At 66.3% G+C, this 57,671-nt stretch carries 44 protein-coding genes, 2 tRNA genes and 1 pseudogene (1 of these 47 running past the window's edge); 23 read left to right on the top strand and 24 right to left on the bottom strand.

The annotated features are described in order from the left end of the window. On the top strand, positions 1-1,805 hold the 3' portion of the coding sequence (gene lon, locus Q0071_RS11920) for an endopeptidase La (protein ID WP_298169355.1). 601 nt of this gene lie to the left of the window's left edge; the window shows 1,805 of its 2,406 coding nt (coding positions 602-2,406); its start codon lies beyond the left edge, outside the window; its stop codon occupies positions 1,803-1,805. 258 nt (positions 1,806-2,063) lie between these two features. Further along, positions 2,064-2,336 carry an HU family DNA-binding protein gene (locus Q0071_RS11915; protein ID WP_054121870.1) on the top strand — a complete coding sequence of 91 codons (273 nt, stop codon included), beginning with the start codon at positions 2,064-2,066 and terminating at the stop codon, positions 2,334-2,336. A 98-nt stretch (positions 2,337-2,434) separates the two neighbouring features. Here Q0071_RS11915 and Q0071_RS11910 read toward each other — a convergent pair whose 3' ends face one another. Then, positions 2,435-3,349 (bottom strand): hypothetical protein, encoded by a 915-nt coding sequence (locus Q0071_RS11910; protein WP_298169352.1) that lies wholly within the window; start codon positions 3,347-3,349, stop codon positions 2,435-2,437. 40 nt (positions 3,350-3,389) lie between these two features. After that, entirely contained in the window at positions 3,390-4,214 is an 825-nt protein-coding gene (gene rlmB / locus Q0071_RS11905; protein ID WP_298169349.1) for a 23S rRNA (guanosine(2251)-2'-O)-methyltransferase RlmB, read from the bottom strand. Between the two features lie 199 nt (positions 4,215-4,413). Here rlmB and Q0071_RS11900 point away from each other — a divergent pair. Then, positions 4,414-4,499: transfer RNA gene (locus tag Q0071_RS11900), tRNA-Tyr, on the top strand. 240 nt (positions 4,500-4,739) lie between these two features. After that, a complete protein-coding gene (locus Q0071_RS11895; RefSeq protein WP_298169345.1) occupies positions 4,740-5,282 on the top strand; it encodes a hemerythrin domain-containing protein in 543 nt (180 codons plus the stop codon). Positions 5,283-5,388: 106 nt separating this feature from the next. Here Q0071_RS11895 and Q0071_RS11890 read toward each other — a convergent pair whose 3' ends face one another. Then, on the bottom strand, positions 5,389-5,874 hold the full coding sequence (locus Q0071_RS11890; RefSeq protein WP_298169342.1) for a pyridoxamine 5'-phosphate oxidase family protein: 486 nt from the start codon (positions 5,872-5,874) through the stop codon (positions 5,389-5,391). A gap of 702 nt (positions 5,875-6,576) precedes the next feature. Here Q0071_RS11890 and Q0071_RS11885 point away from each other — a divergent pair. From Q0071_RS11885 to Q0071_RS11840, 10 genes are all read left to right on the top strand, one after another. Beyond that, complete coding sequence (locus Q0071_RS11885; RefSeq protein ID WP_298169339.1) at positions 6,577-7,983, top strand: site-specific integrase; 1,407 nt, start codon at positions 6,577-6,579, stop codon at positions 7,981-7,983. A gap of 73 nt (positions 7,984-8,056) precedes the next feature. After that, positions 8,057-8,371, top strand: coding sequence for a hypothetical protein (locus tag Q0071_RS11880; protein WP_298169336.1), 315 nt, complete (start codon positions 8,057-8,059; stop codon positions 8,369-8,371). 2 nt (positions 8,372-8,373) lie between these two features. Beyond that, positions 8,374-8,928 carry a hypothetical protein gene (locus Q0071_RS11875; RefSeq protein ID WP_298169333.1) on the top strand — a complete coding sequence of 185 codons (555 nt, stop codon included), beginning with the start codon at positions 8,374-8,376 and terminating at the stop codon, positions 8,926-8,928. 142 nt (positions 8,929-9,070) lie between these two features. Then, on the top strand, positions 9,071-10,012 hold the full coding sequence (locus Q0071_RS11870) for a hypothetical protein (protein WP_298169330.1): 942 nt from the start codon (positions 9,071-9,073) through the stop codon (positions 10,010-10,012). Positions 10,013-10,112: 100 nt separating this feature from the next. Beyond that, positions 10,113-10,319 (top strand): helix-turn-helix domain-containing protein, encoded by a 207-nt coding sequence (locus Q0071_RS11865; RefSeq protein WP_298169327.1) that lies wholly within the window; start codon positions 10,113-10,115, stop codon positions 10,317-10,319. A 219-nt stretch (positions 10,320-10,538) separates the two neighbouring features. Beyond that, entirely contained in the window at positions 10,539-11,330 is a 792-nt protein-coding gene (locus tag Q0071_RS11860) for a helix-turn-helix domain-containing protein (protein WP_298169324.1), read from the top strand. Continuing rightward, positions 11,233-11,748 (top strand): hypothetical protein, encoded by a 516-nt coding sequence (locus Q0071_RS11855; RefSeq protein WP_298169321.1) that lies wholly within the window; start codon positions 11,233-11,235, stop codon positions 11,746-11,748. The genes Q0071_RS11860 and Q0071_RS11855 overlap by 98 nt, the downstream gene beginning before the upstream one ends. 280 nt (positions 11,749-12,028) lie before the next feature. After that, a complete protein-coding gene (locus tag Q0071_RS11850; protein ID WP_298169318.1) occupies positions 12,029-12,322 on the top strand; it encodes a hypothetical protein in 294 nt (97 codons plus the stop codon). 150 nt (positions 12,323-12,472) lie between these two features. Continuing rightward, positions 12,473-12,991, top strand: coding sequence for a hypothetical protein (locus tag Q0071_RS11845; RefSeq protein ID WP_298169315.1), 519 nt, complete (start codon positions 12,473-12,475; stop codon positions 12,989-12,991). Positions 12,992-13,133: 142 nt separating this feature from the next. Then, positions 13,134-14,504: a phage major capsid protein gene (locus Q0071_RS11840; protein WP_298169312.1), complete on the top strand. Its 1,371-nt coding sequence runs from the start codon at positions 13,134-13,136 to the stop codon at positions 14,502-14,504. A 477-nt stretch (positions 14,505-14,981) separates the two neighbouring features. Here Q0071_RS11840 and Q0071_RS11835 read toward each other — a convergent pair. The 4 genes from Q0071_RS11835 to Q0071_RS11820 all read right to left on the bottom strand — a co-directional run bounded on the left by Q0071_RS11835 (position 14,982) and on the right by Q0071_RS11820 (position 19,087). After that, positions 14,982-15,057: transfer RNA gene (locus Q0071_RS11835), tRNA-Thr, on the bottom strand. Positions 15,058-15,201: 144 nt separating this feature from the next. After that, a complete protein-coding gene (locus tag Q0071_RS11830; protein WP_298169309.1) occupies positions 15,202-16,785 on the bottom strand; it encodes a HAMP domain-containing sensor histidine kinase in 1,584 nt (527 codons plus the stop codon). Next, positions 16,782-17,492: a response regulator transcription factor gene (locus tag Q0071_RS11825; protein WP_298169307.1), complete on the bottom strand. Its 711-nt coding sequence runs from the start codon at positions 17,490-17,492 to the stop codon at positions 16,782-16,784. Before Q0071_RS11825 ends, Q0071_RS11830 begins: the two co-directional genes overlap by 4 nt. 11 nt (positions 17,493-17,503) lie before the next feature. Continuing rightward, complete coding sequence (locus Q0071_RS11820) at positions 17,504-19,087, bottom strand: DUF4153 domain-containing protein (RefSeq protein WP_298169304.1); 1,584 nt, start codon at positions 19,085-19,087, stop codon at positions 17,504-17,506. 274 nt (positions 19,088-19,361) lie between these two features. Here Q0071_RS11820 and Q0071_RS11815 point away from each other — a divergent pair, with 274 nt between their 5' ends. From Q0071_RS11815 to Q0071_RS11795, 5 genes are read left to right on the top strand one after another with little or no spacing between them, the layout of a single operon-like run. Further along, positions 19,362-23,072, top strand: coding sequence for a DUF4132 domain-containing protein (locus Q0071_RS11815; protein ID WP_298169301.1), 3,711 nt, complete (start codon positions 19,362-19,364; stop codon positions 23,070-23,072). Continuing rightward, complete coding sequence (locus tag Q0071_RS11810) at positions 23,069-24,169, top strand: AAA family ATPase (protein WP_298169298.1); 1,101 nt, start codon at positions 23,069-23,071, stop codon at positions 24,167-24,169. The genes Q0071_RS11815 and Q0071_RS11810 overlap by 4 nt, the downstream gene beginning before the upstream one ends. Positions 24,170-24,177: 8 nt before the next feature. Then, positions 24,178-26,532 (top strand): DUF5682 family protein, encoded by a 2,355-nt coding sequence (locus tag Q0071_RS11805; RefSeq protein ID WP_298169295.1) that lies wholly within the window; start codon positions 24,178-24,180, stop codon positions 26,530-26,532. Next, positions 26,529-27,665, top strand: a complete 1,137-nt coding sequence (locus Q0071_RS11800) for a VWA domain-containing protein (RefSeq protein WP_298169292.1) — start codon at positions 26,529-26,531, stop codon at positions 27,663-27,665. The genes Q0071_RS11805 and Q0071_RS11800 overlap by 4 nt, the downstream gene beginning before the upstream one ends. Then, positions 27,662-29,671: a hypothetical protein gene (locus Q0071_RS11795; RefSeq protein ID WP_298169289.1), complete on the top strand. Its 2,010-nt coding sequence runs from the start codon at positions 27,662-27,664 to the stop codon at positions 29,669-29,671. Before Q0071_RS11800 ends, Q0071_RS11795 begins: the two co-directional genes overlap by 4 nt. On the opposite strand, the gene Q0071_RS11790 is transcribed toward Q0071_RS11795, so the two are convergent. Beyond that, positions 29,652-30,335, bottom strand: a complete 684-nt coding sequence (locus Q0071_RS11790) for an NUDIX domain-containing protein (protein ID WP_298169287.1) — start codon at positions 30,333-30,335, stop codon at positions 29,652-29,654. The two genes, Q0071_RS11795 and Q0071_RS11790, sit on opposite strands and share 20 nt — an antisense overlap. A 102-nt stretch (positions 30,336-30,437) precedes the next feature. On the opposite strand from Q0071_RS11790, the gene Q0071_RS11785 reads away from it, so the two are divergent. Together Q0071_RS11785 and Q0071_RS11780 are read left to right on the top strand one after the other, a co-directional pair. Next, positions 30,438-31,502, top strand: a complete 1,065-nt coding sequence (locus tag Q0071_RS11785; RefSeq protein ID WP_298169284.1) for a bifunctional nicotinamide-nucleotide adenylyltransferase/Nudix hydroxylase — start codon at positions 30,438-30,440, stop codon at positions 31,500-31,502. 76 nt (positions 31,503-31,578) lie between these two features. Further along, on the top strand, positions 31,579-32,958 hold the full coding sequence (locus tag Q0071_RS11780; protein ID WP_298169282.1) for a nicotinate phosphoribosyltransferase: 1,380 nt from the start codon (positions 31,579-31,581) through the stop codon (positions 32,956-32,958). A gap of 34 nt (positions 32,959-32,992) precedes the next feature. Here Q0071_RS11780 and rtcA read toward each other — a convergent pair whose 3' ends face one another. From rtcA to Q0071_RS11760, 4 genes are all read right to left on the bottom strand, one after another. Next, complete coding sequence (gene rtcA / locus Q0071_RS11775; RefSeq protein WP_298169279.1) at positions 32,993-34,009, bottom strand: RNA 3'-terminal phosphate cyclase; 1,017 nt, start codon at positions 34,007-34,009, stop codon at positions 32,993-32,995. Between the two features lies 1 nt (position 34,010). Then, positions 34,011-34,481 carry a hypothetical protein gene (locus Q0071_RS11770; RefSeq protein ID WP_298169276.1) on the bottom strand — a complete coding sequence of 157 codons (471 nt, stop codon included), beginning with the start codon at positions 34,479-34,481 and terminating at the stop codon, positions 34,011-34,013. Positions 34,482-34,609: 128 nt separating this feature from the next. Further along, positions 34,610-35,836, bottom strand: a complete 1,227-nt coding sequence (locus tag Q0071_RS11765; RefSeq protein ID WP_298169273.1) for an RtcB family protein — start codon at positions 35,834-35,836, stop codon at positions 34,610-34,612. A gap of 625 nt (positions 35,837-36,461) precedes the next feature. Then, complete coding sequence (locus tag Q0071_RS11760) at positions 36,462-38,009, bottom strand: RNA-binding protein (protein ID WP_298169270.1); 1,548 nt, start codon at positions 38,007-38,009, stop codon at positions 36,462-36,464. Between the two features lie 266 nt (positions 38,010-38,275). Between Q0071_RS11760 and rtcR the strand changes: the two genes are divergently transcribed. Then, positions 38,276-39,868, top strand: a complete 1,593-nt coding sequence (gene rtcR / locus Q0071_RS11755) for an RNA repair transcriptional activator RtcR (RefSeq protein WP_298169266.1) — start codon at positions 38,276-38,278, stop codon at positions 39,866-39,868. After that, positions 39,861-40,856, top strand: coding sequence for an MBL fold metallo-hydrolase (locus Q0071_RS11750; protein ID WP_298169264.1), 996 nt, complete (start codon positions 39,861-39,863; stop codon positions 40,854-40,856). The genes rtcR and Q0071_RS11750 overlap by 8 nt, the downstream gene beginning before the upstream one ends. An 84-nt stretch (positions 40,857-40,940) precedes the next feature. On the opposite strand, the gene Q0071_RS11745 is transcribed toward Q0071_RS11750, so the two are convergent. The 12 genes and pseudogenes from Q0071_RS11745 to Q0071_RS11690 all read right to left on the bottom strand — a co-directional run. Further along, positions 40,941-42,293: an amino acid permease gene (locus Q0071_RS11745; protein ID WP_298169261.1), complete on the bottom strand. Its 1,353-nt coding sequence runs from the start codon at positions 42,291-42,293 to the stop codon at positions 40,941-40,943. 38 nt (positions 42,294-42,331) lie between these two features. Then, entirely contained in the window at positions 42,332-46,123 is a 3,792-nt protein-coding gene (locus tag Q0071_RS11740) for a hypothetical protein (RefSeq protein ID WP_298169258.1), read from the bottom strand. Then, a complete protein-coding gene (locus Q0071_RS11735) occupies positions 46,120-47,079 on the bottom strand; it encodes a hypothetical protein (RefSeq protein WP_298169256.1) in 960 nt (319 codons plus the stop codon). The genes Q0071_RS11740 and Q0071_RS11735 overlap by 4 nt, the downstream gene beginning before the upstream one ends. A 72-nt stretch (positions 47,080-47,151) precedes the next feature. Continuing rightward, on the bottom strand, positions 47,152-47,646 hold the full coding sequence (locus Q0071_RS11730) for a DUF4402 domain-containing protein (RefSeq protein ID WP_298169253.1): 495 nt from the start codon (positions 47,644-47,646) through the stop codon (positions 47,152-47,154). A 111-nt stretch (positions 47,647-47,757) separates the two neighbouring features. Beyond that, positions 47,758-48,255, bottom strand: coding sequence for a DUF4402 domain-containing protein (locus tag Q0071_RS11725; protein ID WP_298169251.1), 498 nt, complete (start codon positions 48,253-48,255; stop codon positions 47,758-47,760). A 452-nt stretch (positions 48,256-48,707) separates the two neighbouring features. Next, entirely contained in the window at positions 48,708-49,238 is a 531-nt protein-coding gene (locus tag Q0071_RS11720; RefSeq protein WP_298169247.1) for a DUF4402 domain-containing protein, read from the bottom strand. A gap of 77 nt (positions 49,239-49,315) precedes the next feature. Next, the gene (locus Q0071_RS11715) at positions 49,316-49,813 is read right to left on the bottom strand and encodes a DUF4402 domain-containing protein (RefSeq protein WP_298169244.1); all 498 of its coding nucleotides are present in this window, start codon (positions 49,811-49,813) and stop codon (positions 49,316-49,318) included. Positions 49,814-50,175: 362 nt separating this feature from the next. Beyond that, positions 50,176-50,673 carry a DUF4402 domain-containing protein gene (locus Q0071_RS11710; RefSeq protein ID WP_298169241.1) on the bottom strand — a complete coding sequence of 166 codons (498 nt, stop codon included), beginning with the start codon at positions 50,671-50,673 and terminating at the stop codon, positions 50,176-50,178. 159 nt (positions 50,674-50,832) lie between these two features. Next, positions 50,833-51,393: a DUF4402 domain-containing protein gene (locus tag Q0071_RS11705; protein ID WP_298169238.1), complete on the bottom strand. Its 561-nt coding sequence runs from the start codon at positions 51,391-51,393 to the stop codon at positions 50,833-50,835. Then, positions 51,393-51,917: a DUF4402 domain-containing protein gene (locus tag Q0071_RS11700; protein WP_298169232.1), complete on the bottom strand. Its 525-nt coding sequence runs from the start codon at positions 51,915-51,917 to the stop codon at positions 51,393-51,395. The genes Q0071_RS11705 and Q0071_RS11700 overlap by 1 nt, the downstream gene beginning before the upstream one ends. Positions 51,918-52,090: 173 nt before the next feature. Next, on the bottom strand, positions 52,091-57,208 hold the full coding sequence (locus Q0071_RS11695) for an isopeptide-forming domain-containing fimbrial protein (protein ID WP_298169229.1): 5,118 nt from the start codon (positions 57,206-57,208) through the stop codon (positions 52,091-52,093). 124 nt (positions 57,209-57,332) lie between these two features. Continuing rightward, a pseudogene (locus tag Q0071_RS11690) lies at positions 57,333-57,671 on the bottom strand (hypothetical protein); the annotation flags it as partial.

Below are 57,671 nucleotides of genomic sequence, written 5' to 3'. Positions count from 1 at the left end.
TGGGCGTGCTGCAGGTGGAGCGCAAGATCCGTGGCCGCGTGAAGCGCCAGATGGAAAAGACGCAGCGCGAGTATTACCTCAACGAACAGCTCAAGGCGATCCAGTCGGAGCTGGGCGGCGGCGATGACGGCGAAGGCAACGAGATTGCCGAGCTGGCCGAGAAGATCGAGACGATGAAGCTCGCGAAGGAAGCGCGGGCCAAGGCCACGGCGGAGCTCAAGAAGCTCAAGACCATGCAGCCGATGAGCGCCGAGGCGACCGTCATCCGCAACTATCTTGACGTGCTGCTGGGCCTGCCCTGGGGCAAGAAGTCGAAGCTCAAGAAGGACATCGCGGCTGCGCAGGCGGTGCTCGACGCCGATCACTATGCGCTCGACAAGGTCAAGGACCGCATCATCGAGTATCTTGCGGTGCAGGCGCGCACCAACAAGCTGAAGGGGCCGATCCTGTGCCTCGTCGGCCCGCCGGGCGTGGGCAAGACCTCGCTGGGCAAGTCCATCGCCAAGGCGACCGGGCGCCAGTTCGTGCGCCAGTCGCTGGGCGGCGTGCGCGACGAGGCGGAGATTCGCGGCCACCGGCGCACCTACATCGGCTCGCTGCCGGGCAAGATCGTGACCAATCTCAAGAAGACCGGCACGTCGAACCCACTGTTCCTGCTCGACGAAATCGACAAGCTGGGCCAGGATTTCCGCGGCGATCCCGCCTCGGCGCTGCTCGAGGTGCTCGACCCGGAGCAGAACGCAAAGTTCCAGGATCATTACCTTGAGCTCGATATCGACCTCTCGGACGTGATGTTTGTGTGCACTGCAAACAGCCTCAACCTGCCGCAGGCGCTGCTCGACCGGATGGAGATCATCCGGCTTGAGGGCTATACCGAGGACGAGAAGGTCGAGATCGCGGAGCGGCACCTGATCGCCAAGCAGATCGAGGCGCATGGGCTCAAGAAGGGCGAGTTCACGTTGGAGCCGGCAGCGCTGCGCGACCTTATCCGCTACTACACCCGCGAGGCGGGCGTGCGCACGCTGGAGCGTGAGATCGCGCGGCTGGCGCGGAAGGCGCTGCGGCGGATCCTTGAGAAGAAGGACACGGCGGTCACCGTCACGCCTGAAAACCTTGCCGACTTCGCCGGGGTGCGCAAGTTCCGCCACGGCATGTCGGACGATGAGAACCAGGTCGGCGCGGTGACGGGTCTGGCCTGGACCGAAGTGGGCGGCGAACTGCTGACGATCGAAAGCGTGACGGTGCCCGGCAAGGGTGCGGTCAAGACCACCGGCAAGCTCGGCGAAGTGATGAGCGAGAGCGTCCAGATGGCGTTTAGCTTCGTCAAGGCGCGTGGGCCGCAGTATGGGATCAAGCCTTCGATCTTCAATCGCAAGGACCTGCACATCCACTTGCCCGAGGGCGCGGTGCCCAAGGATGGGCCGAGTGCGGGCGTTGGCATGGTGACGGCGATGGTTTCCACCCTCACCGGCATCCCGGTCCGCGCCGATGTGGCGATGACCGGCGAGGTCACCCTGCGCGGCCGGGTATTGGCAATCGGCGGACTCAAGGAAAAGCTGCTGGCCGCCATGCGCGGCGGCATCACCACGGTGCTGATCCCCGAAGAGAACCGCAAGGACCTCGTCGAGATCCCGGCCAATATCCGCGAAGGGCTGGAGATCATCCCCGTGAGCCATGTCGACGAGGTGCTGGCGCGTGCGCTGGTGGAGCCGACCGAGGCGATCGAATGGACCGAAGCCGACGAAGTGGCGGCGGGGCCGGCACCTGCCCTTACCGGTGGGGCGGCGGTACCAACCGCGCACTGATCACGCGATTATTGCGGTGCAGCATGAATTTTCATGCTGCACCCTCGCGTTGCAGCATTAACCTTTGAGGAAGCCGCCCCTATCTTCCAATCAGAGGGGGCGGCCTCACTCATCCTGAATGGGCCAGATTCCGGCGCTTTTTCGGCGATTCCGGGCGCTTTTGGCTTTGACAGCCGATTCTTTCTCGGCTCTCTTCTCGCAACCAGAATTTCGATTCAGGCATTCGGTGTTTGCATAAAAACCAATGGGGGTTTCGCAATGAACAAGAACGATCTGATCAGCGCTGTGGCCGATGCGAGCGGTCTTTCGAAGGGTGACGCAACGAAGGCGGTTGAAGCCGTTTTCGACAGCGTGACCTCTGCGCTGGCCAAGGGTGATGAAGTACGTCTCGTCGGTTTCGGCACGTTCTCGGTCGCCAAGCGCAAGGCCTCCACGGGCCGCAATCCGCGCACGGGCGAACCAATGTCGATCAAGGCTTCGGCCCAGCCGAAGTTCAAGGCCGGCAAGGGCCTGAAGGACGCCGTCAACTAAGCCAGACATCGGCATTTGCGCAGGGCCCCGCAGGCCGCGCGCACAACCCACCAAAAACGCCGCGCCGGGATGCCGGAGCGGCGTTTTTGGTTTTGCGTCTACTTCGCGAGCTTGATCAGCGCGGTGGGCGCGGTTGCGGTGCGCGCATCGACCTTCCAGTCGAGCCGCGAGAGGCCGCCCGCGCTTTCGGCCTGCGGCCCCTCATCGGTGTTGTTGGCGAGAATCTGGCCATCGGTGCGCACGGTGAACGTGCCATCGGCGATCGGAGGGCCTGCGGCACCCGCCTTCGCTCCGGGCTTTGCGCCCACCTTCATTTCGCCCGTTTCCCCGGCCCCCATTGCCCCTGCCATTGCGCCAAGCCCCGGCATTACCGGATTGGCCGCCGCAGTGCTGAAGGCCGGCGCATCGACCCGCACGCTGCCATCGGCGCGGCGGATGAGCGAGACGAATGGCATAACCATCGGCAGACGCTCGATCGTGGGGAAGGTGAAATCGTGGTCGAGCCGCCCGCTCGCGGTATAGTCTACCTCGAACTTGCCGCCGCCCTTGCTGACCACCGAAGCATAGCCCTCCTGCCGCGCGAGGCGCTGTGCAAAGGCTGCGGCGGCCTTGGGGTCATCAGGATCGATGCCGCCCATGAACGCCTGCATCATCTTGCGGTTCTGCGCGTCCTCATTCGCCTTGGCCGCCTTGCGTTCCTTTTGCTCGTCGTTCCACTTCGCGCGTTGCTGCTCGATCTCGGCCGCAGTGCAGTCATGCGTCTCGTCGGTTCTCGGATCGGTGCAGGGCTGCTGCTCGAAGGGTTCGGCTGGAATTGCTTCCGCTCTGGCACTTTTGCTGCCCTGCGCCAGCGCCGCCAGAATGATCTCGCCCTTGTAGTGGAACGTGAAGGTCCCGTCGCGGCGCAGCAAAAGATCGCTGGCGAACTTGCCGGGCAGGACCATGCACCCGGCAAGGAGCAGAAGTGCGGTGGCGGCGCCGAACACAGCGGCGATCCTGCGATTGGATTTCATGGCTCATCCCCCTTTGCCCGAGGGGTGAGGGCCGGCTGGGTCAGTCGGTCTCGCCCCGAGTCGCGACAGCATAGAGCGCAATCGCTGCCGCATTCGATACATTCAGGCTTTCTATCGCGCTAACAATCGGCAACCGCGCGATGGCATCGCAATGCTGCGCGACATTCTGGCGCAGCCCTTCGCCTTCCGCGCCGAGGACCAGCGCGACCGGGCCGGCAGGGACTGCAGAGGGAAACACCGCGCTGCCATCGCCATCAAGCCCGATGCGCCAGTAGCCCGCTTCGGCAATCTGCTCGAGCGCGCGGGCGAGATTGACGACGCGCACCCAAGGCACGATTTCCAGCGCGCCAGAGGCGGACTTGGCGATCGTGCCGGATTCGGGCGGCGCATGACGATCCTGCGTGATCAGCGCGGCAGCACCGAAGGCCGCGCAGCTCCTGAGGATCGCGCCGACGTTGTGCGGATCGGTGACCGAATCGAGCAGGACGAGTGTGCGGCCCTCCGCCTCGTCGAGCACATCGACCAGCGCGACATCGTCGAGCGCGAGGCAATCGAGCACCAGGCCCTGGTGCGGCGCATCGCGCGCGACAAGGCGGGCAAGATCGGCGGCCTGCGCGTATTCGACCGGGAGCGAGGGGGGTAGTTCGGCATCGTTGTCGTCGAGCAGCGACTGGATCGCCTCACGCGTGCCCCACAGCTTCTTGGCGCTTCGCAGCGGGTTCGTCAGCGCCGCCTCGACCGCATGGCGGCCCCACAACCGCACCGCGCCTGTCGAGGCCCGGCCGGAGCCGCGCCCACCCTGCATCCGCCCGGCGCGCCCACGCATCGGCTTGCTGCGGTTCGTGTTTTCATCGCGCTTGGCCATTGCTCGGCTTTCCATGCTTGCAAGTAATCGCACGGCCCATGCCAGCCGCCCGATTGACAGGCAAGGCTATTGACAGTTGGGCCATTGACAGGCGCGCGGCGCTTCGCCAAAGGGGCGCCTCACTCGGCCGGAGCCGCCCTTTTTCACGAAGGGGCAGCGCACAATCGGAAGCTCGCTTCCGGACCGGCAACACTGGTGTGGACAGGTGGCCGAGTGGTTAAAGGCAGCAGACTGTAAATCTGCCCGCGCAAGCGTACGCTAGTTCGAATCTAGCCCTGTCCACCACCAGCCGTTTCATGTCGAGACGCGGACCCTCCCGGCATTCTGGCATTCCGGGCATTCTTCTCGGCTCCGCATTCCACATGGCACCGCACAGATCTGCAAGCAGCAGGCCATCGGACTGGGCAGTGCGAAGCTTCCGACAGTCAGACTTTCGCGCATCGCCACAATCGGCGGGAACCCCGACAACATGTCTGCGTTGCTGAAGTGGCGCTTCCCCTTGCGCCGCGCACAAGGAGAATGTTCATGTCTATTCTTGATAAGGCAATAGCAGCGATCACACCGCCCGAGAGCGAGGAAGATCGGCTCGCCGCCCGCGCCAAAGCCGAAAACATGGCCGAACCGGGGGACTGGCTTTTCCAGATCCTCGATCATCACCGCGAGATCGAAGCCCAGTTCGCCGCGCTCAAGGCAGCAACGTCAGCCGATGCTCGGCGAGCTGGGCAGGAAAAGCTGGCTGAGCTGCTAACCGCCCATTCGATCGCGGAGGAAGCCGCAGTTTATCCTGCCATGGCGGCCCATGCGCAAGTCGGACATGCCGAACTTGCCTATCAGGAACAATCCGCTGCCAAGATGGAGTTGGGCCTCCTCCAACGGCTCGATCCGATGAGCGAGGACTACCGGGACAAGCTCGAGCACATCGAAGGGGCTGTGGCGCACCACGTCTATTCCGAGGAAGGCACGTGGTTCATCGATCTCGCGCAGAGCGCCCCTGACGACGAGCAGGACAAGATCAGCGAGCAATATCATCAGCAGTATGATCGTTATATGAGCGGCGCGATCAACTGACAGCTTTCGTGCTTACATCGGCGGCCGGCATTGCAGCGCTGTGCGGGCCGCCGATGCGGAATTGGGGTGCCCAGCAAGTCGTACCGATCGTGCTGGCCCCCGTACTTCAATCGAGCGCGACAGTGGCGACATTGTCGGCATAGTCCTGCTTCGGATCATGCCCGAGCAAGACCTTGATGCTCGCGATCAGGCTCGACCCGTCCAGCCAGATCTCGGCCTCGTCAGCATCCAGCCGCAGCAATGCAAGCTTGGGGTCGTCCTTGCCTTCGTACCAGGCGGCAACGTGTGCATTCCACAGCCGGTCGATCACCGCAGGGTCGCTGTCGAGAAACAAGGTGCCGCGAACGGCTGCGAAGAGATCGTGGCCTTTGGCGGTAAACGTTGCGACCACAGCTTTGCGGCTGCTGTCGAGAAGCTGCACCAGATCACTGTCCTTTGCCCCGAAGAACCATATCGGGCTGCGATCGCCTTCGAACTGCGCAGTCATCGGGCGAGCATGGCCTCCTTCGGCGCCATCAAGTCCGACCATCATCGTGCGATCGCTCGCGAGTGCGCTCCAGAATTTGGCTTTGAGGTCATCGGGTGTCGCCATTGGGGTGCTCCAGTGTTGTTCTCTGGCCAAACGTGCCAAGTCACCCGGCGGTTCCACCACAATCATTCCGGAACCAATGCAGGCCTGATCGGCTGAGCAAGCGCGGCATGCCATGCACATCTCCATTTTCCGATTCACATGGCTAAGGTCATCACGCGAAACCAACGGCGCTGGCTCGCTGCCGAGCGACTGTTTCTTCTCGGGCCCGTCGATATGCGAAATTTGAACTTCCAGAGTCGCCCGCGCGAATGGGTGACAAGCAGATAGGGCCCGTTCTCATCTGCCACTCTGCAGGACTGATCGCGGGGCTTCAGCGAATGGATCGAAGTCTTGGAAAGGGGCGTTCGGGGCCTCCTGAAATCGGCTTCTCAATAGGCCCCCGCAAAAGGCCCCCAAATGCGTCTGGATGCAGACGGATTCATATGAAAGCTACTGGCGGAGCCAGTCGACTTTATCGCAGATTTCCGGGGCTTTTTTCAGCCTCAAGCGGACATTGGCGGAGGTGGAAATGGTGCCGCTTAGGTGATTCGAACACCTGACCCCATCATTACGAATTATGAGAATTACGGCAGCGCGCCGTGATCGATGCACCAAGGAGCCACGAAAATCTAGGGTTTTTCCATCGCTAGCAATCTGAAACCATCCTTGACCTGAATTATCGTGATGCCTATGTGATGCCTAGAGACGGTTGAGGCATCACGCATGGCGAAGGCGAAGACCAGCAACACCGACCGGGCGGCGCCGAAGCGCGCGCCGATCACGAAGCGGACCGTTGACGCGGCGAAGGCCGGTGCGGCGGATTATGTCATTTGGGACGACGGCGGGCAGGGCACCGTCAAGGGCTTCGGGCTCAAGGTCTCGACGGCTGGGGCCAAGGTCTACATCTACCGTTATCGCGTGCCGGTGCCCGGTGCCGCCGCACGGCACATCGCCCCCAAAAAGGTGACGATCGGGCGCCATGGTGCCTTTACCCCGGAACAAGCCCGCATCCGGGCGCGTGAACTGGCGGCGCTTGTCGCGCAGGGTATCGACCCGCTCGAAGCCAAGGGCGCGGCGCTGGCAGCAAAGGCGGAGGCCAAGCAGCAAGCCGAGGAACGCGCGCGGCTAGAGGGCGAACTGCGCTTAGAGAAGCGGGCGGAGGTATGGCTGGAGGCCTACGAACTCACTCACCGGCCTTCGAGTGTCGCGCAGGCGCGCAATGCCGTGAAGTACATGCGCGCAAAGCTGGAGGGCAAGGCCCTGCCGGCGATCACGCGGCGCGACCTGCAGGGCGTACTTGATGCCATCCCGGCGCGCCAGAAGGCGCTCCGCCAGCAAGTGCGGGCGTACCTGTCCATTTTCTTCGGCTGGGCGCTGGAGCGCGGCGACATTGCCGAAAACCCGGTTCAAGGGCTCTCGAATCCCCCCGGCTCCGCGCCACGTGACCGGGTGCTGACAGATGCCGAGCTCGTGGACGTGTGGAAGGGAGCGGAGAAGATCCGCGCACCGCTGGGGGCGTTCTACCGCCTGCTGATCCTGACTGGCCAGCGCCGGGAGGAAGTGGCGGGCATGGGCTGGGGCGAGCTCGACCGCGCGGCCTCGCTTTGGACGATCCCGGCCAGCCGAGCGAAGAACGGGAAAGCGCACCTCGTACCGCTCGCTCCGCTCGTGATCGAGGAACTCGACCGCCTCGCCCTGGCCCATCAGGTGAAGGCTCGGGCCGAAGAGCCGGACCCGGAAGAATGGCCGGAAGCCGGGCCCGTGCTGACAATCCGGCGCGGCGTTGCGATCGGCGGTTTCAGCCAAGCGAAGGCGCTGCTCGACGCGGCCGTGACGGCGGCGCGCGATGGCCGTGCGCTGGCGCCTTGGCGCGTCCATGACTTGCGGCGGACCCTTGCCACCGGGCTGCAGCGGCTGGGCGTGCGGTTCGAAGTGACCGAGGCCGTGCTGAACCACGTGTCGGGGGCGCGCGGCGGCGTGGCAGGTATCTACCAGCGGCACGACTGGGCCGACGAGAAGCGCGCAGCGCTGGAGGCATGGGGGCGGCATATCGCCGCAGTGCTCGCCCCGGCCGACGATACGGGCAACGTGGTGCCGATCGGTACCGCTACAACGAAATTGACGGGATGACCCCGGCAATGCGGGCCGACTGGTGGGCGAACACCAGCCGACCCTACCACAACCGTCTACAGAGGAGACGAGTATGGCTGCTACCACCCTACATACGGAAGCCTCAGCCAGCAATTGCACGCCTAGCGCTGCAGATTTGCTTGCGCTGCGCATGAATGGAACGATCCCGTTTCTCACTCATGGCGATGGCCTTGATGACGCGCTTAAGCAGGCGCGGGCGATGATCATTGTGCTCGAATCTGCTTTCCGGACTGCCAGCGATGCTGATCACTTGCCGGAGGTTGACACGATCAATTGCCTCAATCCCTCCATCGTCGCTGACGCTCTGGAGGGGACGGCAACGCTGATCGCGCTCGCCCAGTACCATCGCGCCCAGAAAGGAGCTTGATCATGGGTAACATGGACCTACCGACCACCATCAAGGGCCGCGGGGCCGCAGCGGCTGAACAGTCGCGGCGCTCCGCCAGCACAATGGACTGCCTTTCCCGCATGGAAACGCTGGCGCGGCGCTTGGACCTTGGGAGCCGCAAGATCGGCGATGCCCTTATGGAAGCGGCAGAGAGCCCGACGCTTGCAGACAGCGCGACGGTGAAAGACGCGCTCGAATTATCGACTATGCTGGACGAGCAAATTTGCGAGCTCTCCGAGCTCGTGCAGCGGGCGGCCGGAACGCTGCGCGCGGCATCAGTGCGACGGCCGAGGGAACGTGAAGGAGCGATCGATCCGGCGGCGCACTACCTCGCTGCGCGCGAGGCCTTCAACGCCGGGCTGATCGGCGAGGCGGAGTATGTCGCAGCATGGCGCGCCATGGCGGAATGGAAGCCTACCAGTACGGACGGCTTCACTCGCAAGGTGCTGGCCATGTTTGGCGACGACGCGCTGCCAGAGCGGCCCTGGGTCGACTCCCTGATCGCCGACGGCGCGCGGCTGGTGGAAGCTGGGTGAGGTGCCAGCGGCCCGGTCAACCTGCTCGAAGACCGGGCCGCGTCGCCGCACGGAGACACGGCGGGCGAGGGCGGTATACCTTCGCCGCATCGCCACGTCACCTTCACCGCCGCACGGTATCGTGGAAAAGGACTAGGCCACCATGGCGGACGTGATAACCTTCGGACGTGCCAGCGCCATTGCCGATTGGCTGATCCCGCCTGACGGCGCTCGCTTGCTCGTGCTGCGAGCGCTGCGCGATGCAAAGGTGTGGGCATCAGGGGCACATGCTGCGCCCAAGACCGGGGACGTAGTGCTTGATGCCATGGGGCAGACAATCGGGCCGGATACGCCGTTCATATCGCCCGGCTGGTGGGCGCGGTATCTGGACGAGGCGCGCGATTATCCTCCGCAGGCTTGGCGCGCGTGGCTGGACGATCATGTCACGATCGAGGCGGAGCCCTTCGCGGCGGGCATCGATGCCCTCTTGGCCAGCCGCTACGCCAGCGACGATGACACCGCACGGGAAGACTGGACCGCGCTGCAGGTGCTCTCTTGGGTGGCAACGCACGAGGCGGAGCTTTGCGAGGCGCTGCGGCCTGACAACGCCGTTCCGGCCGCCACCGGCTGGCCTGCACCGTTTCGGCGCCTGCTGTGGACACTGGCGCGGCGCGCGGGCACTTGGCAGGCCCTGCCCCATGGCGGCACCGAGAAAGCGCGGGAGGCGTTCGCGGAGCTTCGCGCCGGGCTGCGGCGGGGCAAGGTGCTGGCCAGCGTGCACATCGATGGCAGGTGGCAGCGGGCCGATGCAGACCTTTTCGCCGGCGCGCGCTTCAATCCGCGCGCTGCCGTGTTCGACCTAGCCACGGGCCTTGACCTTCGATTCGACGGGGAAGCGGTGCGCCGACACTGGCCACCAGCCGGGCAGAAACGTGGCCGGCCGCGCACGATCGACCGCGAGGCAGCCCGGCGGCGAGCTCGTGCCGCGCGGGAGAGCAATCCCACGATATCGAAGTCAAAGGCTGCGCTGGCCCTCGCCAACGATATGGGCTGCGACCCGCGCGGAATGGAAAAGATCATCGCCGAAGTGTGGGAGGACAAATAGGGGCAGGGAATATCTCCCCCCTTTCTCCTATTTTCCCCCCGCGACGCGCGGCGAAACATGCATACTAGTGATGGCTCCGACAAATCAGGAGCCACCACAAATGACCCCCGAAATTCTCGATACCGCCGGAGCGGCGGAGTATCTGGGGCTTTCGACCCCGACGCTGGAGCGGATGCGGCTGCATGGGAATGGACCGCAATTCGCCAAGATGAGCCCCGGCCCGCGCGGCCCGGTGCGCTACCGCCGCGCAGACCTTGATGCCTGGGTGGCAACCCGGCTGGTCAAGAGCACGAGCGAAGCCGCCTGACCCATGGAACGAAAAACCCCCGCCGCGCGGAGCGGCAGGGGCGCGGATAGCTTGGTCGGCCCTTCCTGCGCACCTCCTACTCTCGCACTGATCCGGGCGCAACACGTGGCGGCCCGCTATGGCCTGCCTATCGAGACGGCGGCGATCGTCGCGGCGCTGGCCTTCGGCGGGGGCCCGCATGGATAGCGGCACCAGTCAGAGGCCGGGGAGCGGCGCGCCATGAGTCACGCCCTCACATCGATCGTGTGGGAGCTCGATATCGCTTCTGCGCAGAAGCTGGTGCTTCTCGAACTGGCCGACCGGGTGCGCGACGATCGCCGCGACGACATGGCTTGGCCATCGCTGCCAACACTTGCGCGCCGCACCGGATTGAACCGCCGAACCGTGATCCGCGCGCTGGAGGCGCTGGAGGGCGCTGGCCTCGTGCAGATCAACCGCAGGCAAGGGCGCGGCTCCCGATACGTGCTGCGCTTGCCACCGGACGGCCAGCTAGACCGGGGACATGGTGTCACCGGACACGGCACCGACCCGTGCCATGGTGTCACCAGTGACGGCGCGGACCCGTGCCATGGTGTCCAAGACCAGTGCCACCATGTCACCGACCCGTGTCACCCTGTCACCCTAACCGTAATAGAACCGGAAGAGAGCCGGAAAGGAATAGTCGTTCCGATCATGCGGCGGGCAGAGCGTGGTGATCACTTCCCCCGACCCGCATGGGCCGATGCGCAGGTGTGGGCCGACTTCCTTGCCAACCGGAAGGCCAAGCGCTGCCCCAACACCGCCACCGCCTACGCTGCATTCCTCCGCGATATCGAGCGGCTGGCATCACCCCAATGGCCACCGGAGCGGCTGCTGGCACACGCCACGGCGCGCGGCTGGGCAGGCATCTATGAACCTAGGGAGGCCAATGACCATGTCAGAGGATCCATGCAATCCAGTAGTACTGCGCCCATCGAATTCGGACCTGACCTCACAATCGAGCGACTTCGACGCGAGCGAGTATCGCCGTGAACGTGCGACCACGATCGCGCGCATCTATCGAGCCCTGTCGCTTGCGCTCACTGTCGCCCGGCCAGCGTCCTATGGCGACGCAGCGTGCAAGGCATGGCTCGAGGCGGCTTTCGAGTTTGTCGCGGACCTTCCTGTCGACGTGCTCGAGATCGCAGCCCGCGAGGCGGGCAAGGTGTGCCGACATCCGGCGCAGATCGTCCCGACCATTCACGAGCAAGCGGCCGAGATCATCGCCGCGCGCGATCGGCAGCGGCGCCTCGCCGCACCAGTGCAGCTTGCGGAAGGCTGGGGCGCAGAGCCTCTACCGCCAAAGCTGCACTTGTCCCGTGAGGAATGTGACAGGATCAAAGAGGCCGCGGCTGCCATGGCCGAGCAGGAGCGGCGGGAGCGGCTGCAGCGGAGGGGCGGCGCGGCATGATGCCGGACTTACGGCTCACGTAACCCATGGGTGTTTCGCAACGGGATACAAAACGGCCGTCAACCGCTTTGACCCTAATTCAGAGATTTTTTTTCGGGCGGGGAAATTTTCGCGAGGCGTAAATTTTCACCCCTCCGGAAAGTTATTCCCCCCGGGCCCTCGCTGCCGCTGGGCAGCAGATCCCCGGAAAATGGGCATTTTCGTTTTCCCCCGATGGGGGAGCACCGGGCCGATAATTGTTTTCTTGCCCGGCAAATAATTCTCACACGGAGGAAAAATAATGCGCCCCACACCACCCGCACCGATCCGACAGAGCTTCGACCTGCCCGGCGGTCATCGTATCGACTTCGAATTCCGCCGGCCTGACCTGCTCTCGTACGAAATCACGCCCTACCCCCGGTTCAAGACCCGCGCCGAGACAATGGAATTCATCGGCGCCTACAAAGTCGTGCAGCGCGAATTCCTCGTGCGTATTGCCACCGCGACCGGCCTCGTGCTGGCCGTCGTGGATGCACTGCCCGATGGGAGCGAGGCGATCGGCCCGACGATTGCACCGGCTGGCCGAGAGTGTTAAGCCAAAGGCATCCCCGCGCGAGATGCCGGGGATGCCATGATCCAGATCGCGCGCGACGCCGATCGATCCCGCCGCCCCATAGAACCGTGCTTCGCGCGGTGCTTGCGACGGTCCCCCATGTCATCACCAGCCACAACCACGGGGACAGCTATGTCCAACGTTAAAATCCACATCGAGCACGAGAGCGACCTGCAGGCCGGTCTCAGGTTTGAAGAGTTCCCCGACGAGCTCCGCGACGCTCTCCGCAACGAAATCTCCGCGCTCACGCGCGAGGCTTTCGGGCGATACCGCTCCCGCGTCCCGGTGCGAACCGGCAAGCTGCTGGGGCAAGTTCGCGAGGCCGTGCACTCCGACCCCGACAAGGTTCGCGGCGCGGTCTACATCGACGGCAAGGGCAGCGGCGGTGCCTCCGACTTCGCCAAGGCTGGCGCTCTCGAATACGGCTCGACCGGCAAGAAGTTCAAGGTATCGGGCGGCCCTTTGAGCCTTGACCATGTGTTTGAAGAGCACCTGGCCGCGCCAATGGTGACCATCCGCAAAGCCTACAGGCGGGCCAGCTCCATTATGGAGCACGCCTTCGCCCGCGGCACGATCGAGGCCATGGCCCCGGAGATCAAGAGCCGGCTGGAGGCTGTAGTCTCCCGTGCCGTGGCAGATGCCAATGACTGAACCCCGCATCCGAACAATCGAAACTGCGCTCCGCCGCGCCGGCATGTCTGCCGCAGCAGCGAAGCGCGAAGCGGCGGCGCGCATGGCCTTGCAGGCCTCGCTCGCTGCCTCACACCCTCGCACGAAAAGGAACACAGCCGATATGGCTTCCACCACCCTCCGCCGCGCGTTCGACAAGTTCGCGCCGCAGTATCGCTACATCGCCGAAATTCCCGGCACCGCGAACATGAACTACACCGTCACCAGCCTTCGGCAGGCCAAGGCCGCCATCGTCGATGGACTCGACCCGACCGATCCGGACGGCTGGGACGCACGCAAGGCGCTCGCCGAGGGCGCCATTGCCGAACTGGACCGCATGATCGAAGCCAAGAGCGCAGCAATGGGCGAGGCCGCCCGCTCCGCGCGTCCCGTTGGTGGGCAGGAGCGCAGCAGCTGGCAGGGCGGAGGCTGGGGCGGCGCGCCGATGCTCCGCGACGTCCACACCGGCCGCGCTATCCGGACCTACTCCGCACGCGAGCCGATCGCCAGCGACGGCGGCGAGCCTGATTGGGGCGTGGGCGACATGGTGCGCGCGGCCGTCACGGGCGATTGGAATCGCCTCCCCTCGCACATGCGCGCCGGTTCGGCTGGCGTCGGCAGTGCCGGCGGCTTCCTGATCCCGAGTGAGATGGCCGGTTTCGTGGTCGACCTGGCCCGCGCCAAGGCACGTGTCATGGAAGCCGGCGCAATCACCGTGCCGATGACGGCGGGCAACCTGCAGGTGGCGACGGTGACCGGGGACCCCGCTCCCGGCTGGCGCGGCGAGGGGAAGGCCTTCCCCGTGTCGCAGGGTAGCTATGGCAGCGTGATGCTCACGACCAAGGTGCTGGGTGTGATCGTGCCGCTCACGCTCGAGCTCGTGATGAGCGCGAGCAACGTCAACGAATTGGTGATGAGCCAGTTGACCGCGCAAATGGCTTTGAAGCTCGATGCCGCCGCGATCGCTGGCGATGGCACGCAGGACACCCCGCGCGGGATCAATGTGAACATCCCGACCAAGAACGTCGTGACACTTGGCGCGCCGGCTACCACCGGAGCCTACACGAATTGGTCCAAGGCAATCGGCAAGGTGCTCGCAGCAAATGCCGATGCCGAGAAGCTGGCAATTCTCCACAATTCGGACGTCGTCACAGCGATGGATTCGTTCGTGGATACCACGGGCCAGCCGGTGCAGCCGCCTCCGAGCTATGCCAAGATCCGCGATGCAGGGCGCGAGTATGTCGCCAACGGCATCGCCACCAGTGGCAGCCCTGCAGCGACCTATTCGCTGGTCGGGGACTTCTCGCAGGTGCTGTTCGGGATGCAGCAAAGCCTCATGCTCGAAGTATCGCGCGAAGGCACCTACACCGACACGAGCGGCACCACCTCTGCCTTTGGCAATGGCATGGTGCTGATTCGCGCGATGATGATGCTCGACGTGGCAATCCTGCAGCCGAGTTTCTTCGCCAAGGTGGACGATATCCGCATCACGTGACCCCCACGGGTGCCGCCCTGGCCCGCACCCCCGGGCCAGTCTGCCGCTCCCGACCCGATGGCCGGCGAGGACTTCACCACCCCGGTGGGAGCCTCGCCGGCCATTTTTCGTCGCCCCCAGATTTTGGGCGGTCCGAGTTTTGCGGCTTCCTCGTGGAGCCTCAAATTGAGGATGGGCCAAATCTGGACCACCAGCGGTGGAACACCCCTTTTCCTCAAAGATGAGGGAAAGGTCACATCCACCATTGGTGGAAGTCACCCGCAGAATGCGCGCGATCGACTTGCGGAGGGGCTGCCCTCAAATTTGAGGACACCCCTGTAGCTGCATCCAAATTTGGATAGTCCTCCGTTGGAGGAGCACTTCCTCCATTGGAGGAAGTGAGATCACGCTGGCAGCGCTTTCGTGATGCCTATGTGATGCCTGACAGCGGTTCTCGGATGGCTCCAGCCGGAGAATATCGGCTAAGTATCTGAAAAATGGTGCCGCTTAGGTGATTCGAACACCTGACCCCATCATTACGAATGATGTGCTCTACCGACTGAGCTAAAGCGGCGTGCCTCTTGGGCAGGCGGGCGCTTTAGCCAGAGGCTGGGCTCTAGGCAATGGCATTTCGTGGGATTGGCGCCGAGTTCGTGCGATCGCGGCCAAATTGCGCATATCGGTCGCAAGCGAGAGCCGGGCGGCGTGGGGTGCTGGCTCATGTGCCCGGGGGCCAGCAGGGCAGAATCAGCAGGAAGCATGTGCCGTCGCTTTTGTCCCGCAGAGTAAGCGAGCCGCCGTTCCCTTCGATCAGTGCGCGGGCGATGGGCAGGCCGAGGCCGGTGCCGCCCTGGGCGCGCTTGCTGGTGAAGAAGGGTTCGAAAATGCGGGGCCGGTCGTTCGGCGCAATGCCGCTGCCGTTGTCGCTGACCGTGAGCTGCAAGTGGTCGTCGATCAGGGCGGCGGCGAGGGTGACCTGGCCGGCGCCGGCCGCGCGGGCATTGTCGATCAGGGTGGTGAGGGCGGTTTCGAGTGCCGATCCATCGATCCGCAGCCGGGCCGGAATGCGCGCAGCGGCGGTGTCGATGGTGAAGTCCGTTGTGCCGAGCCCGTCCGCGATGCGGGCGAGCACGTCGGCCAGATCGCACGAGGCGCCTTCGTGAGGGCGCTGCATGTCGGCCTTGGCGAGATCGAGCAGGCGCGAAATCAGCCGGTTGAGGCGCTGGGTATCGGCGGCCATGTTGGCGAGGAAGCCCGCGTATTCCTCATCCGACATCGCCGAGCCGTGGTCCTGCAGCAGCTCGATTCCGCCGGAAAGGCCGGTGAGCGGGGTCTTGAATTCGTGCGCCAGCGCGGTGGCGAAATCGCGCAGGTAGTGCGAGCGCACTTCGATTGCAGCGGCCATCGTGGCGAAATCCCGGATCAGGCTGTCGATCTCCTGCACGCGCAGCGTGGGCTGGGGCGGGGCGGCGCGGCGGCCTTCGGCGAGCGCGCGCGTCGCGCGGCTGAGCGCTTCGAGCGGCCGCACGATCGTGCGGCCCAGGGCTGCGGTGATCGCCACGAGGAACAGGAAGATCGCTGCCGTGCCCGCCGCGATCTTGCCCCGGTCTTCGTACATGCCGCGAAACAGCGCGCGCGGCGATCGGGACAGCAGGACGACCCCGACGACGTGGCCGTTCGCGATGATCGGGCGGGCATGATGCAGCCGGATGTCGGTCGCGCGGCTGATCCATTCGAGCGCGGAGGACCGGGTATACGACCCGTTATGGCGAAGCGTGGTCACGGGGCTGCCGGCCAGCGCCGTGCGCACTTCGGGGAGCGCGGCCAGCGACTTTCCGGCATCGCGGCCGTTGAGCACCACGCCGTGCCGATCGAGCAGCATGATCGAGGCGAGCGTGATCTGCCGGGTCTGATCGATCACGGGTGACCAGACTTTTGCCATGTCTGCGGCAGCGGGATCAGGCTTCAGCGCGGTCGGCACCGGATCGGGTCGTTCGCCGAGGACAGAACTCGTGCGCAGGTCGATGCTGGTCGAGATGGTGCGGTCATCGTAGTCGCGCGGGTCTGCGGCGCGGCTGATCGCCGCAGAGGCGGCGTCCCCGGCAAAACCGAGCGCGGTGCTCGCCGCCAGCGCGCTGCCCTGCGCGATCAGTTCCGCTTCGGTGCGGCGGACCAGCGCGTTCTCGTAGACTCTCAGCCCGATGGCCGCGACGCCCGGCAGTGCAGCCACGACAAGCAGGAGAATGAACATGATCGAGCGCAGCCGCAGCACCGGCCAGAAGCGCGCGATCAGCCGCTTCATTTCCCCTGGCATGGCCCGAGCCGATATCCGATGCCGGCGCGGGTTTCGATCACGTCCGGCGCGCCGCATTGGGCGAACTTGCGCCGCAGGTTGCGGATGTGGCTGTCGATCGTGCGATCGGTGACTGCAAAGCCCGGGCCGTGGAGCCGGTCGATCAGCGCATCGCGCGACAGGATGCGGTTGCCGGCCGCCGCCAGCGCCGCCAGCAGCGAGAACTCGGTGACGGTGAGCGCGACTTCCTGATCCTGCCAGAAGGCCTGCCATCCGGCGGTATCGATCCGCAGCAGGCCGTGCGCCATATCCGTGCCCGCTGCCTTCGGGGGCGCAGGCGCGGCGCGGCGGAGGATAGCGCCTGCCCGCGCGACCACTTCGCGGGGCGAGAACGGTTTGACGACATAATCATCGGCGCCCAGTTCGATCCCCAGCACGCGGTCGATCTCCTCATCGCGCGAGGAGAGGAACAGGATCGGCACGGCGCAGTCCATCGCGCGCAGCCGGCGGCAGACTTCTAGCCCGTCCATGCGCGGCATGTTGATATCGAGCACGACCAGATCGGGCAGGGCGGCGGCCACGCTGGCGAGCGCGGCTTCGCCATCGGTCGCTTCCACGGTGCCCATACCCGCCTTGGCGAAGGCGAAGGCCAGCACCTGGCGGATATGCGGATCATCATCGACAAGGAGAACCTTGCGGGGGGCGGTACTGGTCATCGGCTGATCTTTCATGGCTTCGCGGGCCGGGTCAATGCGGGTGCGGCGGGTGCGGGGATGGCAGGTTCGAGCCCGAGGGCACCGCGCAGTTCGGTGACATCGCGGTGCGTGCAATCGATCCAGCCGTGATCTGCGGGGTTGAGCGCATCCTTGCGCAAAGTCGCGCGCACTTCGGCGAGGCGCAGGGCGCCCAGCACGCTCCAGCGGTACTCGGCGAGATCGCGGGTCAGCTGGGCCTGGGCATTTTCGCGCAGCAGCCGTGCCCACAGGTGGATGGGCTCTGGCGCTGGGCGCTGCTCCAGCTGCGCCAGCGCGATGAGGGCCGACACGCCCATGCCTTGCAGATGGCAGATATCGAGCGCGGCCCCGCCGCCGCCGAGTTCGCGGGCGTGGGCGATGTTGTAGCGCGCCGCCGCCGAGTTGAGATCGACGAAGCTGCAGCCCATCAGCAAGGCAAGCGCAGCCGCTGCGTTGGTGTTGATCAGCCAGCCGGCGCTCTTGCCCCGCAACAGGCGCCATATCACGAGCACCAGGCCCAGCGCCACGAGCGCCATCCAGAGCAGCGCGGCGATGCGCAGCTCCGTAAGCGAGTAGGCGGCGATATAGTCCATCGTGCGCAGGGCGGCATTGCCCACGAGCAGCACGTTCTGCGCGATCCACACGATAACGAGACGGCGCACCAGCGGCATGGCAGCAGTGGTGGAGCCGGGGCGCAGCGCCACGAGCACGAAGCCCGCCGCAAGCAGCGCGGTGACGACCAGCGGATAGGCACCGCGGTGGGCGTATTCTGCCAGCGTCATGCCCTTGGGCAGGGGGGCAAGGCCCCACAGCCACAGCAGGTCCATCGCGTTTTGCAGGGCAAACAGGGCGTTGAACGCGATCAGCGAGAGCTGGACCGAGGCGGGCGTGACTCCGGGCAGGGCCAGATCGCCCCGGCCATCGAAGGTGCCGAGCACGCGCCGGCTCATGCGCGGGCGCAGCAGGCTCCAGGCCATGGTGAACCACGCCGCGCCGAGCAGGAAGCGGACGAACCAGTCGTCCGGCGGGGTCAGCGACAAGGCCTGATCGAACCAGTTCTCGATCACTGGATTGGCCGAGGCGAACAGGCCGAGGATCACGCCGCTGCCGAGAACCGGGAGCACAAGCTGGGGCAGCGCGCGGCGAATCTGTCCCCGCCCGCGTCGGGGGCTGACGCGGATCAGGCGGCGCAGATCGAGCAAGGGGGCGATCCCGGCGCGGAGCGCGTGCAGGATCAGCCGCTGGCTCCAGCCCCAGGCATCGCCGAAGCGCGCCGCAGCCGGCATCAGCGTGCCCATGCCGGCGAAGAGCCAGAACAGGCACCAGGCGAGCAGACCCGGATCGATGATCATGGCCAGCGCGGCGATCCCGGCAAGGGCGAAGCTGGTCCGGGCTGCCGCGCGGTGCAGAATGGCAGGGCGCGCCGCAGCCGTGAGCCCGAGCAGCAGGAGTTGCAGCCCTCCGAATGCCGGCCAGCCTACCTCCCAGCTGAACATCGCGGCATCCACGACAGCGGCAACGCCGCACGCTCCGCCGAGTTTGAACAGGAAACTTCCCCTGCGTTGCAAGCCAACCATGCTGTGCTCCATTCCATCGATATCCGGGGAATGGGCCGGGGGCGCGGAGGGCTGCCTGCGCGCGGCGTGCAATCCCGATCAGGTTCGCTTGCAGAAAATATGCAGACGACCTGCCGCGCGAAGCGCAGGCGGCGAATTGCGGCGGGCGGCCAAGCAAGATCGCTTGACGGCAGGCTGCTCAGTGCGAAGAATATCGCCGACCCGTCGGACGCTGCCAAACTTCCGGATTGGTTGGATTATTGCACGGTGCCCGCCCGTTTCAGGCGCCGTGCACATGGGGCGGGAGGAAGCCGTGGCGTTGGGGATCTGGGACCGGTTCAAGACTTCGCTTGGTCTTGTCTACAAGGCGACGGGAGAGGGCGTCGGGCAGGCTCCCATTTTCAAGCTCGAGAAGTTTTTCGCGGATCTTGCCAAGCGGGAGCGAAGCATTCCGCATCAAATCGCGGCTTATGTCTGCGTCGGGGAGCAAACCTCGATCGTGCTGAAACTGCAAGGCAGCGTGCTGCAACAGGCCTGGCGGTCGCGCCACAGGATCTATCCGATCCGGGATGAGGGCGGCCTGTTCACCAAGCTGGCGGACTGGCGCGTGGACCAGATGATGCGGCTTGGCGAGGTTCTGGCTGCGCTTGATCCCATCACTTACGAATGGGGCTACTTCGGCACGAAGAAATCGCCGGACTGGCTGCGGCATGTCGTGACCCAGTGGCTCGGGCAAGGGCGTAAGAACCAGCCGGTCGAAACGCTCGAGGAACTCGTCAAGGCCGGGGAGCTCGGGTTCGGGGCCGTGCTCGATATCGTGTTCTGCCGCGATGCGGCGCAGTATGGCTCCAACAGTTCGGTGGACCGGTTCGCCGGGATCGAGCAGATGCTGAGGGACAGGACTGCCGCTGTCGGTGCTGCATTGACGGACGCGGGTGCGGATGTGCGGGCCGAAGTGATCGCCACCATCGGCCGCCTGGGTCTGCAAGGGATCTATCTGCCCGTGCTGGTGGACGCGGCAATCGGCACATCGAAGAAGGTGCGCACCGCGGCACGGCAGGCGCTGACCGGAAGCCACGGTGGAGCACTCGCCGCCTGCATCACCGAACGCTTTGCCGCTGCAGCGCCGGGTGCGCGGGCCGAACTGGTCGAAGTCGCCGCCCTGACGCTGGGCGATCACGCCGCACCGACACTGGCCCGCCTGCGGGAGGGTGAGACATCGGCCAAGGTGATCGCAGCGTTCGAACGGACTGCCGGGGCGCCGCCCGCGCCGGGCGCCACAGACGAGGCGGCCCCGCTCGAGCCGGACGGCGCGCAGGGCTATACCGCCGTCGATGGCACCTGGGTTGCGCTGCCGCCCGCCGAGCCTGGCCCGGGGGCGACGCCGTTCGATCGCAGCGCGCTGGCCGTGCTGGCACCCGCAGCGGAGGAGTTCAATCGCTTGCTGGCCAAGGGCAAGGAAGAATCCGAAAACAACAAGTGGCACTGGTCGAAGCAGTATTCCCCAGTCGATCGCAGCGCGCTGGAACGGATCGCGAAGCTGGCGGAAAGCACGCATCCCATCAGCACCAACCAGAGCCAATTGGGCTGGCTGAACTTTCAGCAGCTCCGCCATCCTGCCATCGATCTGTTCCTAGATGATCCGCGCGTGTCGCTGCACCATCTGGTGCGCCTCGTGCTCGGTTCGTCCAATCGGCATTTCTACAGCCTGTTCAATGGCTGGGCCGGCCAGGCGGGTGCTGCGATCCAGCGGCGCCTGGCGGCCGGGCTCGATATCCGCACGTTCTATGATGTTTGGCTGGCGAACGGGGGGCAGGACTTCATTGCCGACCATCTCACGCAGCGCTGGTACTGGCCGCAGCCGGACATCGAGGTGTCACTCTGGCCCTTGCTGGCCGAACGGCTGGCGATGCTTGACGAGGCGCTGGGCATGGTCCCGCAATCTGGCGGCAGCCCGATGCGGCTCACCGTCGGGCTCGAACTGCTCGGCCATTTCCCCAAGCTGCCCGCGCGCTACCGATCACGTCTGCTGATCCTTGCCAGCGATACCTCCAGCCATGTGCGCACCCCGGCGCGGGCGCTGCTGGCCGGGACGCCGGGGCTGGGCGAGGCCATCGCGCGGCAGCTGGAGGACGGGCGGCAGGACGTGCGCGCGCAGGCGGCGGACTGGCTCGCCCGGCGCGGCGAGCGCGGGGAAGTGCAGGCGATCCGCCGCGCCCTTGCCAAGGACAAGAGCGATCTCGCCCGCGCCGCGATGATTTCCGCGCTGGAGCGGTTGGGTGAGGACGTTTCCGAGTTCCTCGCGCAGGACGCGATGCTCAAGGAGGCGCGGGCTGGCATCGCCAAGCTCAAGATCAAGGCGCTCGATTGGTTCCCGTTCGACCGGTTGCCGCAGTTACGATGGGACAGCGGGGAGCTGGTCGATCCCCTGCTGCCGCGCTGGTGGGTGCTCCTTGCAGGCAAGCTCAAGCAGCCCGGCGGCAATGCGCTGATGTCGCTGTGGCTCGACCGGCTTGCCCCCGGCGATGCGCACAAGCTGGGCTGGATGGTGCTGACCACGTGGATCGACGAGGACACCCGCACGCCGAGCGACGAGGAGGCGAATGCCCATGCCGCCGCGCATGTCGATGCAGTGCTCAAGCAGAACATCGCCAATGCCAAGCGCTGGCCGCAGAGCGCCGACTACTTCCCCACCGATCGCGCCGTGGTCTTCGCACGGCTCAAGGCGGGGATGGCTTCGACCTATCTGGGCAGCGCGGCAGACAGCAAGGGCATCCTCGCGCTTTGCGCGCGGGTGAACGGTGCCGATGCGGCGCAGCGCGTGCGCGCTTTCCTCAAGGACCATGGCGCGCGCGTCTCGCAGTCCAAGGCGCTGCTCGAAGCGCTTGCTGCCAATGGCAGCAGCGCGGCGCTGCAAGTCGTGCTCGCGGCGTCCAACCGGTCGAAGCAGAAGAGCGTGCAGGCCCATGCCGCCGCGCTGATCGATGCGATTGCCGATCGGAACGGCTGGTCTGCAGCGCAGCTGGCCGATCGCACCGTGCCCACCGCCGGCTTCGATGCGGACGGCGTGCTGGAGCTCGATTGCGGCGAGGGGCGGACTTACACCGCGCGGCTCGACGAGCAGGATGCGCTGGTGCTGTTCAACGCCGATGGGCGCGAGGTGAAGGCGCTGCCCGGCCCCCGCATCGACGAGGAACGCCCGGCGGTGGAAGCGGCCAAGAAGCTTCTTTCCAACGCGCGCAAGGAAACCAAGCAGGTCATCGCCGCACAGACCGAGCGGATGAAGGAAGCCATGTGCCTGCAGCGCAGCTGGCCGCGCGAGGATTGGGAGAGCTTCATCGCCGGTCATCCCATCGTCGGGCGGATCGCCGCGCGGCTTATCTGGCAGGGCCTAGATCACCAAGCGCAACCGGCGGCGCTGTTCCGCCCGCTTGGGGATGGCAGCTATACCGATCAGGAAGACGGCGATGTCGATCTTGCCGCCTTTGCCGAGATCCGGCTTGCGCATTCCTCGCTGCTCGATGCCGCAACCATCGCCGCGTGGCGCGGGCACCTGGCGGATTATGCGGTGCAATCGCCGTTCGACCAGCTGGGCCGCGATCTGCCGCAGCTCGACCCCGGGCAGGCGAGTGCCCGCGAAATCGCCGACCGCGAGGGCTGGATGATCGAAACGTTCAAGCTGCGCGGCGCGGCGAGCAAGCTGGGCTGGCAGCGCGGCCCGGCGCAGGATGGCGGCTGGTTCCTGACTTACGAGAAGACCTACCGCGAAGCCGGCCTGCAGGTGGAAATCGAGTTCACCGGCAGCCCCTTGCCCGAAGAGAACCGCCCCGCCGCGCTGCATTCGCTGGCTTTTCGCAAGCTGCGCGGGTCAGGCGCGGGCGGCAATGCCGTGGCGCTGGGCGATGTGCCGCCGGTCCTGCTCGCCGAATGCTGGCGCGACTATCATGATATTGCCGCCAAAGGCACCGGCTTCGATGTGCTGTGGAAGAAGAAGGCCTACGCATGACCGAGCAGACCGAGGCAATCCGCAGACCGGCCGAGCAGCGCTATGCCGCCGAATTGGCCCAGCTTGCGGCGGACGATACGAAGAATCCGCGCCCGGCTGGTTGGCGGCTTTCGCCGCGCGCGGTACGCAAGTTCCTGCTGGGGGACGCAAAACTGGGCATCGCGCGCAAGTTCTATGGCGATGATCCGCTGGCCGACCGCGCAATCGTCAGCCTGATGAGCCAGCAGGGGCTGATGCTGGTGGGAGAACCGGGTACCGCCAAATCGCTGCTCTCCGAACTGCTCGCCGCCGCCGTTTCCGGCACATCGGCGCTGGTGGTGCAAGGATCGGCGGGGACGACCGAGGATCATATCCGCTACGGCTGGAACTATGCGCTGCTGCTGGCCGAGGGGCCAAGCGCGCGCGCGCTGGTGCCATCGCCCGTGCTCAACGCCATGCGCACCGGCCGGATCGTGCGCTTCGAGGAAATCACCCGCTGCCCGCCCGAAGTGCAGGACGCGCTGATTTCGATCCTTTCGGAAAAGGCACTGGCCCTGCCCGAACTCGGCCCCGATGCGGTGAGCATGGCCGCGCCCGGCTTCAACGTGATCGCCACGGCCAACTTGCGCGATCGCGGCGTCCACGAAATCTCCAGCGCGCTCAAGCGCCGCTTCAATTTCGAGACGGTGCACCCGATCAGTGATCCCGATTTCGAGCGCGAACTTGTGCTGAAGCAGCTGGCCGAGCGGCTGGAACCGGCGGGCATCGTCGTGCGCGGCGAGCGGGAAGTGGCCGATCTGCTGGTGCGCACCTTCCAGGACTTGCGCACCGGGCGCACGGCTGAAGGCGTGAACCTCAACCGGCCCGATGCGGTCATGTCCACCGCCGAGGCGGTCAACGTGCTCCATGCCGCCGCGCTGGAGGCGGTTTACCTCGATGATGGGCGGCTTTCGGGCATGCATGTCGCGCGGCAGATCCAGGGCGTGGTGCTCAAGGATTCGCCGGAGGATGGGAAGCGCCTGCGCGCCTATGTCGATCATATCGTGAAGGAGCGCGCCGGGCGTTCGGGCGTGTGGAAGGAATTCTATCAGGCGGCGCGGTCGCTCAAGCTGGGGTGAGGCCGCCGGTGGAAGCGCCCCCACTCCATGATCCCGCACGCGATCTGTGGATCGTGCCGATCCGGCACCATAGCCCGGCCTGCGCCGCGCATCTCGAGCGGCTGCTGGCGGCGGTCGGACCCAAGGCCGTGCTGATCGAGGGTCCCCTCGATTTCGAGCCGCTGATCGAGCAGGTCTGCGACCCCCGCACCCGCGCGCCGGTGGCCATAGTCGCGCTGCGCGATGCGGCGAAGGATAGCGGCAACCGCCGCGTGGTCAGCTATTTCCCGTTCTGCAGCCACAGCCCCGAACTGATCGCGCTGCAGACCGCTGCGGCCAGCGGCATTCCCGCGCGCCTGATCGATCTCCCGTCGACCGACCCGGCGATGATGCCGGGCGGCGACGAGGACACCGGTGCCCGCTCGCTGATCGGCGACGAGACACCGTTCGACGTAGGCGACTATGTCACTGCGCTCGCCCGCGAACTCGGCTGCCGCGATGGCAACGAGGTGTGGGACCAACTGTTCGAAAGCCGCATAGCCGAACCTGACTGGGCGCGCTTTTTCGCCGATGTCGGGCAATACTGCGCCTGCATCCGCGGCGCCGTTTCGTCCGATGCGATGACGCGCGATGGCACTCTGGCGCGTGAGGCGCAGATGCGGGCGCTGATCGCGCGGCACCGGGCCGCAACCGAGGGGCCTATCGTGGTCCTTGTGGGCGGCTTCCATGCCGCCGCGCTGATCGATCCCGGCCGCGACAAGGTGGTTGAGCCGAAGCCGGGTGCGGGGCGTTCCTACCTTGTCCGCTATGGCATGCGGCAGCTCGATGCGCTGGCGGGATACAGCGCCGGCCTTGCGCTGCCGGGCTTTTACGAACGGCTGTGGCAGGCGCGCGAGACGGGCGGCAAGGCGCTGGCGCTCGATCTTATCACCGGCTTTGCGGCGCATCTGCGCGGCACGGACCTTGCGGCGCCCAGCTTGCCGGTCGTGCTGAACGCGGTCGAACAGGCCGAGCGCCTTGCCGCGCTGCGAGGGCGGCCGTTTCCCGCGCGCGACGATATCATCGATGCGGTGCGCTCCAGCTTCATCAAGGACGAAATACCGGTGGGCGAGGTGCCGCTCCTCGCGGAGCTCAGGGCCTGGCTGACCGGCAGCGCGATCGGCGATGTGCCACCATCGGCCGGATCGCCCCCGCTGGTCGAGGCAGTGCGCGACAGCGCGCGGGCGCTGGGCTTCACGATTGCCGACGGCGAGCGGCGCACGCGCGAACTCGATATCTACCGCAAGCCGCGCCACCGCGAAGCGAGCCGTCTTTGCCATGCGATGGCGCTGATCGGTTCCGACTTCGCACAGCGCACGGCAGGGCCCGATTTCCGCAACGATGCCGGGCTCGACCGACTGCACGAGATCTGGTCGGTGTGCTGGTCGCCGAATGTGGAGACCCGGCTGATCGAGCTCTCCGAAGTGGCGGACACACTGACCGAAGCGCTGGCGGCGGTGCTGGCCGAAAAGCTGGCCAAGCTTTCGCAGCAGGGCCGCGGGCGCAGCGCGATTGCGGCAATCGATCTCTATGCGGCGGCGTGCCGGGCCGGGCTTGGCGAGGCGGCAGACGCGGTGCTCGATGCGGTCGAGCGCCATGTGCTTGATGATCCCGAACTGGCCTCGCTCATCGCCGCGCTGACCGATCTCGTGCTCCTGCGCCGGAGCCGCGAGGTGCTGGCGATTGCCGATACGGCCACGCTCGACCGGATCATGGCTGCCGCCTGGCGCCGCATCCTCGTCCTGCTCCCCGAACTGGCCTATTGCGGGGAGGATCAACTGCGCCCTGCTATTGCCGCGCTGGCCGATCTGCGCGGGCTGATCGAGCTTGCCCGTTCGTCTGGCGCACCGCTCGATCTAGCCCTGTTCGACGAGGCGCTGGCCCGGCTCGGCGAGGCCGAACTTGATCCGATGCTCGCCGGTGCGGTGACCGCCTTTGCCCTGACCGGCGGCCAGATCGCCCCTGCCGCGCTGGAGCAGCGGCTGCGCGGCGAACTGGCCAGCGGCTATGTCGAGCCTGCCGACCGGCTGGCGTTCCTTGGCGGTGTGGTCGCGATCGCGCGCGAGTTGCTGTGGACGACGCCGGTGATCATCACCGCGCTCAACGATGTGGTGGCGGGAGCGAGCGAGGAGGCCTTCGTTGCGCTGCTCCCCCACTTGCGCCTCGCGCTCATGCCGCTTGACCCGCGCGAGACGGACCGGTTGGCGAGCGAAGTTGCCGATCTCATTGGTGCCGATCCGAACCGTCTTGCCGTGTTGGTTGCGCTTCCCGAAGACGATTTCGCCGCCAACCTCGCGCTTGACCGCGAATTGCACGCCATTCTCGTACGCGACGGCCTCGCATGACCGACCCGCAGCTTCTGCGTCGCTGGCGCCTTGCGCTGGGCCGCTATGCCGAGCGCGCCCTGCCATCCTCCGAGCTTTCCGGCGCGGACCTGCGGGCGGACCGCGCGCTCGATTATCTCTACGCGCGCGAGATGGAGAAGCGCGGGCTCCGGCGCAGCAAGCAGGGCGGCGGCGCGGGTGGTTCGCTCGATCCGACTCGCCTGACGCCGCTCGGCTGGCTTGGCGAGCTGCGCGATCTGTTTCCGCAGTCGGTCTATGAAACCGTGCAGGCCCACGCGATCGACAATCTCGGGATGAGCGAACTGCTGTCCGATCCGGCAGTGCTCGATGCGCTTGAGCCGAACCGCGACCTGCTCAAAGCCCTGATCGCCTTCAAGGGTGCGGCCAATCCGGCGGCGCGCGAGAAGATCCGCGAGGTGACCCGCAAGGTGGTGGAGGAGATACTCCGGCAGCTCCGCCCCCGGGTCGAGGCCGCGCTGGCCGGCAAGCCGAACCGCTTCCGCCGCAGCCAGCTCAAGTCGATGAAGAACTTCGCCTGGCGCGAGACGATCCGCGATAACCTGAAGAACTGGGACAGCGAGCGCGGCCGGATCGTGGCGGATCGGCTGCGCTTTCATGGTCGCAGCCGGCGGCGCCTGCCCTGGACGATCATCCTCTGCGTCGATCAGTCGGGCTCGATGCTGTCCTCGACGATCTATGCCGCGGTCATGGCCTCGATCCTCACGGCGCTGCCATCGGTGGAGGTCAAGTTGGTGGTGTTCGATACCGCCATCGTCGATCTTTCCAGCGAGGCGCATGATCCGGTCGAAGTGCTGATGTCGGTTCAGCTGGGCGGGGGGACCAATATCGGCGCGGCGACGGAGTACTGCGAGGGTCTCGTCACCCAGCCGACACGCACGATCTTCGTCCTCATCAGCGATTTCGAGGAAGGCGCGCCGGTTGGCCGGCTGCTTTCGGCGGTGCGCCGGATGGCATCGGCGCGGATCACCATGCTCGGTCTCGGCGCGCTGAGCGACGATGCCGCGCCGGTCTATGATCGGCGCATGGCGGAACGGCTGGCGGGCTGCGGCATGGAGATCGCCGCGCTCACCCCGGACCGGTTCGCCGAATGGATCGGAGCGCGGATCGCATGATAGACCCGGCCTTGCGCCAAAGCCTTGCGGCCTACGATGACACCGCGCTGGCGGCGCTCGCCAATCCGGGGCTGGTGCGCCGCGCGCATCGCGATCTGGACGAGGGCAAGGTGCGCCTGATCGCGGGATCGCCCGGCAAGGCTGAAGTCGAAGCCGATGGCCATCTGGTGGTGCTCGATACGCGGGGGCCCGGCGCGGCGCCGTGTGCGTGCAAGTCGGCCGCGATGTGCCGCCACCGGATCGCGGCGGTGCTCTTTGTGCTGGCGCCGACCACAGAGGATCCCGCCGGCGAGGAAACGCCGCCACAAGCCGCCGATCCGCACGAACTGCTGGCAGCCTTCGATCCTGCAGCGCTTGAGCGCTGGGCCGGCAAGGCGAGCTGGCGTGCGGCGCTGGAAATGGCGGGCGAACCGGCCAAGGTCGATGTGCAGGCCAATGCAATCGCGGTCGAACTAGGCGGACTTGAAGGGGCCATCCTGATCCTGCGCGGCCAGGGTTTTGACGGTATCATCTCGAAAGCGCCCAAAGCCCAGCGCAAGGCGCTCCATGCCGCCGCCGTTCTCGCCGCGCGCCGCCAGTTCGGCCTTGCCGTGCCGGATACGGAGCCAGAGGCCGATGCGCTTGCTGCCGCGCCGTCCGCGTTCGTGCCCGAGCCTGCGTTCCTTGCCGGCATTGCCCGCGCGCTGGGCGAGGTGGCGGCGCTGGGTTTCAATCTGGCGCCGGTCCCGCTCGAGGAATCCCTGTTCGAGCTTTCCGTCTCCTCGCGCGCAGACGCCCTGCCGCGCCTTGCTGCCATGCTGCGCGCCATCGCCGCGCAGATCCGGTTGCGCCGTCAGCGGGCCCTGTCGTTCGATCCCGATACCCTGCTCGAACAGACCTCTACTGCCTTCGCCCTCACGCGCGCACTGACTGCCGGGGACGCGAACCGGCAGGCGGCGCTGGTCGGGCAGGTGCGGCGCAGCTTTGCGCCCACGGCCCCGCTCGATCTGATCGGCTGCGGCGGCGAGCGCTGGCGCACCCCCACTGGCGCGCGCGGGGTGACCGCGTGGTTCGTTGAAGCGGGCAGCGGCCGCTGGCTGAGCACGAGCCTTGCGCGCGGGCCCGGGCAGGATCCGCAATTCATGCCCGGTGATGCATGGCACCATCAGGCGATGTGGCAGGCGGGGCCGCTCGCCACGCTGGCCCATGCCCGGCTGGCGCTGGAAGGCGCGAACATCTCGCCCGATGGCCGCCTTTCCGCACCCGCTGCGGCGCGCGCCGCGATTGTCGAGGCGCGCGCCGCGCCGACCGCCGATCTGCCAGGCACGGTGCGCACATGGGCCGATTTGCGCGGGGTGCATCAGGCGCAATCCGGGCTGGGGCTTGATGCCGGGCGCGGTCCCGCCGCCTGCCTGCTGGCGCCAGCGCGGACAGCCGCGCCCTTTTTCGATGATTTCGCGCAGCAACTGGTCTGGCCGGTGATGGACGAGACCGGCGCATGGCTGGCCCTGACGCTGGATCACGATGAGCAGGCTGACACCGCGATTGAAGCGCTGGAGGCCACGGTCAGTCGCGGCTGGCAGGGGCTGGTGCTGGTGAAGATCAGCCGCGAGCGGCAGGGGCTGGCGCTCACCCCGATCACGTTGATCGGTGAGGGTCATCCGGTCGATCTCACGCTGTGGCGGAAGCCGGGTTGGACAGGCAGGATCGCAGAGCAAAGTTGGCTCGCGCGGTTGCGCCAGCGCCGGTCGGGGAGCCGAACCTTCACGCGCCTGCCGCGAGACGGCACGCAGACCGCGCTTGATGCGGCGTGGCAGCACCTGATCGACCGGCTCGAAGCGGGCCCCGGCCTGCAGGCCATGCTGGAGGGTGCCCGCGCCGCGCATGCAGGTCGGCTCGATTCCTTCGGAATGCCGGTTCTGGCGGAATTGCTGGGCAAGGACGGCAGCGCCGAGGCGCTGCTGGCTGCCGCCTATGCCCTCTTGATCGCCCGCCAGCAGCGTTCGGCTATTCCGTTGCTGGCGTGACTCCGTCCGCTTCGCCGGGGGCGTGATGCCGCTTCCGATAGAGCTCCGCCGGGCGGAACGCCGATGCCGTTTCGCGTTGCCCGGTCGGCTCGATCCAGCCCGTATCGAGCATGCGCCTGCGGAAGGCGGGCTTCTTGAAGCGGGTGCCAATGATAGCTTCATGCACGGTCTGCAGATCGCGCAGGGCGAACCGTTCGGGCAGGAGTGCGAGGGCGACCGGCGAATAGCCCAGCTTGCCGCGCAGCCGCTCATGCGCGGTTTGCACGATCAGCGCATGATCGAACGCAAGCGGTGCGTCCGCCTCGCCGACCGGCGCGAGCGAAAGGTCCGTGCGCGCCGCCACGGCCTCGGCCAGCCGTGCGTGGGGGAGCAATGCGAAATAGGCGACGCTCACCGTGCGCATGCGCGGATCGCGCTGCGGATCGCCGAAGGTGTAAAGCTGCTCCAGCCACGCACCATCGCCCGCCGCAAAGCCCGCCTTTTCGATCAGGACCCGCCGCGCGGCATCATCCAGCGTTTCGTGCGGCTGGACGAAGCCACCGGGCAGGGCGGCGCAGCCGGCGAACGGTTCGCTGCTGCGCCGCTGGAGCAGGACGGCGAGCCGCTCGTTTGCCACGGTCATCAGCACGAGATCGACAGTTACGGCCACGGGGGGTTGGGTCATGAATCAAGGTTACACATTGACAGGATATATGTAAACTGCAAATAAGCTAACTTAGCGAGTCGGGGAGTCCGGCTTGCTCTTTATTTCGAGGGAGCCTCGAACATGCACAGCTTCGATTTCGGCGTCTTCATCGGGCGCTTTCAGCCCCTGCACATCGGCCACGAACATGTGATTGCCCGCGCGCTCGATCAAGTCGAGCGGCTGATCGTGCTGGTCGGATCGGCTGCACAGGCGCGCGATCCGCGCAACCCTTTCACTTATGCAGAGCGCGAGGCGATGCTGCGCTCCGCCTTCCGGCATGAAGTGGCGCTGGGCCGTCTGATCATCGCGCCGATCGCCGACCATCTCTATTCGGATACCGCGTGGGTCACGCAGGTGCAGCGCATGGTGCGCGAATTGGTGCTGGAACACGGCAACCGCCAGGGTTTCCAGAACAACGGGCTCAAGGATTTCCGCGTGGCGCTGGCGGGCTATGGCAAGGATGCCTCGTCCTACTACCTCAAGCTCTTCCCCGAATGGGAGAACCTGCAGGTCGAGAGCCAGTACGGCACCTTCTCGTCCAGCGACGTGCGGCAGCGCTATTTCCAGCGCCTTCCCGAAGTGCCGCAGACGATCCTTTCGGCAGGCGTGGCGGAGTTCCTGCGGGCGTTCATGCTGGGCGAGCCGTTCAAGGCCTTGCTGGAGGAAGCCGAATACCTCGCCGCCTATCCCGCGCAGTGGGGCAGAGGGCCTTTCGTCACCGCCGATGCGGTCGTGGTTCAGTCGGGCCATATCCTGCTGGTCGAGCGCGGCCGCGCGCCGGGCAAGGGGCTGCTTGCGCTGCCGGGCGGCTTCGTCAATCCGGCCGAGCGCATCCGTGATGCCGCGATCCGCGAACTGCGCGAGGAAACCGCGATCAGCGACGGCAAGGGCCAGATCCCGCCGGCCATGCTCGCCAGCTTCATCGAGGACGCGCGCACGCGGGTGTTCGATGCGCCGGGCCGCAGCTTGCGCGGGCGCATCATTACCCATGCGTTCCTGTTCCGCCTGCCCGAACGGCGCAAGCTGTTTAGCGTGAAGGGCGGCGACGATGCCGCGCACGCCCAATGGTACCGCCTCGGCGATCTCAGCCCGGACATGCTGTTCGAGGACCACTGGGCCATCATCGAGCAGATGGCCGACCTTTGAGTGTCTGACGACAGAATACGTGCCCGCCGCGCAGGGGAGCCCTGCATCCGGCGTGACCATGTGAGGAGTTCACATCATGACCAACTTGATCCTGGCCACCGACAGCTACAAGCACAGCCATTACCTGCAATACCCGCCCGAAACGCGCGCGATCAGCGCCTATATCGAGGCGCGGCCCAACGACTTTGCTGATGACGTGGTGTTCTTCGGCCTGCAGCCGTTCCTTATGGATTATCTGGCGCGCCCGATCACGGCTGCGGATATTGACGAGGCCGAGGCGGTCTGCGCGGCGCATGGCGTGCCGTTCAACCGTGCGGGCTGGGAGATCGTGCTGGCGGAGCATGGCGGCTATCTGCCCATCGCGATCCGCGCGCTGCCCGAAGGCATGATCGTGCCGACCAGCGTGCCGCTGGTGCAGGTGGAGACGACCGACGCGCGGCTGCCATGGCTCGCCACCTTCATCGAAACGGCGCTGCTGCGCGCAATCTGGTATCCAACCACGGTCGCCACGCTCAGCCGCCAGTGCCGCCTGATCATCCGCGCGGGGCTGGAGCGCACGAGCGAGGATGTGGAGGGCCAATTGCCCTTCAAGCTCCACGATTTCGGCGCGCGCGGCACCAGCAGCGGCGAGAGCGCGGGCCTCGGCGGGATGGCGCACCTCGTGAACTTCATGGGCACCGATACGATGGAGGGCCTGCTTGCGGCGCGGCGCTACTATGGCGCGGACATGGCTGGCTTCTCCATTCCCGCTGCCGAGCACAGCACGATGACCAGCTGGGGCCGGGCGCGCGAGGAAGCCGCCTATGCCAATATGCTGGACGCCTTCGACGGCGAGGGCAAATTGGTCGCCGTCGTCTCGGACAGCTACGATCTCGATGCCGCGCTCACCGGCATCTGGGGCGGCACGCTGCGCGGCAAGGTGCTCACCCGCAAGGGCACGCTGGTGGTGCGCCCCGATAGCGGCGATCCGGTGGAGACCCCGGTGCGCGCGATCAGGACGCTATGGGAGGCCTTCGGCGGCACCGTGAATGCCAAGGGCTATCGCGTGCTCGATCCGCATGTCCGCGTGATCCAGGGCGACGGGATGACCCCCGCCAGCATCGCCCGGTTGATCGACCGGCTGATCGCGGAAGGCTTTGCCATCGACAATATTGCCTTCGGCATGGGCGGCGGTCTGCTCCAGCAGGTCAACCGCGACACGCTGCGGTTTGCCATGAAAGCCAATGCCATGCGCGATGCGGACGGCGTGTGGAACGATGTGGCCAAAGCGCCCGCCACCGACCTTGCGAAGGCAAGCAAGGCGGGGCGGCAGGCGGTGGTGATGGAGCAGGGCCGGCCCGCCGCACGCCGGATGGACGAGGTGGCGGAGGCGGACAACCTGCTCCGCCCCGTCTGGCGCGATGGGGCCATGCTTGTGCGGCACAGCTTTGACGAGGTGCGCGCGCGGGCCGTTTAGCGGGGCGGTGTGGCGGGACGCGGCATCAGGTCGCCTAGCCGAAGGTGACCTGATGCTCCCCGCCCGGTGCCTGCTCGATGGTGATCCGGCGCCCGGTGAAGCGCTGCGCTATGTCGATCGCGGTCAGCAGGTGCTGGCTCGGCTTCACGGTCGAGAACGCGCCGCCGCCTGCCAGCACGAAGGGCAGGATCAACTGATCGGCAAGATACGGCCCCGCGAACGCAGAGGCTTCGAGATAGCCGTTCATCCGCGCGGCTGAAGTGCGGGCGAGGCGTTCGCCAGGCACGCCGAGCTGGCCGAAGCCGCTGACCAGTTCGGTCACCTCGCTGTGCTGCGCTTCCAGCATCAGGATCACGCCCGGCCCCTGATCGGCGGGCAGCTGGCGCAGCGTGAAGGCGCTTTCCGGCCAGTCCGGAAGATCGCGCCGGACGCGTGCCAGCATCCGCTCGGCAATCCCGAACGGCAGGCCGGAGACCACGACTTGCGCGGCCTCGCTGGTGCGCAGCCCGCGCGTGGTGCAGGTCAGCGGCAAGAGCGGGGCAGGGGTGATGTCCACCTCGATCCGCCCACCGCCGCGCGGGTAGAACCCATGGCGCACGAGGCGTGCCGAGACTTGCGGCCCCATCCGGTTGATGATCGGCAGGAACGCGCGCTCGATGAAATCGAACGGCGGCGCGAGCATGTTGTGCGTGCCGCCCTCGAGCACAAGGCGCGAGGGCGCGTTCGCCAGCACCAGCGGCATCAACACCGTCTGCAGGACCAGCCCGGTCGACCCCGCTGTGCCGACAGCGAAGTGATACTCGCCGGGCACGACTTGCCCCGGACGGAACGTGAGCTCGCTCCCGCCGACCGCGAGGCCGGTGCATTCCGAACCCGAGATGACGGCGGCTGCCTCCACCGCCGTCACGTGCTGGCGCATGAGGCCGGGCTTGGAGCGCTTGGCGCGGATGTTTTCGATCCGGAAAGGTTCGCCGGTAACGAGCGAAAGCGCGCAGGAATTGCGCACCATCTGCCCCCCGCCTTCGCCTTCCGATCCATCGATGATGATCATGTCAGTCAGTGTCCGTAATCAACAAAATGGTTGCGATGCCTCTGCGGGTATCGAACCAGAAATATGATGCATCCCACGCAACATTGCGAAACCACTGCGCCCATGCACTGTCGTTGGTCCACGCCGTTGTCTCGGGAAATCGAGCTTCACAGACGGCTGACATGAACTGGTTTGCCAATTTCACGACGTCGTCCTGAGTGCCCTTGAATCCCCGATATGCCCCGCCCTTGCGTAGCAAGGCGGCAAGATTGGTGGCTGAGTTCTCTGCGGAACTAGCAGCGAACTCACCTATGCGTTCATTGGTTTGACCCAAACGTGGAAACTCGGCCGCGACAGACGGAGCTTCGAAGAAGCGTTCCATGAAGGCAAACTTATCCAACCGATTCCGGGTCAGAACCCACGCAACGGCTTCTGTTGCGACGACCTCAAACTGAGCAACCTGAGCGCCCCCATTGACGTGAGTCTTGCTCAAGGCTCGCGCCATCGCTGTCAATCGAGGGTCAAGGGGCCGGACCGCGTGGAAAGCAGTCCGGCCCCAGTCGTCCATGAATTGGTCAAGGGTTGGGCGATTGCCGCAATCGAGCCTGCGATAATCCATTATCACCCCTTCACGCAGACCACCTGCTTCAGTGTATGCACGATCTCCACCAGATCGGCCTGCGCGGCCATCACCTTTTCGATCGGCTTGTAGGCGCGGGGCGTTTCATCGATTACGCCCGCGTCCTTGCGGCACTCCACGCCCTCGGTATCGGCGATATGCTCATCGAGGCTCACCAGCTTCTTGGCCTGGGTCCGGCTCATCACCCGCCCCGCGCCGTGGCTGCAGCTGTCGAAGCTTTCCGGGTTGCCCAGCCCGCGCACGATGAAGCTTTTCGCCCCCATCGAGCCCGGGATGATCCCCAACACGCCCTTGGCCGCACGCACCGCGCCTTTGCGGGTCACGAGCACGTTCTCGCCGAAGTGGTTTTCGCGCGTCACGTAGTTGTGATGGCAGTTCACCGCTTCCATCTCCGCATCGAAGGGCTTGGCAATCTTCGCCCGCAGCGCCGCGATGACGTTTGCCATCATCATGCGCCGGTTGAGCGCGGCGAAGTCCTGAGCCCAGCCCACCGCCTCGACATAGTCGTCGAAGTGGTCGGTCCCTTCCGGGAAGTAGGCGAGGTCCTCGTCTGGCAGGTTGATATGCCACTTGCGCATGTCCTGCTTGGCCAGCTCGATGAAGAACGTGCCGATGGCATTGCCCACCCCGCGCGAGCCGGAATGGAGCATCACCCAGACGCGCCCTTCGGTATCAAGGCACAGCTCGATGAAGTGGTTGCCTGTGCCGAGCGTGCCGAGGTGCGTGAGGTTGTTGGTGTTCTTCAGCCGCGGAAACTTGGCGCAGATCGCCTCGAACCGCTGCACCAGCACCGCCCAGCCCTCGACAATCGCGGGCGGGGGCGAACCCCACGAACCGTGATCGCGCTGGCCACGACCGACCGAACGCCCATGCGGCACTGCCTGCTCGATGGCAGAGCGGATGCCTTCCAGGCTATCAGGCAAGTCGTGCGCCATCAGCGAAGTGCGCGCGGCCATCATGCCGCAGCCAATGTCCACGCCCACCGCCGCCGGAATCACCGCGCCCTTGGTCGGGATCACCGATCCCACCGTCGCGCCGATCCCGACATGGACGTCCGGCATCGCGGCTACATGCTTGAAAACGAATGGCATCTGCGCCGCCCGCGCCAGCTGCTCGCGCGCCTTGTCATCAACCGGCACGCCGCGCGTCCACATCTTGATCGGCACCCCGCCGGGCACATGCTGGAATTCGAAACTGGTATCGGCCACGGTGGACCTCCTTTGCTTGCATCATGGTGCTGGCGACAAGGTTTGGCGAGACATCCCGGATCGCTCCGGGGCGGATTCGAACCGCTCGGCCTTTCGGCCTCCAACCATGTAGTCCCGCCGGCATTCGCCAGCGCTGGAAAAGGGTTCACGGCGACGAGGTGTGGGAAAGACATGCCCCCGAGGGGGCGCCGCTCTTCCGCTAAGCTACAGGCCCGCAGATAGTGGACCCGGCAGGATTCGAACCTGCGCCTGCATCGTTGAAGGATGTAGTCCTTGCCCGGCATTCGCCGTGAATTGCTGTTTGCCGTGGCGACGAAGGATGGCGAGACGCGGTCCTTAAGCTACATTCCCATGGCGGGCTTCGAACCCGCATCTCCCTTGGCCATTGCTGGCTGCGGGCGCTTTACTCGTCGGACCTGGCAATGGGATGTAGTCCCACCGGCATTCGCCACGGCAATTCCTGAAACTTGCTAAGGGTCACGGCGACAAGGATTGGAAAGACGACCGCCTCGCGGCGTTTGTTGCTCTATCCGACTGAGCTACTGCCCCGAAAAGCAGGCGGGACTCGAACCCGCGACCCACAAATCCCATGTAGTCCTGCCGGCATTCGCCGTGACCCGCTTCTTCAAACCTCCGTATTCTGGACGATCCCGATCCAGTCGCGCGTCTCGCCTTTTGCAAAGCGCGCCACTGCATCGAACACCGCATCGGTGAAGCCACCGACATTCATGATATCCGCCCGGTCTTTTGCCTGCGTGGAGCCATAGGGCTGGATGTCGATGCAGATCAGCTTCGCGCCCGGATTGCGGGCTTTCAGCTTGTTCCACTCGTTCATCGTCGCCGTAGCGCCATGCCGCCTTGCATCGACCCAGGATTCGTTGTCCGAGACGATCACGACCGTATCGACCTGCGCCCGCTCCCGGTTGAGGAGCGCGAGCGGTGCCGAGACATTTGTCCCGCCGCCACCCACCGCCGCCAGCTTCGCCGCATTCACGGCCACGCGGGCATGGGGATCGAGCTTCAGATCGACCACATCGCATTCGAACGGGATCACCCGGGCATTGCTGTTCCGGCGCAGCACGGCGGCGGCGACCAGTGCGGCAATGTCGATGCAGCGCACCTTGGACGTGGCACCCTTGCGGACACCCGTTGCCGGCGAGCGCATCGAACCCGAAACGTCCGGGCAGACAACGACCTGGCCTTCGAGCTTCGGCACACCAGCCAGCGATGCCTCCAGCGCGCTTTCGAGCGCTGCCTGCACCGCCAGCGGCACACCGTCTCCCACCTGGTCCAAGGCCACCATCAACAGGTAAGGCATCGGACGTACGCGGGCGATCGCCGCCGGATCGGAGAGCCGGGCCGCCACCGCTTTGGTAACCCCGGCCACGCCGAACGCACCGTGGCGCGCCAGCGTGTTGAGGTTCATCCGCAGCGCCTGCCAGCCCATGCGAGCCGAAAGCGCGCCCCACTGCTCCGCGACAAGCGGGAAAGCGGTCAGCCATTCGAACGGCACCGGGGGCAGTTCGCCGTCCGGCGCCCGCTTCCAGGCCTCGAACGCCGCGATCTCCGCCGGCAGCGCAGCCACGTCGTAAGGCTTGCCGATCAGCCAGCCATAGAACGCGCGCCGCTCGGGCGTGGCCGGGGCCGGGTGGACCATCTTGACGATGTCCGCCAGGCTCGGATCGTTCCCCGTCGCCGCCTGCATCAGCTGCGCCGTCGATGCCGTCTCCAGCCATTCGCGCACCAGCCGCTTGGGCCGCGAACCGAGCGAGGCCCGCCCGACCTGACCCGAGCGCATGATCTGCACAAAGGTGCGCAGCATGCGGCCGTTATCGATCACGCGCCGGAACACGCGCACCGCAAGATCGGGATCCGCGACGGTGAGATAGGCGGCCAGCAAGGCCGGCATATCCTTCATCGCGCCCGACTGGCGGGAATAGACCGCGCATTTGGCGACCCACTCGGGATCGACGTCCTTCGCGGCCAGCACGACATCGGCCAGCTGCGTTTCCGCGCTGCCATAGAAGCCGTCGGCCAGCGTGCCGGTCACGGCCAGCTGCGCGAGCTTCGCTTCAGGGCCATAGGCATAGGCAGATCCGCCCGCCTGGTTGATCGTGTCGGCGCGCGGCAGAAACCGCGAGAGCGCCGAAGCAAAAAGGTTCTTGTTGGCCATCGTCCAACTCCGGAAAGTCCGGACTTTGGGGGCGGCCGGCCCATTCCAGCCGCCCCTCGGTTCCGCGTGCGCCGGGCTGTTCGACCGACCCGACACCAATGCTTCTGCAGAGGGCGTGCCAGTTTGATCGTTGAGATCGAAGAAAAGTGGTAAGGCACTGTTAAAATTATAGTTATTCTGAAACCCGGCTTGGCAGCGCGCGCGCCGCTTCCGCAAGGCGTGTGCCAATTTGTATATCGTGGTATAAGCAGTTATAGATTCAGCGCATGAAGCCCACCACCGTCATCGGATTCCTCGGCTCGACTCTCGATGCTGCCAAGTTCGGCCCTTCGCGCTGGATGAAGTGGCGGCCCTCGGTGGGGCTGTGCATGCACGAGGACCTGCGGGTCGACCGCTTCCTCATGATCCACGGCTCGCTCCACCGCCGCCTCGCTGAACTGGTGAGCGAGGATATCGCCTCGGTCTCGCCTGAAACGCAGGTCGAGCGGCATGTGATCGACTTCACCGATGCTTGGGATTTCGAGGAAGTTTACGGCAAGCTGCTCGATTTCGCGCGCGCGCAGCCGTTCGATCCCGATACCGAGGACGTGCTTGTCCACATCACCACCGGTACCCACGTCGCGCAGATCTGCCTGTTCCTGCTGACCGAGGCGCACTATCTGCCGGGCCGCCTGCTGCAGACCCAGCCGCAGCGCGGCGGCCCCGATGCGGTGGGCAAGTGGAGCGTGATCGACCTCGATCTCTCGCGCTATGACAGCATCGCCACGCGCTTTGCCAGCGAAGCGCAGGCCAGCACTTCGTTCCTCAAGTCCGGCATAGAGACGCGCAATGCCGCGTTCAACACGATGATAGACGAGATCGAGCAGGTCGCCGGCCGCACCCGCGCGCCGATGCTGCTGATGGGTCCGACCGGCGCCGGCAAGAGCCAGCTCGCCCGCCGCATCTTCGAGCTGAAGAAGCTGAAGCGGCAGGTCAGCGGCCAGTTCGTCGAGGTGAACTGCGCGACCCTGCGCGGCGACAGTGCGATGTCGGCGCTGTTCGGCCACCGCAAGGGCGCCTTCACCGGCGCGGCGGCGGATCGGCCGGGCCTGCTGCGCACCGCCGATGGCGGCATGCTGTTCCTCGACGAGATCGGCGAGCTCGGGCTTGACGAGCAGGCGATGATCCTGCGCGCGATCGAGGACAAACGCTTCCTCCCCGTCGGAGCCGACCGCGAGGTGCAAAGCGATTTCCAGCTGATCGCCGGTACGAACCGCGATCTGGCGCGCTGCGTGGCGGAAGGCACGTTCCGCGAAGACCTGTTCGCCCGGCTCAACTTGTGGACTTTCGCGCTGCCGGGGCTTGCCGACCGGCGCGAGGACATCGCGCCGAACCTCGATTACGAACTCGATCGCCACGCTGAACGCGAAGGCGAGCGGGTGATGTTCAACAAGGAGGCCCGCGAGCGCTACCTCGCCTTCGCGATGAGCCCGGCGGCGCGCTGGCCGGGCAATTTCCGCGATCTTGCCGCCAGCGTGACGCGCATGGCCACCTTCTCGCCCAAGGGCCGGATCGACAGCGAGGTGGTGGCGACCGAGATCGCGCGACTGCAACGCCTGTGGGGCAGCGGTGCCGGTGGGGACGATGGGCTCTGTGCCTTGCTCGATGCCGAAGCCCTTGCCGCAATCGATCCGTTCGACCGGGTGCAACTCGCGCATGTCGTGGCGGAATGCCGCGCCAGCCGTTCGTTGTCTGAGGCCGGCCGCAAGCTGTTTGCGGCCTCACGCACGCGCCGCGCCAGCACCAATGATGCCGACCGGCTGCGCAAGTATCTGGTCCGCTTCGGGCTCGATTGGGATCAGGTCGCCGGCCATGCTTGATGTGCGCATCCTCGGCACTCCGCCGAATGACAACGCGCTGCTCGTCACCGCCGATGGCGGGCAGAGCCGCAGCCGCCTGTTGTTCGATTGCGGTGCGGATACCTTGGCGGCGCTATCACCGGGCGAGATCCGCGCGATCGATCACCTCTTCCTCAGCCACCTCCACATGGACCACATCAGCGGGTTCGATGCGTTCTTTCGCATGAACTTCCAGCGCGGCGAGGTGGAGAACCACATCTGGGGCCCGCCGGGGACCGCGCGCATTCTGCACCACCGCTTTCAGGGGTTCTGGTGGAACCATGCGAGCGAGCTTTCCGCGACGTGGCATGTCCACGATATCGGGGAAGCGGAAGTCCGCACCTTCCGGTTTGAGGCGCACGAAGCGTTCGCTGTTATGCATGAGGGACCGTGCCGCAAGCTGGAAGGACCGGTGCTGACGACCCCCGAGGCCTCGGTCACCGCGCTTTCGCTGCGCCATCACGGCACGAGCCTGGGCTATGTGGTGCGCGAGCCGGATCGCACCGCTGTCGATATGGCGGCGGTGAAGGCGCTGGGGCTGGCGCCGGGGCCGTGGCTCGCCGCGCTCAAGGATCCGGGGGTGCGCGCTGTCATGATCGGCGGGACCGAACGCGATGCCGCTGCCTTGCGGGAGCAGGTCATCACCGCCATGCCCGGCGATTGCGCCGCCTACATGACCGATTTTCGCGCCGATGCGGGCGAGCGCGCGCGGCTCGCCCCGCTGCTTGCCGGGGTCGGCACGCTCTATGCCGAAGCGCAGTACACGCCCGAGGATATCGAACTTGCCCGCAGGTACGATCATTCAACCGTGACGGAGATTGCCGAGCTTGCCCGCATGGCAGGCGTGGGTTGTTACACCCTGCTGCACCTTTCGCGGCGCTATTCGCCGGCCCAGTGGCGCGCGATGCGCGATGCCGCGTGCGCAGTCTTTCCGCAATCGCGCTTCATTCCGGAATGGGGCCTCGATTGAGCCCCCGTCATCGGCCCTGACACTTGGCACTTGTCCTGCAAGGCACTCGCGCCGCCGGGCAATCTCGGTTCACCGCACTGCGGCTCAGCCCTTCACAGTCATCCGCAGCCCGGTGCGCACAAGGAAGCCGAGCGCGAGCATGCCGAAGCTGATCAGGCAGCCCGACCAGCCGACATAGACCACGCTGCTGTAGAGCACGCCCGCGCAGGCTGCGGCAAAAATCAGGGGCAGGACCGGGTAGAGCGGCACTTTGTAGGGGCGCTCCACCTGCGGCTGGCGGCGGCGCAGGATCACCACGGCAAGCCCGCTCATGGTGAGGAACAGCCAGTAGATCGGCGAGAGGTAGTCGACCATCGTCGCAAAGCCCCGGCCTGACGCCGCGCCCCAGGCGATCAGCGCCAGTTCGACCGCAGTCTGCACCAGGATCGCCGCGCGCGGCACGCCCTTGCTCTGGTCCCACTGCGCGAGGGCCGCGAGCGCGGGTTCGTCCTCGGCGGCGGTGTAGAGCGTGCGGCCGCCGACGATGATCAGCGCATTGAGCACCGAGAAGGCCGCTATGGCGACGCAGACCACGATCACCGCTTCGCCCGCCGATCCGAAGGCACGCGCCATCAGCGCGGCGGCGGGGGCTTCGCTGCTGGCAAGGCCAGCCATGCCCAGCCCGCGCACATAGGCCCAGTTGGCGATCATGTAGAGCGCGGTGATCAGCACCATGCCGCCGAAAAGGGCGCGGGTCATGTCAGCGGGCGTGCGGACTTCGGCAGAGAGGGTCGAGGCATCGTTGAAGCCGCCGTAGGCCAGCATGATGAACACCATCGATTGGCCGAAAGCCGCGAGCGTGACCGGGGCGGGCGCGGCCGCTGCAACCTGCTGCGGCGCCACGCCCCAATAGGCCAGCCACAGCGCCGCGCCGCCCAGTGCCAGCAGCGCCGCGACGTCCATCGCCACCATCGCGATCTGCGCGCGCGTACCCGTCTGCACCCCGCGCAGGTTGAGCGCGGTCAGCAGGATCACCATGCTGCCCGCCACGAGCGCGCGCGTGAAGGTGCCCATCGGCACCAGTTCGGCGAGGTAGTCGATCCCGACGAAAGCAAGCAGCGCGCCCGAGGCGGAAAAGATCACCGCAAAGCGCGACCAGGCAAAGAGCCACGCGGCATCGCCGCCGAACGCCTCGCGCAGGAAGCGGTAATCGCCGCCGGTATCCGGGTAGGCAGCGGAAAGCTCGGCATAGCAAAGCGCGCCGATCAGCGCGAAGATCCCGCCCAGCGCCCAGGCCAGCATCAGCGCGCCTTCGCCGCCAAGGCTTTGCGCCACCAGTTGCGGCGTGCGGAAGATCCCCGCCCCGATGACCATGCCCATGACCACCGCAGCGGCGGCCGTGGTGCTCAGCACGCGCTTGGGCTGGTGGTGAGGCGGGAATTCAGTAACGGTGTGCATCAAGCGGAACGGTAGAGAAATTTACCGACTGGGGAAGGCTAGTTCGCCGATTTCACATAGATCGATTGGCGCAGCACGCTCGATTTGCCGCCAAGCGTGAGCATGACCGGGCCTTCCAGCCTGATCTTGAGCGAGGCCGCCTGCTGCGGATCGAGTTCGAGGCGGTATTCGCCCGCAGGCAGGCGCTCGAACAGGAAGAAGCCATCGGATTCGCTGCGCGCCCTTGCGGCAAGGCTGCCATCCGGCCGGAGCAGCCGCAGCTGAAGCCGCGAGACGGCGCGCGTGCCGGATTCGGCGCGGAAATAAGCCGTGCCCTCGATGTCGCTCAAGGTCACGATCGCGAAATCGCTGGTGTGGATGCGCCCCGGTCGCGGCACAAGTTCGATCCCTGCGCGCGAGGGGGCGAGCGCGATATCGGGCATGGAATCGCTGTCCACCCGGATCGAGGCGCGCGCGCCGTCGCCCAGTCCGGGGATGAAGGCGCGGCCTTGCGCATCGGTGCGGCTCTCGTTCGTGCCGGACAGGAAGGTGACGCCCTCGACCGGTCCTTCGTCGGGATCGCGCACGCCGTTGGCATTGGCGTCGGCAAAGGCAGTCAGCGCCGCCGCGCCGCCGCTGGTCAGGCCCGGGCGGGCGATGAAGCCGCGGCCCGAAAGCGGATTGCGCCCGAAGCTCAGGCCCACGCGCAGGGCGAGCGAGAAGTTGCGCTTGGGAAAGCCGTACGAGCCATCGAGCGCGACGTTCACCGGGCCTACACGGCGGATCGCCGAAAGCCCCAGCGTGGTTTGGCGGTCTGCCAGCGTATGCGTCACCCCGCCGCGCACCAGCGTGTTTTCGCCAAAGCGCCGGTCGGCCTCCAGCGTTACCGATTGCAGGTTGAGCGTGGGCACAAGGCCATAGCCGAGGCTGGCGCGGTAGCGCATCTTCGAGCCCGATAGCGTGGCGAGATCGAAGTTGCCGATCAGGCGGCTGCTGCTCGGCGTTGTCGGCGCGCTGACCCGGTTGAAGTCGAAGGTGTTGGACAGCAGTACGCCGCCCAGCGGCAACGTGGTGCGCAGCGCTGCGTCGGTCTGGCGGCGGCCATCAGCATATTCGATCCGCCGCACCTGGCTGGTGATCGGCATGACATGCGCATTGGTGCCCGATCCGAAATGGAGCGACGTGTTGAGATTGAGCTCGCTGGCGCGGCGCAGCGGATCAGCCGTGAAGGCGCGCACCTCGTCGATCGCGCCGCCGCCGTATTCGGCGTGGGTTGCGCTATAGGCCAGACCGAAAAGCTTGCCGCCAAGGCCCACTTCGATCGTCGTGCCCCCGCCGTCCTGCACGCCGAGGTCGAGCCGCAAGGCCGTTGCGCCGATCCCGCTTCTGAGCCCGGCTGCTGCCAGCCAGCGCTGCTTGCTGCCGCTGTCCCATGTCGCCGCGCCCATCGTGGCGGTGATCGCGCGCGAAATGCCGTACCCCAGTTCCGCCGTTGCGCGCCACGCGCCGAAATCGGGGGCCGGGCTGAAGCGGGGGCCGCGCACACCGAACAGGTTCACGTCCTTCTGCGCTGCGCCCACGCTGTAGATGAACTGCCCCGGCGCGAGGCGGCCATCGCCCACGCTGATCTTGCGCACCACTTCGCGGCGTTGGCCCTGCGGCCCGTAGAACACGAGGCGGAACACGTTGAGCCCGAAATCGACCGGCACTTGCAGGAAGGCGTACTGCCCGTTCACCGGCGTGCGCGTCGATCCGATCAGCGCGTTGTTGCGATAGAGCTCCACTTCATAGCCATCGAGCAGATCGCCGCGCAGATCGACGGAATCGAAGATCGAGGCCTGCTCGAGTGGCGCGTTGGTCACGAAGGCGCCGCGCCCGCTCACCCCGCGCAGGCCGATGGGCAGCGCCCCGGTGGCGACATCGCCGAGCTGGAACTCGGTGGCCTTCAGCGGCCCCAGCAGATCGCCATCGGGATCGCGCCGCCCCAGTTCGAGGCGCGCTGCCGTCAGCCCGTCGCGCGTCGATGCGCTGGCATAGGCGCGCGCGGTCATGAAGGCGAAGTCCCCGGCAAGGCGCAAGTCGGCTTCCAGCCGCGTGCCGAGATCATCGTCGGTCAGCGCGCGCAACTCGGTCTCTGCCACGGGCAGCGAGAGCGCCCGCCACGGTGTTTCCTCACGCGGGAAGCGCGCCGGGCCTTCGCGATTGGACCGCGAGGCAAGGCGCTCGCGGTCGGCCTCGCGCGCCAGACGCTCCTCGAAGGGGAAGGGCTCGCGCGTCTTGACCGCGATCGTCTGGGCACGCAGATCGACCTTGAGATCGAGCGGGAAGAGATCGGAAAAGCGCTCGGCCTTCAGGTAGAGCTCGCCTTCATAGGCAACCGCATCGCCCTTGCCGAGCGGCACCGGCTGGCCCGCAACCACCAGCGTGCCATCGCGCAGGTTGAGCATGACCGTGCGCTTCTCATTCAGGAACCAGCCGCTTGCGTAGTGGCCATCATCGCTGACGGCGATCGGCAGGTCGAGAAAACGGGTCAGCGCACCAAGCGGCAGATAGACGCCCTGGCGCAGGCCGTAGGCGACAATCGTGTCGCTCATCTCGCCTTGCGCGGTCTCGATCTGGAGGATCAGTTCGTCGTCGTCGCTGATCACCGGCACCGTGGCAGCAGCGCCAAGCCCCGCCTGATTGGTGACATTGGCGCGCAGCGGGGACGCGGTGAGGGCGGGCTTCGGTGCTGCCGCCGGCGCGCCGAATGCAGGTTCGGGCAGGGCACGGCGGCTTTCGGCAAAGCTGCGCGAGGCGGGCTTGGTGGGAGCCGTGGCAGCGGGCGCCGTGCTGGCCGCCACGGTCGTCAGCGGCAGCGAGGTTGGTGCATAGGCGAGGCGTGTTGGCGCGGGTGCCGCCTTGGGAGGCGGTGAGGGGACAACTACCGCAGAAGAAGGCTCCGCTCCACCAAAGGCAGGGCGCGGCAACGCTTCGGCGAGCTTGATGGGCGGCGGAGGCGGGGCGGGCGGGGCCGGGAGCACGGCCTGCTCTGGCGCAGCCAGCTTTGCGGGCTGCGGCGCGGCGGTCGTTGCGACCTCCGGCGCCGGGATTGGCACAGTTTGGGCCGTGCGCGTCTCCGCCACAGGTTTGATCGGCTCAGGCGCAGGCGCAAGTTCAGGTTCCGGCTGAGGGGGCAGGGCTTTGCTGACAGGCTGCGCTTCCGGTGCCTTCGCCAGCACTGGTGCAGGAGACGCAACCAGCGCCGCAGGTTCGGCTACGGGATCAGCTGCAACAGGTTCGGCAACCGGCGGCGCGGGCGCAGCAGCAGCCGGAGGACCGAAGGTCGGCGCAGGAAGCGGATCGGCAGCAACAAGCGCGGCAGCTGGCGGCGGTTCCGGTGGTGAGGCAGCGGCAGGTGCGGCTGCAGGCAGCACCGGCTCGGCAACCGGCGCGGGCGCGGCAGCGGGCGGCTTTGGCGCAAGCACCGGCTCCGGTGCAATCGCGCGGCGAAACTCGGCCGAAAGCACGCCTGCGCTTTCGGGCTGCGGTGCAGGTTCGGCGAGGCTGGACGCAAGCGGAGCGGCCTCTGCCTGTGCCAACTCTACCGGCTTCCTACCCGCATGCTTCGGGCTGGCCTTCCTCCCCGGCCTGGCCTTGGGTGCCTGCGTTGTCGCTTCCGCAAAGCGCGGTTCGGGCAGCTTTTCCACGCGCCGCGTCTTCTTCGCCTCGCGCGGGGGATCGGCGGCGGGGCCTTCCGGCGGCGTCAGCTCACGGCGCGCCGCATCTCCCGCGAGCGCGAGCGTTGCGCCCAGCACGACCCGCAGCGAACTGGAGGATCCGCGTTGCTGGCCCCCCCCGCGTGGTTTCACGGCACGATGAATTCCTGACGCGCGAGCACTTTGCCGGGTGACATGTCGTCATCGACATAGCTCACCGTCCAGCGCGTTCCCTTCGCCATGAAGCGCGGCTCGGTGGCGGGATCGATCAGCACCTGCACCGCGCGCTCGGCGATTTCGGTGTAGACGCCGATGCCCTTGATCTCGGCCACCGGCTTTTTCGCGCCCGGAGCGGTGATCGTGATATCGCCAAAGGCCGAACGCGTGCCATCGCGGGTGATGGTGAGCGAAAGCGCGGCAGGGCCGCCCGGCGGTGCCGAAAGCCTGATATCCTTCAAACCCGCCGTCAGCGTCGTTTCCCCCACGCGCACGATCACCGGGATCGAGATGCCGAAGCGCGGCACGATGCGCACGCCGATGCCGTTGTTGGTCTCCGCGCCCGCCGCCTCATCGATGCTGGTGCCCCCGGTTTCGGGCGGGACCGAGACAACGGTAAAGTGCGAGCGGTATTCGCCCGGCGGCAGATCGGGCGGTACGCGCGCCATGATCCGCACCATCTGTGCCTCGCTCGCCGGCAGCGCGACATGGCGCGGGGACCAGCGCAGGAAGCCGCTGGCGGTGTGGACCGCATCACGTGCCGCCGCGTCCTGCACCGCCGCCAGATCGACAAGCCGCCCGTCGCGCTGCATCGCCATGTCGCTCACGGTGATCTCGTACTCACCGGCAGCGGCCGCGCGGTTGTAGAGCCCGACGCTGGCGATGCGCGTGCGGTCGTCGATGACGACGCGTTTGGGGAACAGGTTAATGTCGCCCATACCGCCGACCGCGCCGGCAGGCAGCGCAGCGGGGGCGGGCGGCGCGTCTGCTGGTTCGTCGCCCTGGCTCGCCGCCTGTGCAAAGGCACTGGAAGGCAACGCAAAAACGAGACTGAGGCCCAGCGCGGCGGTCGTCAGCTTTGCCGCAAGGCCGCGGTGTCCGATGTATGGCAAGTGGTACGTCCCGGGTCAGCGAAATAGGTTAATGCCCTTATGGGGAATCCCTGATTCGCTGGCAATCGCAGACTACTGATAAGTCACAGTTACGACGTAAGTGCCCGTATAGGTGCCGGTGGTCTGGTTCGCCCCGACATTGAGCGTGGCGCCCACCGAAAGCGCATAAGTCCGCGTGGGGCTGAACACGTCGCCCGAGGTCCAGTTACTGCGAAAGGCGCTGAGGCGCATGTTGCGCGTGCCCTGGCGCAGGATGGCGACCGTGGGCAGATCGACACTGAAGGCGCGGCCCGCTTCACCGACAACGGCAAAGGTTCCGGGCCCCCGGCGCACGGTCTGCGCGATCGCCGTGCTGGTGATGACGCCGCCCGTGGTGGTGATCGTGCCCGAAGGCGAAAGGACTACGGTTCCCGCTGCTGTCGGACGCGTTAACTGCCCGAAGGAAAGGGCATCAACCGCTGCGATCTGAAGCGGCGTGAGGATGACCGCCTGCGCCGCGCCGCTCACGGTGGAGCTGCTCGGGGCTGCGAACGCAGTGCCGGAAAGGGCTGCCAGGGCGCAGGCCATGGCCGCCATTCCGGACAGGAATCGCGCGGGCGAAGACATCTAGGGGTTCCGAAAAGGGAGTGCACAAGCCGGGGGCCGCCGCTATCGGCAGCCCCCCGCGGATCTGTGCGATCAGTTGTAAGTGACGGTCGCTGAGTACGAACCGGCATAGGCGCCGGCCGGTTCGGTGCCGGCCAGGGTCAGCTGACCACCGACCGAGAAGCTGGCGGTGCCGCCGGCGCTCAGCGTGCCGGACGCAGCCGAAGCCGCAGTGGTGAAGCCGATGGAGTTGGTGCCATCGGTGACGGTGCCCGAACCGGTGCTGATCGAGAACGAACGGCTGGCATCACCCGTGACGGTGAAGGCGTCGGCCGAGTTGGTCGAACCCGGAACGAAGGCGACATCGCCGCCGACCGAGCCCACGCCCGCCGACGAAACGGTGATCGAACCGCCGGTGCCGGTGGTGAAGCGGCCGAAGCCAAGGGCCGCGCCCGAGGTGTGGGTGAGCACGATGGGTTCAACGACAGTGGCGGTGGCGCTGCCTGTGGCGCTCGAGGTGTTGCCCGAAGCCGCGAAAGCCGGGGTGGCCGAGATCAGGGCGATGGCCGAGGCGAGAATGATCTTCTTCACGTGTATGCTCCCGAATAGTGGTCGTGGCGCCTCCCCCCTGGGCTGCGACACGACCGCAAACTGCGGTACTGCGAATTCGGGCTGGATCGCCGTTATTCGGTACGTAGTCGTACGTATTCGGGGCGAGTTAATGGGTAGTTATTCGCATTTTTACTTAGAATATGTCCCAAAATGAGAATATACACCACTCGGTAATTTCTCTTTATTCGCAATTAACCAAGCAAGTAGCGGCTGCAAGTTGAATATCTGCATTTAGTCATGCATGCGCTGGCCATGCCGAGGCACCTCGCTGGGGCGTCCAGGTGACGGAAAAATTGAGAAAATTTTTTTGCCGCCAGCGATTTTTGCGTAACCTGACCGCCCGGCGCGACCTTCTGGCGGCGCCGGGCACGCAAAAAAGCCCGCGGCCGATGCGGCGCGGGCGGTGGGAAGGCAGCGCGTTTCGCGCGGCGTCAGTTGTAGGAAGCGGTGATCTGATAGGTGCCGTTGTAGGTGCCGACAGTCTGCGCTGCGCCGACGGCAAGCGTGCCGCCTACCGCGATGTCGAGTGTGCCGACCGGCGATCCGGTCAGCGCGCCAACGGTGAACAAGGTGATCGTCATCGATCCGCCGCTGCGTGTCACTGTCGCTGCAGCCGGCAGGGTCACGAAGAACTGGCGGCCAGGTTCGCCGGTCACGCGGAATTTGCCGGCCTGGGGCCCCGAACTGCCTTGGGCGATGGCGGTGTTGCCCACCATGCCGCCGCTGGTCGAGACCACTCCAGCCGTGCTCACGGTTACCGTGCCCGCCGCAGTGGGGCGGGCCATCACGCCAAAGCGCAGGGGCGCTGTGGCGACGATGCTGATCGGGGTGATCACCGTGGCGCTGGCCGTTCCGGTCATCGTCGCTGTTCCGCCAGGCGCCGCCAATGCCGGGTTCGCAGCCGGGAGCGGCGCGGCGAGCACGGTCAATGCGGTCAGAAAGGGGCGGATGCGAAGGGTCATGAACTGGCCTGGACTGGATATTGTGCGACGAGAGCCCGGCTGCCGCCCTTAAGACGACAGCCGGCGCAATCCCGGGCTCAGTTGTAGGTGACGGTCGCGGAGTAGGTGCCGGTGTAGGCCCCTGCAGGCGCGGTGCCGGTCACGGTCAGCGTGCCGCCGACGGTGAAGCTGGCGGTGCCGGTGGTGCTGAGCGAAGCCGTCGCAGCCGAAGCCGTGGTGGTGAAGGCGAGGTTGGTGGCGCCCGAGGTCACGTTGCCGCCGGTGGTCGTGATCGAGAACGAGCGGCTGGCATCGCCCGCAACGGTGAACTGGTCAGCCGAATTGGTCGAGCCGGGCACGAAGGTCACGTCGCTGCCGACCGAGCCGACGCCCGCGGCGGTCACGGTCACGCTGCCGCCGGTGCCGGTGGTGAAGCGGCCGAAGTTCAGGCTGGCCGAAGCCGGGTGGGTCAGCACGATCGGCGAAACGATGGTCGCAGTCGCGGTACCGGTGGCGGTCGACTGGTTGCCCGAACCGGCGAAGGCGGGGGTCGCCGTGGCGAGGATGCCGATGGTGGCGAGAATGATCTTCTTCACGTCGTATGCTCCTGATTTCAGTTTCGCCCCGCAACGTCCCGGTCTTGGAGCTGGTAAACGCGGTTTCATCAGGGCTCTCGGTTTCCCGTGACCTGATAGGTAAATGTCCTAAGGAAAGATGGTTAACAAACCGTTTGCCTGCGAAACTTTTTGCAAAGATTCTGCGCTGCCGACTCGATTTCCGGTGCCGCGTGTCGCTGGCTATTAAATTGAAAACAAATATGATTTGGCTGAACGAGTGCCGACCCGCGATGCAAATCAGGCGGCTCCGCCACCGCGTGCCGCCAGGTAAGAAATGCCGATTTCGCGTTAACCCTTTGCGCCCCGCGCAGCCTCTTTCGAGGCGGACTGCCGCGCGGGGATCAGTTGTAGGCGACGGTTGCCGAATAGGTGCCGGTATAGGCGCCGGTCGGGGCCGTACCCGTGACGGTGAGCGTACCGCCAACCGTGAAGCTGCCGGTACCGGTGCCGCTGAGCGTGCCGGTCACGGCCGAGGGCGTGGTGGTAAAGGCAAGGTTGGTTCCGGCCGAGCTCACAGTGCCGCCGGTCGTGCCGATCGAATACGAACGGTTCGCATCCCCCGCAACGGTGAAGTTGTCGGCCGCGGTGGTCGAGCCGGGAACGAACGTCACGTCACTGCCGACGGAGCCGGTGCCGGTGGCCGTCACCGTCACAGTGCCGCCGGTGCCGCGCGTGAAGCGGCCGAAATTGAGGCTGGCCGAAGCCGGATGGTTCAGCACGATCGGCGCGACGATTGTCGCGGTCGCCGTGCCGGTTGCTGTCGACGTGTTGCCCGATCCGGCAAAGGCCGGACTCGCCGTGGCAAGCGTGATCAGCGCTGCGGGAAAAACTCTCTTCACCGGTTAAACTCCTGGTCCCTTTGCCCCGCACCGGAGATACGGCGAGGCGTGAGGGGCCGGGGTTTCCCGGCGGCCTCATACGTACAATTCCTAAGTATGTATGGTTAATGAAAGGTAAGTGCCACGAAAAGGGGCGCAAGCGGCCTCAACGGCGCGCGGTCAACCGTAGGTGACCATGATCGTCAGCGTGGCGCGGTAGTGCGCCGCTGCGGTGCCGGCGGGCACGTTGAGCCGGCCGCCGACGCCGATGCGATCCTCGCCCTTGTCATCAAGCTGGCCCATGCTGGTCACGCTGCCGGCATGGCTATCCAGATGCACGCTCAGCGAATCGATGGCGAGGGCAGGGGCGCTTCCGCCGCCCAGGAGCGTCCCGGTCGCCGTGATCGCGGCAGGCGCGCTCACGGTGTAGCTGCGGCCGGCCTCGCCGCTCACAAGAAAGCGGGCGGGTGCGATTCCGGCGCAGGCACCGCCGCCTGCGCAAGCCGGCGATGTGCCCCCGGCGTATGTGGCGCCTCCTTCGGCCCCCACGGTGACCGACCCACTGGCCGTGCGCGAGGACGTGAGCGAGCCGAAATCGAGGTCATTCAGCGAAACGGCGATGATGGGCATGACGATCACCGCCTGCGCTTGCCCCAGCGCCGTGGCGCTTTGCCCGCTTGCCGCCAGCGCCGGGGTTCCGATCACGGCGGCGAAAGCCGCGAGAAGGAGCCGGCCGCGCATCACAACTCGGCCAGCAGGGTCACGACAATCGGTACTGGAATCGCAAGCTGCGCGCCGCCCGAGGTGCGCGCGACCTGCAGCGTGCCGCCAACGCGGAACGTGCGGCTGCAGATCCGGCGCTGGCAGCCCGTCAGTGTCACTTGCGCCGTCTGGCCGGGGAGCAGGGCATTCACGCCCGGCAGGTCGGTATCGAAGCTGGCGATGGTGCCGGTTACCCCGCCGCTTACCTGGCTCGCCGTGCCGGGAACCAGCACCGCGATCAGCAGCGAATAGCTGGTGTTGGCATTGTTACCGCGATCGTAGGTGACGGTAAACTGCGCCGGGCCGGGTGAGGTTCCTGTAAGCGGAATGATGGCCGAACCTGTAACCGACCCGGTTGCAGAAACGGTGCGTGTGCCGGTCGTATCGGTAAAAAAGCTGCCAAAGCGCAAGGCCTGGTCTGCGCTGACCGTGACCGAAGGCGCAGCGGCGAGGGCAGGGGGCGAGAAACCGGCAAGGCCCGCGCCCAGAACGGCCGCCGCCATCCAGCGGATCGTTCGGTTCAGGGGGGCGATGCGAACGCGGTGCAAGCGAGCCAATCCTGCGCAAAACGAGGAGCGAGGATATGGTTGATAAACTTGTACCGGCACGGCGGCAATACGCGGGAAGGCGCAGTCCCCGGTTGGAACATGCTAAGTTAGTTCGTTAACGGAGATACTTACCGGCCGATGCCCAACGCGGCGAGGCTGTTCGAATCGAACTTCACCCGCATCGTCGCGAACAGGCCCTTGGAGGTGTTCCGCGCGGCGGCGAAATCGCGGTCGCGGAAGCCGGTCAGGTTGTAGCCGATCACAACCATCACGTTGTCCGCCGGAACGATGCCGATCTGCGGGCCGATCGCATAGGATGTCGTGCCATCGGAAAGGCTGCGGCGCACCGTGGCGCTGCCGCCAACCTCGATGCGCTTGCCGATGCCGATCCGCGCATCGACACCGCCGAGCACGGTCGTGCCGGCAAGGTCAAAGCCCTGGTAGCGATCGAGATTATGCCGCGCGGCGACGAACACGCTGAGCTCCGTGCGCTGGACCATTTGCCCATCGACCCGGCCATTGGGTGCCCAATCGCCCGAGAAGCTGGCAACGATCCGGCGCGAGCGGGCATTGCCATCGACGGTGAGCGCGGTGCCGTCCGTCGCCGCGCCGGTGCCATTGCCGTTTGCGGCGGTCACGCCCGAAATGCGGTCGCTGCGGAATTCGAACTTGCTGAGGAATGCGAAGGCAGAGGTCGCCGGGCGGTGCGCGATCGAGATTGCCGCGCTGCCCACTTCGCTCGTCGCGCCGCTCGCATCGCGCATCGTGGAGAAGGTCACCGCGCCGCCCACCACGCTGCCTTCGCCCATCTGGCGGATCATGCCGAAGGTGAGCCCCTTGCGCTTCGAAAGCTCGCCATCGCGCAGCTCGGCCCGCGCGGTCGCGCTCCAGCGGCCCGAGCGCCAGGTTGCGCCAAGCGTGTAGGCGGTGAAGTCCTCGGCAATCGTGGTCTGGTTGCTCGCGCCGACCACCGCCGTGCCGCCATTGGTGGCGAGCGCGCTCTTGCCGCCGATCACCTTGTTGCCATCGATCGTCGCATCGAGCGTCAGGGCTTTGCTGATCGGCAGCGACTGCGCGAGGCCGTAGGCAGCGAAGGCGCGCCGTCCTTGCTCGGTGATCGCCTGCTGCTCGCCGGTCGCGGCCAGGCCCTTGGTCGCCTGCTGGCCGATCACCGTGGCGATCTTGGCGCCCGTCCACGGCTGAACTTCCAGCCCGCCGCGCAGCGTGCGCGTCTCGCCCTGGCTGCCGGCTCCGATTTCGTAATCGCTGATCAGGCGCACATCGGGCGTGATCGCATAGCGCACACCGATCCGGTAGCGCGGCGCCTGATACGAGGTCGCGTCGCGGCTGCCGATCGAGATCGAACCGGCTGCGTTCAGTTCCAGCTTGTTGTCGAACAGGCGCTTGGTGCTGCCTGCCTCGATCAGCGTAGTGCTGCCGCCCTTCGCGCCGGTGGGGCCCGCCGCGGCGCCCTCTGCAAGCGTCTCGCTGTAGCGCGCCACGCCGAGCCGCATTTCGGTGCCGGCCGAGTTCCATGTCGTGCCCAGCTGGATCGCGCTGCGGTGCGAACCGTCGATCAGCGACTGGTCGCGCCACGCCGCCATACTCACCAGCCACTTCTGGGTCAGGCGGTAGCGGGTATCGACGCCGATCTTGCGGCGGCCGAGTTCACCGATGCTCACTTGCCCCACGCCGAAATTGGCATCGAGCGAGCGGATATAGGCCAGCACGTCGAGCCGCGCGTCATGGCGCTCGGCCTCGATCAGCCATGCAGCCTTGGTGCTGCCGCCGGTCGCATGGCTCATCGCCGCTTCGGCGCGCACTTCGGTCTTGGTGCCGATAAAGACCTTGGCATCCACCGCGCCGAGATTGGTGCGCATCACCGCCGCGCCCGTGTTGGCCGATGCATCGCTGATCGCGGTCGCGCCGAGGCGCACCTTCTCCGATTTGTTGCGCCATTCCGTGCGCGCACCCGCATTCCATGCCCCGCCATTCAGCGTGTCGATTTCATAGTCGACCACGATCTGCTGCGGATTGAGGTTGGCATCGCGGCTCAGCACTGGCTGCTTGAAAGTGATCGTGCCTGCCAGCAGATCGATGTCGTAATCGAGGAAGCGCGTCATCACCTGGCTCGAAACCACGACTTCAGACCGGAAGCGGTCGCGCACTTCGATCGTCACTGTTTCGCTGTTGGGCACGATCGCGCGGCTGGAGAGGCGATAGGGCCCGCTGATGCCGCCGCCGGGGATCTGGTCGCGGCGGTGCGTGGTGGCGACCTTGGCGGCATAGGCTTCGGTGCGCATCTTGCCGAAGCGCGCCTCGGCCTTCACGCCGGTCATCGTGCGTTGATAGCGGCCGAGCTGGGTGTGATCGAAGCCGGTGTCGAAATCGCCGAACATCGCGCGCACCTTGGCGCTCTCGATGCGGACGTAGAGCTTGTTCACGCTGGCGGCATCGAAGCGGCGATCCGATCCATCGGCGAAGACGGTGTAGTAGGCCCGGGGGTCGAGCCCGCCGAGCAGGCGCTGCTCTGCGCGCTGCTTGGCGCTGTCATAGGCCACGGTTGCCAGCCATTTGCCCTTGATCCGGCCCTTGGCATAGAACGCCACGCGGGCGTGATTGCCCAGATCGCTGTCGAACTTGCCGCTCCGCTGCATGTGATCGGCAATCGTCTTCGCGCCCACTGCGCCTTCGGCAAGGCCGACGAGCGTCCATTTCGCTTCGCCCGGCACGACCCAGGTTTCGAGCACCTGCTTGCGCTTCACTTCGCGGTCGGTGAACTGGAAAGTGAGGTCGAGGCTGCCGCTGACCATGGTCGGCGCAAGCTCGATCAGCGCGACGCCGTCATCGCCCTTGACGATCCACGTCGGCGGCGCGCGGTCCAGGCCGGACAGCACGCGGCTCTGCATGGCATCGAGCGCCGCCGCGCTTTCGTAGGGCGCGGAGAGCGCGATCGGGCCGGAAATGCCCGCATGAACCGGGCGGCCGGTGCGATCGAGCACGCGCACCGCAACCACGGGCCGCGTTGCGCCGTCCGCCACAAGGTGGGTGCGTTCGAGCACCAGTTCGACTTTCGCCGGCGTCGCACCGAAGTGAACGATACGTGTCAGCGTCTCCACCACCTTGCCGCTTGCATCGCGCACTTCGGCATCGAAGCGGGTGTCCTCGCCGGGAAGGGGCAAGCCGCGCCACACGCTCATGGCAAAGCCTTCGGGCGAGCTCTGCGCGCCGTCGAACGCCAGCTTGTCGACCGGCTTGCCGTCTATCTTGAGCGCCACCGTCTGCCCCTTGCGGTGGCGGATCACAACGCGGGTCGTCGGCGCGCGCGGGTTGTAGTCGGCTGTCGGGAAGACGAACTCGTTGGGGCCATCGCCCTTGGCAATCCAATCGGTATCGCCGCCCGCTGCTGTGCGGTCGCTTTCCGCGATGGGCTTGGCAGCCGCTGCTGCCGCTGCCGCTGCCAGCGTCTCGGCAGGCACGGTGGCGGCGAAATTGGCCACGACGAGGCTGCCGCCCTGGCCGATCACAAAGCGGCTGGATGCGCTGCCGGCGCTGCGGGTGGAGCGCGTGCAGTCCACGAACTTGCCGCCCTTGGGCAGCGTAACCGCTTGTGCTTCAACGACATGCGTGCCGGGCATCAGCGCTTCGAAGTGATAGCGCCCTTCCGCATCGGTGACCGCGAAGCTGCCATCTTCGAGCACGAGGCGGACCCCGCCGATGCCGGGGCGCGGCGCGCTGCGCGTGTTCGGCACGTCGCAGCTGCCCAGCGAGATACGGCCGATCAGCGTCATCGTCGCAGCAAGGTTGTCGCGTTCGATACGGACAGCCGCGCTCGCCGTTGCGGTTAATCCACGAGCGTCAACCACATCGATACGGTTAAGTGCATTGCCTGCGGATGCCTCGGAGCGCACGGTCATGGCATACGTCACGGTGCGGGTCGCGCCCGGCGCAATCGTGCCGATCGCGATTGTCATCGTGCGGCCGTCCGGCGCGACCGTCACGGCGTCCGTTGCGGCCTTCGCGCCATCAATCCGGATCGTGGCGACGCGCAGACGCAGGTTCGCGGAAGGTGTATCGCTCAGCACGACACCCCGCTTTGCCCGCCCTTTGTCTGTATTGCGCACGGTGATCGTGTAAAACACCGCATCGCCCGGTTGGGCGATCTGGCGCGAGGCGACTTTGCTGAGGCTGACCGCAACCGGTGGTCTGTCCACCGGTATGTCGACACGGACTGGCGCCGGGCTCGAAAGTGCCAAACTTTCACCATACGATGCTGGCAAAATAACCAAATCGCCCCCATCGGGGCGCCTTAGGCCGGCAAAATTCTTCGGCGTGAGCGACGATGGCGCGGTATAGGGTTCGGGCGGGACGACGACCAGCCGATAGGTCCCAAGCGGGGCGAGCGGGAAGCGGTATTCGCCCTCCGGCATCTGCCATGTGCGTCCGGCACCATCGGTGATCACCGATCCGGTGACGATGGTCGAAGGCCAGCTCGTCACACCGTCATCGGCAAAGACCCGCGCCGGCTGGCCGGTGGCGACATCGACCAGCGTGACCCGCGCGCCGTCGATCGGGGCGGCATCTTCGCTATCGAAAACAAGGCCATAGGGGTCGGCAAGCACGTCGACGTCGGTCTTGATGACCGAACCATCGCCGCTCGCGCCGTTGTAAGATACGGTGACCTTGTCACCGCCCGAGATGCTGAGGCGGCAATCGCCATCCCTCGGTTGCGGCGGGATCGCGCTGGTCGGAATGGCGCCATAAAACACGCCGCTGTCGGCGGCGGTTTCGCTGATGGTAACCTGCTCGCGGTCGCCGCTCGCCGAAGTGATGGTCACCTTGACCGTGTCGAGCTGCGCGGGATTGAGCGACGCGCGATCCAGTACGAGGCGGAACACCACCGGCTGGCCCACGATGATGCTCGAGATTGTGACCGGATCGCCCGGATTGGCCCCGGCAACGTCAACCTTGACGTCGGGCAGCGTGTCCGTGCCGCAATGTCCGCTGTTGATGGTGAAAGTGTCGCCACCGCCGGGCAGGGGCAGGACCGAAATCTTGGGATTGTCCTTCACCACATCGAATGAAACCACGTTGGAGTCCGCGGTCAGTTCGGCGTCGCCCTGATTCCAGCGCGCATGGGCGGTGTTGGTGATGGTCTTCGCCGCGGCGGGAACGCTGGTCGCGATAAGCAGCGCTGCAAAAAGCAGCGCGGCCGTCGCCCAGATCCTGTTCCGCAATGCCGACATGGCGTTTGTTCTTTATTTTCAAGACAAAAGGAGGGTGGGGCGGCGGCAACCCCCCCCGGGGATTGCCGCCGCCTGCCTGTCCTGGTTTGTGCGATTTCTTGAGGGGTGCCTTCCTAGGGCCCGCTCAATTGATCGTGGCTTGGAACACCACCGTCTTGGTTTCGCCGCCGGCAACCGAAGCCAGCGTTCCGGCAACCGTGTTGGACGACATCGTGCCCGTGCCGGTCGTATCGGCAGCGCAGGTTGCCACGCCGCTGACGATCGTCGCGGTGCCGTTGGTCTTCACGCCGAATGCCGAATCGAACGTCAGGTTCGCCGGAATAGGGTCGTTCACGGTGATCGAAGTCGCCGTGGCGCTGCCCGAGGCGTTGCTGATCGCGATGCAGTACTGGATCGTCGCACCCGGGATCATTTTCGGGTTCGTCGTCAGGTTGATCGGATCGCTGATGATGCGCGAGGACTT

Source organism: Novosphingobium sp. (assembly GCF_027486195.1).
Classification (GTDB): domain Bacteria; phylum Pseudomonadota; class Alphaproteobacteria; order Sphingomonadales; family Sphingomonadaceae; genus Novosphingobium.
The sequence above is the reverse complement of the archived record's forward strand: the minus strand, read 5'-3'. Positions and strand labels throughout refer to the sequence as shown.

Excerpts from the sequence above, each read along its gene's own strand:
- Q0071_RS11915 (WP_054121870.1), top strand. The coding sequence starts at position 2,064 with ATGAACAAGAACGATCTGATCAGCGCTGTGGCCGATGCGAGCGGTCTT.
- Q0071_RS11910 (WP_298169352.1), bottom strand. The coding sequence starts at position 3,349 with ATGAAATCCAATCGCAGGATCGCCGCTGTGTTCGGCGCCGCCACCGCA.
- rlmB (WP_298169349.1), bottom strand. The coding sequence starts at position 4,214 with ATGGCCAAGCGCGATGAAAACACGAACCGCAGCAAGCCGATGCGTGGG.
- Q0071_RS11895 (WP_298169345.1), top strand. The coding sequence starts at position 4,740 with ATGTCTATTCTTGATAAGGCAATAGCAGCGATCACACCGCCCGAGAGC.
- Q0071_RS11890 (WP_298169342.1), bottom strand. The coding sequence starts at position 5,874 with ATGGCGACACCCGATGACCTCAAAGCCAAATTCTGGAGCGCACTCGCG.
- Q0071_RS11885 (WP_298169339.1), top strand. The coding sequence starts at position 6,577 with ATGGCGAAGGCGAAGACCAGCAACACCGACCGGGCGGCGCCGAAGCGC.
- Q0071_RS11880 (WP_298169336.1), top strand. The coding sequence starts at position 8,057 with ATGGCTGCTACCACCCTACATACGGAAGCCTCAGCCAGCAATTGCACG.
- Q0071_RS11875 (WP_298169333.1), top strand. The coding sequence starts at position 8,374 with ATGGGTAACATGGACCTACCGACCACCATCAAGGGCCGCGGGGCCGCA.
- Q0071_RS11870 (WP_298169330.1), top strand. The coding sequence starts at position 9,071 with ATGGCGGACGTGATAACCTTCGGACGTGCCAGCGCCATTGCCGATTGG.
- Q0071_RS11865 (WP_298169327.1), top strand. The coding sequence starts at position 10,113 with ATGACCCCCGAAATTCTCGATACCGCCGGAGCGGCGGAGTATCTGGGG.
- Q0071_RS11860 (WP_298169324.1), top strand. The coding sequence starts at position 10,539 with ATGAGTCACGCCCTCACATCGATCGTGTGGGAGCTCGATATCGCTTCT.
- Q0071_RS11855 (WP_298169321.1), top strand. The coding sequence starts at position 11,233 with ATGTCAGAGGATCCATGCAATCCAGTAGTACTGCGCCCATCGAATTCG.
- Q0071_RS11850 (WP_298169318.1), top strand. The coding sequence starts at position 12,029 with ATGCGCCCCACACCACCCGCACCGATCCGACAGAGCTTCGACCTGCCC.
- Q0071_RS11845 (WP_298169315.1), top strand. The coding sequence starts at position 12,473 with ATGTCCAACGTTAAAATCCACATCGAGCACGAGAGCGACCTGCAGGCC.
- Q0071_RS11840 (WP_298169312.1), top strand. The coding sequence starts at position 13,134 with ATGGCTTCCACCACCCTCCGCCGCGCGTTCGACAAGTTCGCGCCGCAG.
- Q0071_RS11830 (WP_298169309.1), bottom strand. The coding sequence starts at position 16,785 with ATGAAGCGGCTGATCGCGCGCTTCTGGCCGGTGCTGCGGCTGCGCTCG.
- Q0071_RS11825 (WP_298169307.1), bottom strand. The coding sequence starts at position 17,492 with ATGACCAGTACCGCCCCCCGCAAGGTTCTCCTTGTCGATGATGATCCG.
- Q0071_RS11820 (WP_298169304.1), bottom strand. The coding sequence starts at position 19,087 with ATGGTTGGCTTGCAACGCAGGGGAAGTTTCCTGTTCAAACTCGGCGGA.
- Q0071_RS11815 (WP_298169301.1), top strand. The coding sequence starts at position 19,362 with ATGGGGCGGGAGGAAGCCGTGGCGTTGGGGATCTGGGACCGGTTCAAG.
- Q0071_RS11810 (WP_298169298.1), top strand. The coding sequence starts at position 23,069 with ATGACCGAGCAGACCGAGGCAATCCGCAGACCGGCCGAGCAGCGCTAT.
- Q0071_RS11800 (WP_298169292.1), top strand. The coding sequence starts at position 26,529 with ATGACCGACCCGCAGCTTCTGCGTCGCTGGCGCCTTGCGCTGGGCCGC.
- Q0071_RS11795 (WP_298169289.1), top strand. The coding sequence starts at position 27,662 with ATGATAGACCCGGCCTTGCGCCAAAGCCTTGCGGCCTACGATGACACC.
- Q0071_RS11790 (WP_298169287.1), bottom strand. The coding sequence starts at position 30,335 with ATGACCCAACCCCCCGTGGCCGTAACTGTCGATCTCGTGCTGATGACC.
- Q0071_RS11785 (WP_298169284.1), top strand. The coding sequence starts at position 30,438 with ATGCACAGCTTCGATTTCGGCGTCTTCATCGGGCGCTTTCAGCCCCTG.
- Q0071_RS11780 (WP_298169282.1), top strand. The coding sequence starts at position 31,579 with ATGACCAACTTGATCCTGGCCACCGACAGCTACAAGCACAGCCATTAC.
- rtcA (WP_298169279.1), bottom strand. The coding sequence starts at position 34,009 with ATGATCATCATCGATGGATCGGAAGGCGAAGGCGGGGGGCAGATGGTG.
- Q0071_RS11760 (WP_298169270.1), bottom strand. The coding sequence starts at position 38,009 with ATGGCCAACAAGAACCTTTTTGCTTCGGCGCTCTCGCGGTTTCTGCCG.
- rtcR (WP_298169266.1), top strand. The coding sequence starts at position 38,276 with ATGAAGCCCACCACCGTCATCGGATTCCTCGGCTCGACTCTCGATGCT.
- Q0071_RS11750 (WP_298169264.1), top strand. The coding sequence starts at position 39,861 with ATGCTTGATGTGCGCATCCTCGGCACTCCGCCGAATGACAACGCGCTG.
- Q0071_RS11745 (WP_298169261.1), bottom strand. The coding sequence starts at position 42,293 with ATGCACACCGTTACTGAATTCCCGCCTCACCACCAGCCCAAGCGCGTG.
- Q0071_RS11730 (WP_298169253.1), bottom strand. The coding sequence starts at position 47,646 with ATGGCCTGCGCCCTGGCAGCCCTTTCCGGCACTGCGTTCGCAGCCCCG.
- Q0071_RS11720 (WP_298169247.1), bottom strand. The coding sequence starts at position 49,238 with ATGACCCTTCGCATCCGCCCCTTTCTGACCGCATTGACCGTGCTCGCC.
- Q0071_RS11705 (WP_298169238.1), bottom strand. The coding sequence starts at position 51,393 with ATGCGCGGCCGGCTCCTTCTCGCGGCTTTCGCCGCCGTGATCGGAACC.
- Q0071_RS11700 (WP_298169232.1), bottom strand. The coding sequence starts at position 51,917 with ATGGCGGCGGCCGTTCTGGGCGCGGGCCTTGCCGGTTTCTCGCCCCCT.
- Q0071_RS11695 (WP_298169229.1), bottom strand. The coding sequence starts at position 57,208 with ATGTCGGCATTGCGGAACAGGATCTGGGCGACGGCCGCGCTGCTTTTT.